Source organism: Lentzea albida, from assembly GCF_900111005.1.
Classification (GTDB): Bacteria; Actinomycetota; Actinomycetes; order Mycobacteriales; family Pseudonocardiaceae; genus Lentzea; species Lentzea albida.
This window is the reverse complement of sequence record NZ_FOFV01000011.1, coordinates 1-54,942: the sequence shown is the minus strand read 5'-3', so window position 1 is coordinate 54,942 and position 54,942 is coordinate 1. Positions and strand designations below refer to the sequence as shown.

Sequence of the window (54,942 nt, the reverse complement as noted above, 5' to 3'; positions counted from 1 at the left end):
CCGCGAGCGCCGTGTGCGCACCGATAGCGGTCACGAGCACCGAAGCCTCGCCCTCGGCGACGTAGGTGCCCGCGTGGACCTGTTGTCCCGCAACGGGTCTCACCGGCACGCTCTCGCCGGTCAGCATCGACTCGTCGACGGCGAGTCCCGCCTCGGCCAGCACCTCGCCGTCCGCGCAGACCCGTGCGCCCGCTTCCAGCACCAACTCGTCACCGACGACCAGCTCCGCCGCGTCCACCTGCCGCAGGTGACCGTCCCGGCGCACGGTGGCCCGCAGCGGCATGAGGTCGCCGAGGCGCTGGGCGGCCCGGTCGGCGCGGTACTCCTGGGCGAACGCGAAGAGCCCGTTCAGCACGACGACCACCGCGATGGCCACCGCGAGCGCGGGCATGCCCGCGACCAGCGCCAGCACCGCCGCCGCCCACAGCATCAGCGCGAAGAAGTGCACCAGCTGTTCCACCAGCAGCAGAAGTGGATGCCGCCGTCGTGCGGCCGGCAATGCGTTCGGTCCGTCCCGGTGCAGCCGTCTGGCGGCTTCGGCCGACGAGAGGCCGGTTGTCGCGACAGTCATGGGGGCAGTCCAGCGAAGCCCGGGACCCGCGGACAGGGCGTGACGTCCCGGCGGACCGGGGACGATGGCCCCTGGGCCGGCGTCCGCACCGCCCCGACGCTGGAGGCATGGACACCGACAGCTACATCGCCTTCCTCGTGGTCAGCGCACTGCTGGTGGTGATCGACGCGGTGATCATCACGATCAGCGGCCGCAAGTACCTCAGCGACGACGACCACCCCGGCGCGAGCCTGGCCGCGAGCTGGCTCACGACCACGTTGTTCACGTTGATCGTGCTCGGCCTGGTCGCCCTGATCTCCACCCTCGACCTGCCGATCGACGGTGTGCTCCAGAAGACCGTGACCAAGCTCGGCATCGTGTTGCTGCTGCTGGCCGTCGCCCACGCCATCACGATGTCGGTGCTGACCCGCTACCGCGGCGAGGAGCGCCAGGAGCACCTCGTCGACGAGCTGGCAGAAGAACGCCGGGGCCACGCCAGGAAGCCCTCGGTGACGCGTTCGATCGAGCGTGACGAACCGTATTCGGCGATGTGAGCGGCACGGTCCCGGCGCCCTCGGGACCAAGGACCCTCATGACCGCCCGCCGCGGGTGCGAAGTTCGTCGGACCGGGTACCGCGGCAGGCGGGAGCGACGAGGTGAGCACGACCGAACGCATCGAGGTGCACGGCGCCGTGCAGGGCGTCGGGTTCCGGCCGCACGTCCACCGGCTGGCGACGGAACTCGGCATCAGCGGCGACGTGCGCAACGCCGGCGGACATGTCGTGATCACCGCGTGCGGACCGGCGGAGGCGCTCGCGGAGTTCCGGCGCGCGCTGCACGACAGGGCGCCCCGGAACGCGCGGGTCGAACGCATCACCGTCACACCGGGCGGGACCACCGCGCAGGACGGGTTCGCGGTGCTGGACAGCGGGTTCGAGGCCGGACCGCGCACGGTCGTGCCCGACCTGGCGACGTGCGACGCCTGCGTGGCCGAGCTGTTCGACCCCGGGGACCGGCGCTACCGGTACCCGTTCGTCAACTGCACCGACTGCGGCCCGCGTGCCACGATCGTGGCGTCGCTGCCCTACGACCGGACGCGCACGACGATGGCGGCCTTTCCGCTGTGCCCCTCGTGCGCGGCCGAGTACCGCGATCCGGCAGACCGCAGGTTCCACGCCGAGCCGGTGGCCTGCCCGGCCTGCGGACCCCGGCTGCGCTGGGGTGACGCGACCGGTGAGGAGGCGCTGGAACTGGCCGTGGCGGCGGTCCGGCGGGGTGGCGTGGTCGCGGTCAAGGGCGTCGGTGGCTACCAGCTGGTGTGCGCCGCGGCGGACGAGGACGCCGTCATCCGGCTCCGCGAGCTCAAGCACCGGCCGCGCAAACCACTGGCGGTGATGGTGCGCGACCTCGGCCAAGCACGCGAACTGTCCGTTGTGGACGCCGAGGCGGCGGCTCTGCTGCGGTCGCCCGCCGCTCCGATCGTCGTGCTGCCGTCCCGCACGGCGGACCTGGACGTCGGCCTGTTCCTGCCGTACAGCCCCCTGCACCACCTGCTCCTGCACGACCTGGCGCAGCCGCTCGTGGTGACCAGCGGCAACCGGTCCGGCGAGCCCATCACCATCCTCGACGAGCACGCGCACGCGGTGCTCGGCCCCCTGGTCGACGGCGTCCTCTCGCACGACCGGCCGATCCTCGCCCGCTACGACGACTCGGTCGTGCGCGCCGGGCGCGTGGTGCGCAGGGCAAGGGGATTCGCCCCCGCACCGATGCCGCTGCCCGCCGCGTCACCGGTCCCCGTGCTCGCGCTGGGCGCTCAGCTCAAGCACACCGCGGCGCTCGCCGTCGGTGATCGCGCGATCCTCGGCCCGCACACCGGTGACCTGGAGAACGCCGACACGCTCGCCGCCTTCGAGCACACCGCCGAGACCCTGTGCCGGTGGCAGGGTGTGGCCCCGGAGCACTGCGCGCACGACCTGCACCCCCGTTACCTCTCGTCCCGGCACGCCCGGCGGTGGCCGCGCGACCGCCGGATTCCCGTTCAGCACCACCACGCACACGTCGCGGCGACCGCGGCGGAGCACGGCGTCCGCGGCCCGTTCGTCGGAGTCGCCTACGACGGCCTGGGGCTGGGCGACGACGGCACGCTGTGGGGCGGTGAGGTCCTGCTCGCGACCTACCGCGGGTACCGGCGGGTCGCGCGGTTCGGCCTGGTGCCGCTGCCCGGCGGCGAGGTCGCGGTCCGGCGGCCGTCCAGGATGGTGCTCGCCTACCTCCACGGCGCGGAGGACTTCGGCGGACCGTCCATTCCGGACCTCCGTCCCACGGCGGAATCGGCGCTCGTGCGGCGCATGGTCGAACGGCGGATGAACAGCCCCCTGACGTCGAGTGCGGGCAGGTTGTTCGACGCGGCCTCCGCGTTGCTCGGCCTCTGCGACGAGAACTCGTACGAGGGCGAGGCGGCCGTCCTGCTGGAGGCCGCGGCCGCCGCGCACAGCGGGCCGGCGCTCGACTGGACGCTGCACAGGCGCGACGGGTTGTGGGTGTACGACCCGCTGCCGACCCTGCGCGACCTGGTCACGTGCGGCGACCCGGCCGGCGTGGCCGCCGCGCGGTTCCACACGACGATCGCGGAGGTCACGGCGGCACTCGTGCGGGAGACGGCGGGCACCGTCCGCACGGTCTGCGTGGGCGGTGGGGTGTTCCAGAACCGCGGGCTCGTCGACGCCCTCCGCCGTGAGCTGGGCGAGTTCGCGGTGCTCGCGGGCGAACGGGTACCGGTCAACGACGGTGGGATCAGCTACGGGCAGGCCGTCGTGGCCGCCGCCCGGCTGGCGGGGAGGGACTGCTGATGTGCCTGGGGATCCCGGGACGGATCGTGACCGTGGACGACACCGAGCCGCGGTCGGGGACCGTCGACTTCGACGGGCTGCGCAGACCGGTCTGCCTCGTCTACACCCCCGAGGCGGAGGTCGGTGACCACGTGATCGTGCACGTCGGCTTCGCCATCGCGCTGGTCGACGAGGAGGAGGCGGCCAGGACGCTCGCGGTGCTCCGCGCGATGCCGGACGCGATCGAGACGGAGCTGGGACCGTGAAGCACCTGCAGGAGTACCGGGATCCCGTGCTCGCCCGCCGCCTGCTGGCCGAGCTGCGGACCACCGCCACGGCGCCGTGGACGATCATGGAGGTCTGCGGCGGCCAGACGCACACGATCGTGCGGCAGGGCATCGACCGCCTGCTGCCCGCCGGGATGCGGATGATCCACGGCCCCGGCTGCCCGGTCTGCGTGACACCGCTCGAGACCATCGACAGGGCACTCGCCATCGCCGCGCGCCCGGATGTGATCCTCACCAGCTACGGCGACATGCTCCGGGTACCGGGGACGTCCGGTGACCTGCTGTCGCTCAAGGCCCGCGGGGCGGACGTGCGGGTCGTCTACACGCCTCTCGACGCCGTCCGCACAGCCGCGGAGAACCCCGGCCGCGAGGTCGTGTTCCTGGCGGTCGGGTTCGAGACCACCGCTCCCGCCAACGCGATGGCGGTGCTGCACGCCGCGGCGACCGGCGTGACGAACTTCAGCGCGCTGGTCAGCCAAGTGCTCGTGCCGCCCGCCATCACCGCCCTCATGGACGACCCGGACGCGCAGGTGCAGGCGTTCCTCGCGGCCGGGCACGTCTGCGCGGTGATGGGGTGGACGGAGTACGAGCCGATCGCGCGGGCGTACGGGGTACCGGTCGTGGTGACCGGGTTCGAACCGCTGGACCTGCTCGAAGGAGTGCTGATGGCCGTGCGGCAGCTCGAACAGGGCCGGGCCGAGGTCGAGAACCAGTACGCGCGCGCCGTGCGCAGGTCCGGCAACACGGCCGCCCAGGACGCGATCCGGCGCGTCTTCCAGGTGACCGACCGGACCTGGCGCGGCATCGGTCCCATCCCCGCGAGCGGCCTCGCGCTCAGACCCGAGTTCGCCCGTCACGACGCCGCCGTCCGGTTCGAGGTCGGCGACCTCGTGACGCGGGAGTCACCGGACTGCATCGCGGGCGACGTCCTGCGCGGCACCCGGCTGCCGACCGACTGCTCCGCCTACGGGCGCACCTGCACTCCCCGCACACCGCTGGGCGCACCGATGGTGTCCAGCGAAGGAACCTGCGCGGCGTTCTTCAACGCCGGCCGAACCCCGGAGCACCGATGACGTCCTCCTGCCCCGTGCCCCACCCGGAGACCGAGCGCGTCCTGCTCGGCCACGGCTCCGGCGGTCAGCTGATGGCCGAACTGCTCACCGACGTCATCACGCCGGAGCTGGGGCTCACCGCGCCGCTGGAGGACGCCGCGCTGATAGGCCTGAACCAGGTGTTCAGCACCGACAGCTACGTCGTCACGCCGCGGTTCTTCCCCGGTGGCGACATCGGGTCGCTCGCCGTGCACGGCACCGTGAACGACCTCGCCATGCGCGGGGCCCGCCCGCTCGCGCTCAGCCTCGCCTACATCGTCGAGGAGGGCCTGCCCCTCTCCGAGCTGCGCGACATCACGCGGTCGGCGGCGGCCGCGGCCCGCGCGGCCGGCGTCCCGATCGTCACCGGCGACACCAAGGTCGTCGGCCGGGGCGCCGCCGACGGCCTGTACGTCACCACGACCGGTGTCGGGATGCGGTTGCGGGACGCACGGCCGTCCGCGGCGGGCGCCGAGCCGGGCGACGTCGTCCTCGTCTCGGGACCGGTCGGGCTGCACGGGATCGCGATCCTCAGCGCACGCGAGGGCCTCGGCTTCGACGCCGACGTCTCCTCCGACAGCCGGCCGCTGAACGACCTGGTCGCCGCGATGATCGCGGCCGGCGGCGCGGACGTCCACGCGCTGCGCGACCCCACGCGCGGGGGGTTGGCCGGGTCGCTCAACGAGATCGCGGCCGCGTCCGGCGTGTGCGTCGAGGTGGTCGAGTCGGCCGTCCCGGTGCCCGTCCCCGTGGCAGCCGCGTGCGACCTGCTCGGACTGGACCCGTGGCACGTGGCCAACGAGGGATGTCTGGTCGCCTTCGTGGCACCCGGCTCCGCCGACGCCGTCGTGGCGGCGATGCGGGCCCTGCCGGAAGGCGCGGGGACGGCGGTCGTCGGTGAGGTGGTGGAGGGTGTGGCCGGACGCGTGCTGGCCCGCACCCTCGTCGGTTCCTCGCGTGTGGTGGACGTGCTCGTGGGTGAGCAGCTGCCCCGGATCTGCTGATCCGGGGCAGCTGCTCACCCGCGTTCAGTCCTGCTGGACGTCGATCTCGATCTTGCGTTCCTCCGGCGGCACCGCGACCGGCACGCGCACCTCGAGGATGCCCTTCTCGTACTTGGCGGAGATCTTCGTGGTGTCCGCTCCCGCCGGCAGCGACACGGTGCGGGTGAACGACCCGTACCGGAACTCGGAGCGGTGCTGCTCCTTCCTCGCCTCCTCGCGCTGAGCCGTGATGGTCAGCATGCCGCCCGTCGCGCTCACGTCGATGTCCTTCGCCGCGTCCAGGCCGGGCAACTCGGCGCGAACGACGTAGGCGCCCTCCTCGACGAAGTCCTCGATGTGCATCGGGTGCCGGGTGCCGAACGGCCACGTGGCGTCGAAGACCTCCCACAGGTCCGGCAGCAGAGAGCTCGCCGGACGGCGGGCCAACGTTGACATGTCGTCTCCTTTCCTCTGCGCTCCAACGGTTCCAGCCCATCACCCGGCCTACCCGCGGGACAGGGACGGAAGAGCCTCGCCCGGAGGTCTTTCGTCACTGGGGACACCTCGGAGAACCGGTGACCATCGGTTCTGACCTGGAGGTGGTGGACATGGACGTCGTGCTCGACCTGCGAGGCCTCGACGCGCTCATCCGCGTGCTCGCCCAGGACGGGAGGGTCGTCGTCGGCCCGGTGCTGCGGGACGACGCGATCACCCTCGCCGAGCTCGGCTCCGCGGACGACCTGCCGGGCGGGTGGGGGGTGGAGACGGGGCCCGGCCACTACCGGGTGCGCCGGCGGGAGGACGAGGCCGTGTTCGGCCATTCCGCCGGTCCGCAGTCGTGGAAGCGGTTCCTCCACCCGCCGCGGCGCGCCCTGCTCTCCAGCGACGGCACCGGATTCCACGCCGCGCCCGAAAGCCCGGTCTCCTACGCGTTCTTCGGCGTGCGCCCGTGCGACCTCGCCGCGATCACGAAGCTGCGGCAGGTCGTCGGCGGCCCGGCGCCCTTCGTCGTCGCCGCGCAGTGCACCGAACCCGGCGAGGTGTGCTTCTGCTCGTCCATGGGCTGCGGGCCCGGCGCCGGCTCCGGGTACGACATCGCCCTGACCGAACGCGTCGACGGCGACGGCCACCGATTCCTCGCCACGTCCGGCACGGAGGAAGGTGCCGCGGTGCTGACGCGCGTGCCGTCCCGTCCGGCGGCACGGCACGACGTCGAACTGGCGGACAGGGACGTCGCCGCGGCGGCGGGCCGGATGGGCCGGTCCATGCCCGAGGTCGACCTGCGCGACCTGCTCGCCGCCAACCGGGACTCGGCCCACTGGGAGGCGGTCGCCGAGCGGTGCCTCACCTGCGGCAACTGCACGATGGTGTGCCCCACCTGCTTCTGCGTCTCCGTCGAGGACCGGACGGACCTCGACGGCAACGCCGAGCGCGCGCAGCGGTGGGCCTCCTGCTTCGAGATCGACTTCTCCTACCTCCACGGCGGCGCGGTGCGCACGTCCGGTGCCTCTCGCTACCGCCAGTGGATGACGCACAAGCTCGGTACGTGGCACGACCAGTTCGGCACCTCGGGATGCGTCGGTTGCGGCCGGTGCATCGCCTGGTGCCCGGCCGGCATCGACATCACCGAGGAAGCAGCGGCCCTGGCCAGGACAGGCGGTGGACGACCATGACGATCCCCATGACGGAGCTCGACGCGCTGCCGCTGCTCGCCCGCCTCTCGCACACCCAACGTGCGGCGATCGCCGGTGTGAGCCGAATCGAGACCTACGACCAGGGCGTCCGGCTGTTCGACGAGGGCGGGCTCGCCGACCAGTGCTGGGTCGTGCTGTCCGGGTGCGTCACGATCGACACCGCGGTGCCCCAGAACGGCCGGATGGTGCTGCAGAGCGTCGGCGCGGGAGAACTGGTCGGCTGGTCGTGGCTCGTGCCGCCCTACCGGTGGCACTTCGGCGCGACGGTCGTGACACCGACCAGGGCCGCGGTCGTGGACACAGCGGAGTTGCGCCGGCTCGCTGACGACGACCCGGCACTGGGTTACCAGCTGTCGCTGATCCTGCTGGACGCGCTGCTGAACCGGTTGCAGGCCACCAGGATCCGCCTGCTCGACCTGTACCGGAACCCGTCGTGACTTCCTGGGTCCCGACTCCGTGCCGGGTGGTGGAGCGCACCGTCGAGACGCACGACTGCGTGACGTTGACGCTGCGGCCGGTCACCGGATCGCTGCCCGCGTTCCGCCCGGGTCAGTTCGCGATGCTCTACGCGCACGGCGTGGGCGAGATCCCGATCTCGGTGAGCGGCATACCCGCCGACGGCACGCTCGTGCACACCGTGCGCGCGGTCGGTGCGGTGAGCAGAGCGCTGCACGACGCCGCACCCGGCACGGTGATCGGGGTGCGGGGGCCGTTCGGCACGGCGTGGCGGCTCGACGGGGTCGAGGACCTGCTCGTGGTGGCGGGCGGGATCGGCCTCGCTCCCCTGCGGCCCGTGCTCGGGCACCCGAGCAGGCGCACGGTGCTCGTCGCGGGGGCCCGGACGCCGGAGGACCTGTTGTACGCCGGCGACCTGCTCGCCCTGTCCGATGTGGACGTGGTGCTGACCGTCGACCGCGGGGGCCACGACTGGCACGGCCGCGTCGGGTTCGTCACCGAGCCGCTCGCCTCGATCCCGCTCGACCCCGAGCGCACCACAGCGCTGTTGTGCGGTCCGGAGCCGATGATGCGCTTCTGCGCCAGGACGTTGCTCGGACGCGGCGTGCCCGCCGGGAACATCCAGGTGTCGCTGGAACGCAGCATGCAGTGCGGCATCGGCCTGTGCGGGCACTGCCAGCTCGGGCCGCTGCTGGTGTGCCGAGACGGACCTGTCACCGGTTACCCGGAGGCGGAACCGCTGCTGCTGGCGAAGGAGTTGTGATGCCCACGATCGCGGTGTGGAAGTTCACCTCGTGCGACGGTTGTCAGCTCACGTTGCTCGACTGCGAGGACGAACTGCTGCCGCTGGCGGATCAGGTGCACATCGCGCACTTCCTCGAGGTGACCGGTGCGAGCGAACCCGGCCCGTACGACATCTCGATCGTCGAGGGATCCGTCACCACGCCCGAGGAGGCCGAACGGATCCGGTGGATCAGAGAGCAGTCGGCCATGCTGGTCGTCGTCGGCGCGTGCGCCACCTCCGGCGGCGTCCAGGCCCTGCGGAACTTCGCGGACGTCGACGAGTTCCGCTCGATCGTCTACGCGAGTCCCGAGCACATCTCGGCGCTGGACACCTCCACCCCGATCTCCGCGCACGTCGCCGTGGACCACGAACTGCGCGGCTGCCCGATCGACAGGGGCCAGCTGCTGGAGGTGATCACGGCGTTGCTCGCCGGCCGGGCACCCGACCTGCCGGACACCAGCGTGTGCACCGACTGCAAACGCCGCGGCCTCACCTGCGTGATGGTCTCCCGCGGCACCCCGTGCCTCGGACCGGTCACCCACGCCGGCTGCGGTGCGCTGTGCCCGGCCGTCGACCGCGGCTGCTACGGCTGCTTCGGTCCGATGACCCGGCCCAACGCACCCGCGCTCGTGCCACTGCTGAAACGCACCGGGATGAGCGACGACGAGCTGGAACTCGTGTTCCGCACCTTCAACGCCAACGCGGAGTGGACATGACGCATCGCGCGAACCGCACGCTGCAGGTCGCCGGCCTCGCCAGGGTCGAGGGCGAGGGCGCGTTGCACGTGCGCACCACCGGCGGCCGGGTCGACGAGGTCCGGCTGGACATCTACGAGCCCCCGCGGTTCTTCGAGGCGTTCCTGCGCGGGCGGAACTTCCGCGAACCGCCCGACATCACCGCCCGCATCTGCGGCATCTGCCCCGTCGCCTACCAGATGAGCGCCTGCCAGGCGATCGAGGACGCGTGCGGGGTCCGGGTCGGCGGGCAGCTGCGGGCACTGCGCAGACTGCTGTACTGCGGCGAGTGGATCTCCAGTCACGCGTTGCACGTCTACCTGCTGCACGCACCGGACTTCCTCGGGTTCCCCGACGGGATCGCGCTCGCCGCCGCCGACCGGGCCACCGTCGAGCGCGGGCTCCGGCTCAAGAAGGCGGGCAACCGGATCATGGACCTGGTCGGCGGCCGCGCGATCCACCCGGTGAACGTGCGGGTCGGCGGCTTCTACCGCGTTCCCGCACCGGAGGAACTGCGTGGCCTCACCGGAACGCTGCGCGAAGCCCTGTACGACGCGCTGGCGACCGCGGAATGGGTCGCGGGGTTCGAGTTCCCCGACCTCGACGTACCGCACGACCTGCTGGCGCTGCGCGAGGACGACGGGTACCCGCTCGACCGCGGCACCCCGCACGTCAGCACCGGGATCGACTTCCCGGTGTCCGAGTTCGGCGACCACGTCGTCGAACACCAGGTTCCGCACTCCACCGCGCTGCACGCACGGCTGGACGACCGGGTCTTCCTCGTCGGCCCGCTCGCCCGGTACAGCCTCAACTCCGACCGCCTGTCCCTGATCGCACGGGAGGCCGCCGCCGCGGTGGGCCTGGGAACGGTGTGCCGCAACCCGTTCAAGAGCATCGTCGTGCGCGCCGTCGAGATCGTGTACGCGATCGAGGAGGCGCTGAGCATCATCGACTCGTACGAACGCCCGGAGGTGCCCTGCGTCGAGGTGCACCCGCGAGCGGGCACGGGACACGGCGCCACGGAAGCACCACGTGGGCTGCTCTACCACCGCTACGACCTCGGAGCGGACGGACGGGTCCTCGCCGCGGACATCGTGCCGCCCACGGCGCAGAACCAGACGGCGATCGAGGACGACGTCACCAGGGTGGTCCGCGCCCACCAGCACCTGGACGACCACGCGTTGCAGTCGCTGTGCGAGCAGACCATCCGCAACCACGACCCGTGCATCTCGTGCTCGGCGCACTTCCTCGACTTCAGCCGGGAGGGCACGTGAAGCACGTGGTGGTCGGGGTCGGCAACGAGTTCCGCCGCGACGACGGTGTCGGCCCCGCCGTGGCCCGCCTCCTCTCCGCCTCGGGTGTCCGCGCCGAGATCAGCGACGGCGACCCCGTCCGGCTGATGGAGGTCTGGGAGGACGCTGCCCTCGTCGTGGTCGTGGACGCCGTGCGCACGAAGGCGACCGCGCCTGGCCGGTGGTACCGCACGGCGTTGCCGCACACCATCCCCGCCGCCAGTTCCCACGGTTTCGGCGTGCCGGAGGCCGTGGCCCTCGCCGAGGCGCTCGACCGCAGGCCGGAACGCCTCGTGGTCTACGCGGTCGAGGTCGCGGACACCGGGTTCGGGACCCGGATGACCCCGGCGGTGGCACGCGCCGTCGGCCCCCTGGCCAGGGCCGTGCGCGACGAGATCACCTCCACCCCGGTGCCCCTGACCCCCGATTCGTGAACCCGCTCAGTTGTGCATCCTGAGCAGACGGCCGTGCAACTGGTCCCGCACGGCGTCCAGCGCCTCCTCGAAGGTGGCGGCCTCCGCCTTCGCGACCACCGGCGTGCCGTTGACGTCGAGGTTCACGTGGGCGGCGATCGTGCGGGGCCCCACCGCGGTGAGGCGCACGTGTGCGAAATCGGTCGGTTCGGGCGCGTACCGGGCCAGAGGAGCGATCCTGTCGTGGGCGTACCGCCTGGCCCTCGCCGCGATCCGGTCGTCCAGCTCGACCGCGACGTTGCCGATCTCCGCCGCGCCTGCGTGCTTCATCTGAACCTCCATGCGAAGTGATGACCGCACTCTCGCGCGCGCCGGACGGCACCGACAGGTCCGAAGGAGCCGGGTGCTCCGGGACCTGGGTCCCTGTCGCTGGATCCGTTCAGTCAGCACCGTGGAGGGCACACCGAGCTGAGGAGTGCGTCATGTCCCACGCCGACCTGTCGCTGGTCGACGCGTACTGGCGGGCCGCCAACTACCTGTCGGCGGGCCAGATCTACCTGATGGACAACCCGCTGCTGACCGAACCGCTGGCACCCGAACACATCAAGCCCCGGCTGCTGGGGCACTGGGGCACCACGCCCGGCCTGAACTTCGTCTACGCCCACCTCAACCGGATCATCCGCGAACGCGACCTCGACGTGCTGTTCCTCACCGGTCCCGGGCACGGCGGACCCGCGCTGCTCGCGAACACGTGGCTGGAGGGCACCTACAGCGAGACCTACCCGGACGTCCCGCGTGACGGCGAGGGGATGCGGAAGCTGTTCCGGCAGTTCTCCTTCCCCGGCGGGGTGCCGAGCCACGTGGCCCCCGAGGTGCCCGGCTCGATCCACGAGGGCGGCGAGCTCGGGTACTCGCTGGCGCATGCGTTCGGCGCCGCGTTCGACAACCCCGGCCTGATCGTGGCGTGCGTCGTGGGCGACGGCGAGGCGGAGACCGGGCCGCTCGCCGCCAGCTGGCACGTCAACAAGTTCCTCGACCCGATCAGCGACGGCGCGGTGCTGCCGATCCTGCACCTCAACGGCTACAAGATCGCCAACCCCAGCCTGCTGGCCCGCATCCCCCACGACGAGCTGGACTCGTTGCTGCGCGGCTACGGTTACGCGCCGTTCTACGTCCAGGGCGACGACCCGGACGACATGCACGCCCGCATGGCCGAGGTGCTGGACCAGGTAGTCGACGAGATCCACCGCGTCAAGCAGCGCACCGACCGGCCGAGGTGGCCGATGATCGTGCTGCGCAGCCCCAAGGGCTGGACCGGACCGTCCGAAGTGGACGGCGTGCCGATCGAGAACACCTGGCGCGCGCACCAGGTCCCTCTCGCCGGCGTGCGGGAGAACCCGGAGCACCTGCGGCAGCTGGAGTCGTGGCTGCGCAGCTACCTCCCGGGAGAGCTGTTCGACGGCGACGGCCGGCCACGCGCCGAGCTGTCCGAACTGGTGCCCCGCGGCGACCGGAGGATGGGTGCCACGCCGCACGCCAACGGCGGCCTGTTGTTGCGCGAGCTGAAGATGCCGGGCATCCGCGCGCACGCCGTCGAGGTCGTGAAGCAGGGCAGCACCCACTCCGAGCCGACCAGGGTGCTCGGCAGGCTGCTGCGCGACGTGATCACGCTGAACCAGGCCGACTTCCGGATCTTCGGACCGGACGAGACCGCCTCGAACCGGCTGGACGCGGTCTTCGAGGTGACCGGCAAGCAGTGGCAGGCCGAGACGTTGCCCGTCGACGAGCACCTGGTCCGCGACGGCCGGGTGGTCGAGGTGCTGTCCGAGCACCTCTGCCAGGGCATGCTGGAGGGCTACCTGCTGACCGGCAGGCACGGGCTGTTCAACTGCTACGAGGCCTTCATCCACATCGTCGACTCGATGTTCAACCAGCACGCGAAGTGGCTCAAGACGCACAAGAGGCTGGACTGGCGCAGGCCGATCGCGTCGCTCAACTACCTGCTGAGCTCGCACGTGTGGCGCCAGGACCACAACGGCTTCTCGCACCAGGACCCGGGATTCATCGACCACGTGATGAACAAGAAGGCCGAGGTGGTCCGCGTCTACCTGCCGCCGGACACCAACACCCTGCTCTCGGTCGCGGACCACTGCCTGCGCAGCAAGGACTACGTCAACGTCGTCGTGGCCGGCAAGAACGAGACGCCGGACTGGCTCGACATCGACGAGGCCGTCCTGCACTGCACCCGCGGCGCCGGAATCTGGGAGTGGGCGAGCAACGACGAGGACGAGCCGGACGTCGTGATGGCCTGCGCGGGCGACGCCCCGACCGTCGAGGTGATGGCGGCCGTGAAGCTGTTGCGCGAACACCTGCCCTCGCTGCGGGTGCGCGTGGTGAACGTGGTGGACCTGATGCGCCTGCAGCCCGACACCGAGCACCCGCACGGCATGCCCGACCGCGAGTTCGACGCCCTGTTCACCGCGGACCGCCCGGTGATCTTCGCGTACCACGGCTACCCGTGGCTCATCCACCGCCTGACCTACCGCCGCACCAACCACCACAACATCCACGTCCGCGGCTACAAGGAGGAAGGCACCACGACGACGCCGTTCGACATGCTCGTGCTCAACGACATGGACCGCTACCGGCTCGTCATCGACGTCATCGACCGGGTCCCCGGGCTCGGCCCGAAGGCCGCCCGGCTGCGCCAGCTCATGCAGGACCAGCGGACGCGGCACCACGCCTGGATCCGCGAGCACGGCGAGGACCTGCCCGAGGTCCGCGACTGGACCTGGCAGTGAGCAGCTCCGGACACGTGCTCGTCGTGAACGCGGGCTCCTCCAGCCTGAAGCTCACCGTGCTCGGCGAGGACGACAGCGTCCTCGCCGAGCACCACGCCGAGCGGTGGCACGGCGAGACCGACCCTCTCGAGCGGTTCCTCACCCGAGCCCCCGGGATCCGGGCCGTCGGCCACCGCGTCGTGCACGGCGGTCCCGGCTTCACCGGAGCGCAACGCATCGATGCGGGTGTTCGAGCCGCTCTGGAACAGCTGACCGGCCTGGCACCGCTGCACCAGCCACGGGCACTCGCCGGGATCGACGCCGTCACCGCGGTGCTCCCCCGCGTTCCCCAGGTCGCGTGCTTCGACACGGCCTTCCACGCGACCATGCCCGCGTTCGCCGCCACCTACGCCCTTCCCGCGCAGTGGCGGCGGGAGTGGGGCCTGAGGCGGTACGGCTTCCACGGGCTGTCCCACGCGTACGCGTCCCGCAAGGCCGCGGAGCTGGCCGGGATGGCGGACGCGCGGGTGGTCAGCTGCCACCTGGGCGCCGGCGCCTCGCTCGCGGCCGTGCGCGGAGGCCGCTCGGTCGACACCACCATGGGCTTCACCCCGCTGGCGGGACTGGTGATGGCGACCAGGAGCGGCGACGTCGACCCCGGCCTGCTGGTGTGGCTGCTCAGGGCCGGGGTGTCGCTCGACGAGCTCGAGGACGGCCTCGAACACCGGTCCGGCCTCGCGGGTCTGGCCGGTACCGGTGACATGCGCGACGTGCGCCGGGCCGCCGACGGCGGCGACCAGGACGCGGTCCTGGCGCTGGAGGTGTACGCGCACCGCCTCCGCCAGGCGATCAGCGCCATGACCACGTCGCTGGGCGGGATCGACGTGTTGGTGTTCACCGGCGGCGTCGGCGAGCACGACGCCGTGTTGCGCGACGACGTCGTGAACGGCCTGTCGTTCCTCGGCATCGAGCACGTGCACGTGGTGAGAGCCCGCGAGGACCTCGAGATCGCGAGTCAGACCCGCGCCGCGCTGGCCGGTTAGGCGATGTCACGTCGCCGCAGCCCGGCGAACCCCGCCGCGAGTCCCGCGACGACGACGGCCAGCAGCCACAGCAACGGCGTCGTGGTGATCGCGGATCCGGGCACCTTCGGCAGGTGTGCCCAGGGCGACAGGTCCATCAGCCACTGGTCGAAGCCGAACAGCGGACCGAGCTCGCCCAGCACCAGGAACACCGCGAGCGCGGACCAGCCGGCCACGACGAGGCGGGGCGCGAGACCGTACGCGGCGACGACGATGCCGACGAGCACCCAGGCGGCCGGGATCTGCACGAGCGCACCCGCGAGCACCTCTCCCACGGCGGACAGGTCCCCGGTCCGCGCGGCGTGCACCGTTCCGGCCGCCAGACCCGCGCTGACGAGCAGCACCACGACTCCCGCCAGCGCGACGACGACGTGGCTCGACGCCCAGCGCACCCTGCCGACCGGCGTGGCGAGCAGGGACTCGGCCCGCAGCTCCACCTCCTCGCCGTGCAGGCGCATCGCCGTCTGGAGCCCGTACGCGGCGGCGATCACCCCGAGGAAGCCGAACATGGCCGCGAACACCGCGTCGGTCAGCGCGTTCTCGCCTCCGAGTCTCCTGAACAGCTCCGCGGTCTGCGGGCTGCTGAGCGCGTCCCCGATGGTGCCCGCGACGCTGCCGACCAGAACGCCGTAGGCCACGAATCCGGCGGTCCACGCCAGCAGCGCGCCGCGGTGCAACCTCCACGCCAGCCCGAAGACACCGTTCAGTGTTCCGGTCGCGGGGCCGGGGCGGTCGGGCAGCACGCCCGCGCCCAGATCACGCCTGGCCACCACCAGGTGCGCGACGCCGGCGGCGATCACCGCGAAGCCGGCGGTGATCAGCAGCACCCACCACCGGTTGCCCGCGTACGGGCGGAACTGCTGCCCCCAGCCGAGTGGGGACAGCCACGACAACCAGCGCGGTCCCGCCACGTCGGCGGTGTCCCCGATCGCCCGGAACAGGAACACGACGCCGAGCGTCGCGACGGCGAGACCGACGGCGCCGCGAGACGTCGTCGCCACCTGCGCGGTGATCCCGGCGATCGCGGTGAAGGCGAGACCCACGCTCGCCCACGCCAGTCCGAAGACGAGCGACCCGGCCACGGGCAGACCCGCGCCGACCAGACCCGCCGCGGTCACCAGGCCGAGCAGGACGTTGGCGCCGGCGGCCACCGCCATCGCGGCCGCGAGCGGGGCGTGCCTGCCGACCGCGCCCGCTCCCAGGAGCTCGCGGCGACCGGTCTCCTCGTCCGAACGCGTGTGGCGCACGACGACGACGATCGAGAACACCGCCAGGAACATCGCACCGGTCGCCAGCGCCTTCAGCATCGCGAGCGCGCCGATCGACGTCGGGTCGTAGATCCTCCCGTACACCGCGACGAGCGCCGGCGTCCCGTTCATGGTCGTCGCCGCCGCGACGACGGAGTCCGCGGTGGGGAACATGCCCTCGGTGGCTGCGGCAGAGCCCACGGCGAGCAGCACGAAGACGCTCAGCCACGCGGGCAACAGCACGCGATCCCTGCGCAGTGCCAGCCGGATCAGCTCGCCGGTGCCGTTCACGCCGTCACCTCGTAGTGCCGCAGGAACAGCTCCTCCAGCGTGGGCGGCCGGCAGACGAGGTTGCGCACCCCCAGGGAGGTCAGGGCGCGCAGGACCTCGTCGAGGTGGTCCGTGTCCACGTGGCAGTGCAGCCGGGTGCCTTCGGCGCGGAACTCGTGCACCCCGGGCAGGGACGCGAGGCCGTCGGGCGACCGAGTGAGGTCCGCGGTGATCGAGGTGCGGGTGAGGTGCCGCAGTTCGTCCAGGGTCCCGGCCTCGACCGTCCTGCCCTGCCGGATGATGCTCACCCGGTCGCACACCTTCTCGACCTCGGCGAGCACGTGGCTGCTGAGCAGCACGGTCCGGCCCTCCCCCTTCTCCTCGCGGACGCAGTCCTCGAACACCGCCTGCATCAACGGGTCGAGGCCCGCGGTCGGTTCGTCGAGGACGAGCAGGTCGGCGTGGGAGGCGAGTGCCGCCACCAGTGCGACCTTCTGCCGGTTGCCCGACGAGTAGGCCCTGCCCTTCTTCGTGGGGTCCAGCTCGAAGCGGTCGAGCAGTTCGGCACGGCGCCTCAGATCGAGGCCACCGCGCAACCGGCCGATCAGGTCGATCACCTCGCCTCCGGTGAGGTTCGGCCAGAGCGTGATGTCACCGGGCACGTACGCCATGCGGCGGTGCAACGTGGCCAGGTCCTTCCAGGGATCACCGTCCAGCACGGTGACCTCCCCGGAATCGGCGTGCAGCAGCCCCAGGAGGATGCGCAGCGTCGTGGTCTTGCCCGCGCCGTTGGGACCGAGGAACCCGTGCACCTCGCCGGCGCGGACGGTCAGGTCGAGACCGTCGAGTGCGGTCGTCCGGCCGAACGCCTTGCGCAGGCCGGACACGGAGATCACTGCTGTCATGACTCGACGGTAGGGAGTCGCCGACGCTCCCCGGAGTGCCTTCGGGCATCGGCGTGGACCGGGCCTTGTCCCTGCCGGACGAGGACCTGAGGCCCTGTCCCGCCACCGCGGTCCGGTTCGAGGCTGGCGGGAGGAACACGACCTCAGGGAGTGGTGATGAAGCTCGACGAACTCATGACGAGGACGAAGGACTCGCTCGAGGCGAAGCGCGTCTACGCCGAGCCCTACGAGAAGGACGGGATCACTGTGATCGCGGCCGCCACCATCGCCGGTGGCTCCGGCGGGGGAACGGGCCGCGACGACAAGGGTCAGGAGGGCGAGGGCGGCGGTTTCGGGCTGAACGCCAAACCCACCGGCGCCTACGTGATCACCGGCGGCCAGGTCCGCTGGGTCCCGGCGGTCGACCTGAACCGGCTGGTCGCCACGGCCGGCGCGGTCGCCATCGCCGCCCTCTTCGTGGCGCTGCGCATCATCAGGGCGAAGGCCTCGCAATGAGGAGCACGCGGCTGTGGCTTCTCCTCGCCACCGTGCTGCTGGTGGTCACGGCGTGCGCGGCCGGTCCGAACACCGCGTCCGCTGTGGACGGTGTGCAGCTCGCCGGGTTCTGGAAGGGCGTGTGGCAGGGTTTCATCTACCCCGTCACGTTCTTCATCTCGCTCTTCACCGACGACGTGAGCATCTACGAGGTCCGCAACAACGGCAACTGGTACGACTTCGGCTTCGTCGTCGGGATCGGGCTGGTGCACACGGTCTTCGGCTCGCACCGGCACGTCTCGAACCGGCGGAAGAAGGCCTCCGCCGGTTCGGCGTCCTGAGTGGACGGTGCTTTCCTCACCCGTGCCAGGGACGAAAGACCCTGCGGCACGACCCGCTGAACCGGGCACGCTGGGTGACACACCCACCAGAGGAGCTGCTCATGAACTCCCCGTCCCGCATCGTCGTCGGCGTCGACGGATCGCCTTCCGCCAGGAACGCACTGGCCTGGGCGGTCGAGGAGGCCAGGCGGACCGGCGCGTCCGTGCTGGCGGTGTCCGTGTGTCAGCTGAGCAGTTCCGCCAGTCCGTTCGGCGACGCGCACCGCCACGAGCTCGCGGCGGCGATCGAGGCCCTCGGTGACTCCGCGAGCGGTGTGCACGTCGACCAGGAGGTGCCGCACGGCCAGGCGGGACCGGTGCTCGTCGAGCGTTCGGCGGACGCGGACCTCCTGGTCGTCGGCGATCACGGCTACCACCGGGCGGGCGTGCTGGTGATGAGCTCGGTCACGAGTTTCTGCCTGCGCCACGCCCGGTGTCCCGTGGTCGTCGTGCCGCTGGAAGGAGCACACCATGGCGGTCCTCTCATGCTCCGGCCTGAAACGCCGGTTCGGTGACGTGCCGGCCGTGGACGACGTGTCGTTCACGATCGCGGAAGGTGAGACCTACGGCCTGCTCGGTCCCAACGGCGCCGGCAAGACGACCACGATCTCGATGGTCACCGGTGTGCTGGAACGCGACGCGGGCGAGGTCGTCGTGGAGGGGATCGCCATGTCGACCCGCGCCACCGCCGCGAAGCGGCTCGTCGGGTACGTGCCACAGGAGCTCGCGCTGTACCCCGACCTGACCGGCCGGGAGAACCTCCGCTTCTTCGCGAGCCTCTACGGCGCCGGGCGGAAGCGGGTGGACCACGTCCTCGACGTGGTCGGGCTCGCCGAACGCGCCGACGACCTCGCCCGCGAGTACTCCGGCGGGATGAAGCGACGCCTCAACGTGGCGATCGGCCTTCTGCACGAACCCCGGTTGCTCGTGCTGGACGAGCCCACCGCCGGGGTCGATCCGCAGAGCCGCAACCAGATCATCGAGAACGTGCGCGCCCTCGCCGCCCAGGGCGTGGCGATCCTCTACACCACGCACTACATGGAGGAAGCCGAGAGGTTGTGCGACCGCGTCGGCATCATCGACTCCGGCCGCCTCGTCGCCGAAGGCGCCCGCCGCGAGCTCGTGGAGCGGCTGGGCGAACGCGACAGGATCTCGTTGCGGCTGGACGGCGACCTGGCGCACGCCACGTCCGCTCTCGGCGCGATGCGCGACGTCCAGGCGGTCGCGGCGCACGGGACAGGTCTGGAACTCGTGGTCGGCGATGCGAGCGAGTGCCTGCCGGCCGTGCTGTCGGCGATCTCCGCCGCCGGCAACGTCGTGCGGTCGGTCGAGGTGACCGAACCCGACCTGGAGACCGTTTTCCTGCACCTCACCGGCAAAGCGCTGCGGGAGTGAGTCCATGCGCCACGCACTGCTGATCGCCGCGCGCGACCTGCGCGAGCGGGCCCGCGACCGCACCCTCCACGTGCTCGCGATCGTGCTCCCGCTCGGTCTCGCCGGGATCTTCACGCTCATCCTCGGCGACATCAGCGGGGACAGCCCGATGTTCACCTTCGCCGTCGCCGACTCGGACGGAGGAGTCGTCGCGACGACCTTCACCGGAGAGGTCCTGGAACGGGCAGCGGCCTCGGGCGCGATCCGGTTGCGCACCGCGGCGTCGGAGCAGGAGGCCAGGACGCTGGTCGGCGACGGAACGGCCACCGCGGCGTTCCTGCTGCCCGAGGGGCTGACCGAGGCCGTCCGGACCGGTGGCGCCGCACGGATCGAGGTCGTCGGCAACGTCGACGCGCCGACCGGCACCGACATCGCCCGATCGCTCGCGCAGGCTTACGCGGACCGGCTCCTCGCGATCCGCACGGCGGTGGCCGCGACCGTCCGTTCGGGCGTGCCGACGCCCCCCGCGGAACTCGCGTCGGCGGCGGCGGCCGCGTTGCCGCAGGCGGCCGTCGTGGAGGACACGACCGGACGCCGTCAGCTCGACGCGAAGACGCAGTACGCGGCGGGCATGGCCGTCTTCTTCCTGTTCTTCGCCGTGCAACCGGGCGTCACGGGCCTGCTGGACGAACGCCGCGACGGCACGCTGGCCCGCCTGCTCGCGGCGCCCGTGCGGCGGACGTCGATCCTGGCCGGCAAGCTGCTGACCGGTGTGGTCGTCGGGCTGGTGAGCACGGCGTTGCTGGTCGTGGCCAGTTCGGTGCTGATGGGTGCGCGGTGGGGCCACCCGGCCGGTGTCGCGCTGCTGGTGGTGGCGGGTGTGCTCGCCGCGACCGGCGCGATGGCCGTGGTCGCGGCGATCGCGAGGACCTCGGAGCAGGCGGGCGGCTGGCAGGCCATCACGGCGATCGTCCTCGGGGCGCTGGGAGGAGCGTTCTTCCCGGTGTCGCAGGCGGGCGGGGTGCTGGACGCGATCAGCCTCGTCTCACCTCACCGCTGGTTCCTGCGGGGACTCGCCGACCTCGCCGGTGGTGACGTCGCGGCGGTGCTGCCCCCGGTCGCCGTCCTGTCGTTCTTCGCGGCCCTGACGGGCGGGCTCGCACTCCTGCTCTTCCGGAAGGTCGTGCGACCGTGAAGGTGCTGTCGATCGGCTGGACCAGCGTGCGCCGCGCGATGCGCGACCGCACAGGCCTCTTCTTCGTCGTGGCCCTGCCGCTGATGCTGGTCTTCATCATCGGTGCGGCGTTCGGCGGCGCGACGACGCCGGTGGTCGGCGTGGTGGGCGGCGCCGGTGCGCTGAGCGCCGAACCCGCGGTCCGCGTGCGCCACTTCCCGGACGAACCCGCGTTGCGCACGGCGGTGGAGCGCGGTGAGATCAGCGCCGGACTGGTGCGGGCCGGCGGCGCGACGCCGCGGCTCCTCCTCCGCGCCGATCGAACCGGTCAGCAGCTCAGGATGCTCGTGACCACCTCGCTGACCCGCGAGGCGAACCGCGTCGCGGCAGCCGGTTTCGTGGCGGAGCGGACCGGCACGGACCGTGACGCCGCACTGTCCGTTGTGGACTCGACGCGGGTGGAACCGGTCGAGGTGCGGGCCGGCACCACCGGCGAGGCGCTCTTCCCCCAGGGGTACTCGGGCTTCGACCTCGGCGCGGCGAACCAGCTGATCGTCTTCACCTTCCTGAACTCCCTGACGACCGCCGCGTTCCTCGTCGAGACGCGGTCGCTGGGCGTCACCCGCCGCATGCTCGCCACTCCCACCCCCTCGTCGGTCATCGTGGCCGGCGAGGCGTTCGGGCGGGTGTCGATCGCTCTGCTGCAGGGCCTGGTCGTGCTCGTGGGCTCCGCGTTGCTGTTCGGTGTCCGCTGGGGAGATCCCTGGGCGGCGGCGGCCCTGCTGTGCGCGTTCGCGCTCGTCTCCGGAGCCGCCGGCCTGCTCCTCGGGGCCGTCTGCCGCACGCAGCAGCAGACCGCGGGCGCCGGCATCCTGCTCGGCCTGGGCCTCGCCGCGTTCGGCGGGTGCATGGTGCCGCTCGAGTTCTTCGGTCCCACGCTGCGAAAAGTGGCGTTCGCGACTCCGCACGGCTGGGCCAATGACGGGTTCTCCGTGCTGAGCAGGCACGGCGGCGACGTGGTCGCCGTCGCACCGCACCTGGGTGTGCTGCTCGGGTTCGCGGCCGTGCTGTTCAGCCTGGGCGCCTGGCGGCTGCGTCGCGCCGTGACGCGGTGAGCAGCTCGGCGATCGCCCTGTCCAGGGCCTCGGCCAGCACGTCGACGTCCGCGGTGCTGTCGCGGTCGGCGGTGATGCCCACCGCGACTCTGTCGGTGTAGGACAGCACGGCGATCCCGGTCCGGATGCGGATCGCGATCGGCACGTACGGCAGGATCTCGACGATCGCGCGCCCCAGCACCCTCAGCGGCCTGCGCGGGCCCGGCACGTTCGTGGTCACCGTGACGATGCTGCGCTGCGGCATCATGCCGCCGAGCCGCACGCTCCAGGCCAGCGGCGCGAACGGCTCGTGCCGCGCCAGCTGAGCCAGGGTCTGGCCGGACTCGGCCTGGTGCCCGCCCTTCGCCTCCGTGAAGCGCTGGTGCACCAGGTCCAGCGCGTCCACCGCGTGGTCCGCCTCGACCGGGAGGAACGCGAGCCGCAGGCTCACCTGGTTGTCCAGCCTCCGGTCGCCGCGCACGGACACCGGCACCATGGCCCGGACGCTGTGCGGCGACGGCTCTTCACCGCGCTCCAGCAGCAGCGCCCGGTACGCCTGGGAGATCGCGGCCAGCACGACGTCGTTCACCGTGACGCCGAAAGACCGGCCGATCTCCTTCACCTCGGGCAACGAGGCCCGCACGACGCGGTACAGCCGCGGTGAGCCGATCTGCCCGAAGAGCGACGTCGCCCGCACCGGCAGCAACGACCACACCAGCGAGAGCATCCCGCCGAGGAGGTCGAGCGGCGCGCGAACCACGCTGGCCAGCAACGACATCAGGCTCTCCGGGCGCGCGGCGCCCGGAGGCTCCGGCGCAGGGGCGTCGCCGTACATCACGTCGTACAGCATGGTGCCGCTCACGCCGTCCGCCATGCAGTGGTGCACCTTGGCCAGGATCGCCCAACGCCCGTCCGCCAGGCCCTCCACGACCCAGTACTCCCACAGGGGTCGATCGCGGTCGAGCCGTTGCCCCATGACCCGCGCGACGAGCGCGCACAGCTCCGCGTCGCCGCCCGGTGCGGGCAGGGCCGTGCGCCGCACGTGGTAGTCGAGGTCGAACGACGGGTCGTCCTCCCACACCGGCGTGGCGAGGTCCAACGGCCGGCGAACGAGTTTCTGCCGTGCACGCGGCAGCACGGGAAGTTTCGAGCGCATCAGCCCGAGGAACTCGTCGTGACCCGGCGCCGGACCTTCGACGACGGCGACCGAGGCGATCGCGAGCGAGGCGTGCGGGTCGGCGTCCTCGACTTCCAGGAACGCGGCGTCCAACGGGCTGAGTCGGTCCATGCGTCGAGTCCAGCACCGGCGGTCTCGGTTGCCCAGCGCCCGGCGGCCCGCTTCACCGGAGCCTTTCGACCCCGCTTCGGCAGGACCTCGACGTTCACCCTGAGGACAACGCACTGCGGCGTTCCGCGTCAACGGGAGTGAGGTGAGCACGTGCCGCAGCCCGACGGGCGCGAACGCCCCGAACACCCGCTCCCGGCGCTCACCACCGCCGAGCAGCGAGATCACCGCGAGGTCCGGCAACCGGCCGTCCTGGAGGAGAAGACCTCAACGCCAGCGCAGGCACCGCCCGGACCGGCACGACGGACGCGGTCCGGCAGCGGTGGCGAACGCCTCAGCAGGTCCGGCATCTGCTGGTTCCCGCAGTCGGGCTCGTGCTCCCGTGGGTCGTGCTCGGGCGGTGGACGTGCGCGGTTCAGCTACGACCTGCCGTGGATCGGCTGGGTGACCGTGCTCGTCGTCTGGTGGCTCGCCCACCAGGCCGGCTTCTTCCACCACCGGGTGACCCGCCGCAGCGGGTGGGTGTTGCTCCTCTGCCGGCCGGCCGCGCTCGTGTTCTCCGGACTCCACCTCGCTTCCGTGATCGGTGTGCCCGGTGACCGGCTGTCCGACGCCGGCCCGCCGACGTTCGTCGTCGTGGCGCTGCTGGTGTTCCAGATCGGTTCGCCGTCGTGACCCGCCCGGTGGTCGGCACCGGAATGGCGCCGGCTCGCGTCGTCACGCCTCTGCTGTCACACCGCCAGAGATCGTCCACTTCGGACTGCGAAAGCTCATCAGGGGTGGCGGAGGTCCCTGACGCCGCGCGGTTCAGCTCTGCACGGTCGCCGACGGCTCCGGCACGCCCGCGAACCTCACCGGCACCGCCGTGGTCAGGACGATGTCGCCGTTCGCGGCGGACTCCTCCTGGAACAGGACCCAGCCGTCACCGCCGTTCGGCTGCGCGAAACCGATCCGGCCGCTGAACGGACGCGGCACATCACCCCCGCCGGTGACGAACCCGCGACCGATCTCCACCGCGCCCTTGCCGGTGAGCACCCGGACCGACACGGTTCCCTCGAACACGTGCGCCTTGCCGCTCACAGCTACCGGGGAGCGGACCACGTCACCGCCCTTGGGCGCGTCGACCTGGATCGCCTCCGCACGGGTGCCGGTCACCACCCATCGGTCGCCCGACCGCTGCAACGACACAACGGTCGGCAAGGTAGTGACCGGTCTGGTGTCGTCGTCCGGGTGCGCGGGGTAGCACGTGAGTTCCGCCTGGCCGTTGCCGGTGCGGCGGAACGGGCCGCCGAACACCACCCCCATGCCGGCGACCTGGACCAGGAACAGCCTCGCCTGTGCCACCGCGTCCGCCTCGTCGCCCAGTCCGGGGGCGGGCAGCTGCAGCCAGTGGTAGAACGCCGGCACGTCTCCGCCGAAGGAGTACACAGTGGACTTGACGGTGGGGAACTGCTTCAGCGTGGTGTCGAGCTCGGCGAGCAGAGCCGCGGAGCCGAAGCTGGAGCTCGCGTTGGGGACGGCGGCGCGGAAGTCCTGGAAGTCCGCGTAGGCGACACCGTCCGCGACCCGGACGCTCCGGAGGCTCCGTGCCGTCCCCGGTCCGAACATCGACCAGTGCCCGGTGCCCCGTTCGGCCTCGGTCGGGCCCGGCAGCAGCGCGTTCAGCGCCGCCGTGGCGACGGCCGCCGTCTTCGGCACCGAGCGCGGTACCGCGACCACCTCGCGCGGATCACCCGGTGCGCCGCGGTGGAAGTAGACGACCAGGTTCGTGGTCTCCCGGCTCGGCGAGGAAGGCGCCGGCGTCGCGGTGGTGGAGGTCGGGGCGGCGGGCTCGCTCCTGTCGCGCCGCGTCGTGATCACCACGGCCACGAGGGCCGCGACCACGAGAACGGCCGCGGTGGCCGCGATGACGATCCGGGTCCGGCGTGTCACGTCACGCCGCCGCGAACGACCGCAGAACGCGGACACCGGAGGTGGTGAGGACGGCAGGCGCGGACGCGCCGGCGGCCGCCTGCCGCGCCGGGCGGAAGAGTCCGCCGGAGAACAGCTCGACCGTGGCGGTGAAGTCGCACCACAGACCGTCGACGCTCAGGCTGGGGGTGCGCCCGCACACCAGCTCGCCACGTCCGTCAGCGATCGCCTGCAGCATCGCCCGGTGCCTCGCCGTGTAGCCGTTGATGGTCATGTCGCTCCCCTTCCTCCGCGTTTCCGGCGACTGAGCCGAGCCTGCCCTTCACCGCGGGCGTGACGCAGAACACAAGGTGGGTATCGGCGAGGGACCATTGCCGTGCGCGCGACGGACCTCGGGCCCTGCTCCCGCGACCCGCGGGGTCGGGACGCTGAGGTCATGAGAACCGGACTGCCCTCGGTGCCGCTGGGGCGCGTGCGCGGGATCGGCGTGGGCGCCCACTGGTCGACGATCGTCGCGGTGCTGGTGATGGCGCAGGTCGTCGCGGTCTCCGTGCTGCCCCGGGCGGCACCGGGACACCCGGCCTCCGCCTACTGGGTCGCGGGTGTGCTGGCCTCGCTCGCGTTCATGCTGTCGCTGCTGGCCCACGAGCTCGCGCACGCGCTGACCGCGCAACGCTTCGACATCACCGTGACGCGCATCGACCTGTGGCTGCTCGGCGGCGTGTCCCGGTTGTCCTCGCCCCCGCGTGCACCGCGCGCCGAGTTCCTGATCGCCGTCGCGGGTCCGGCCACCAGCGTGGTCGTCGGGGTGCTGGCCGGTGCCGCGGGCACCGTCCTCGCCGCGTGGGGCGCCCCCGCCCTGGTCGTCTCGCCCGTGCTGTGGCTGGCCGTCACCAACGGCGTCCTGGCCGTGTTCAACCTGGTGCCCGCGGCGCCGCTGGACGGCGGGCGGGTGCTCGCCGCCGCGGTGTGGTGGCGCACGGGTGACGAGCGCCGCGGCACCGCGGTGGCGGCCGTGGCGGGCAAGGCCTTCGGACTGGTGCTCGCCGCGGCCGGTCTCGCGCAGGTGTTCGCCGGCGCGGTGTCCGGCCTCTGGCTGGTGCTGCTCGGCGCCTACCTGGTGGTCAGCGGAGCGGCGGAGCAGTCCGCCGGCGAGGTTCGGCACCGCCTCGGTGGTCTGCTGGTGCGCGACGTCATGACGGCGGATCCGATGATCGCGCCGGGGTGGTGGACCGTGCGGGGCTTCCTGCGCGGTCTCGTCTCCGGGCCGCACCGGCGGGTCTTCCCCGTCGTGTCGTTCGACGGAACGGTCCTCGGCGTGGTCAGCCTCGCGGAGCTCGCGCGAGTGGACGACCCGCTCACCACGCGGATCTCGGACGCGTGCAGGGCACTGCCGGACGTACCGGTCGCCTCCCCGGAGGAGCCGCTGGTCGACCTGCTCGCCCGGACACCGCTCGGGCGGGGTCGCGACGTCGTGCTGGTGCTGCGCGGCCCGAACCTCGCCGGCGTCGTGGGACCCGAGGACGTGGCCTGGGCGCTGGAGCTGTCCCGGAGCGTGCCGATCGAACACCACGAGGTGACGTCATGAGGTTCACCGACCGCAGCCAGGCGGGCCGCCTGCTCGGTGGCCGGCTCGACCACCTCCGCGACCAGAACGCCGTCGTGCTCGCGGTACCGCGCGGCGGTGTCCCGGTCGCGGTGGAGGTGGCGATCGCCCTCGAAGCTCCGCTGGACGTCGTCGTCGTCCGCAAGCTGGGGCTGCCGTTCCAGCCCGACGTGGCCGCCGGCGCCATCGCTGAAGGCGGGGTGCGGGTGCTCGACCAGCGCGTGTCGCGGCTGTCCGGCCTGACCAGGTCCGAGCTCGCCGCCGTCGAACACGACCAGCGCCGGGAGCTGCTGCGCCGGCTCCGCCGCTTCCGCCGACTCCGCCCGGCGCCCTTGAAAGGACGCGTCGCGGTCATCGTCGACGACGGTGTCGCCACTGGCGCGTCGGCGCGCGCAGCCTGCCGGGTCGCCCGTGCCCACGGGGCGGCGCGGGTGGTCCTCGCGACACCGGTGTGCCCGGCGGACGTGGTCGGTCTCCTGCTTCAGGACGCCGACGAGGTCGTGGCGCTCACGACGCCTCCGGACTTCGACGCGGTCGGCCGGCACTACGACGACTTCCGCCAGGTCGGCGACGCGGAGATCGTCCACGCCCTCACCCCGGCCGCCGAGGGACCTCCTCCCCGGCGGCGCGTGACCCGGCAACGCTCGATCGAGATACCCGTCGGCAGGATCCGGCTCCAGGCGGACCTGGCGGTGCCCCAGCACCCCGTCTCGGTCGTGGTGTTCGCCCAGGCCGGGTCCAGCGCGAGGCACAGTTCGCGCGTCCGGTACCTCGCCGCCGAGCTCAACCGGGCCGGAGTGGCGACGGTGCTGGCGGGCCTGCTGACCCAGGAGGAGGAGCTCGACCGCGCCGCGGTGACCGACGTCACCCTGCTCGGTCACCGGCTGACCGCCGTGACGAGGTGGGCGAGGAGCGAGCCCGGCCACCGATCACTGCCCGTCGGGTGCTTCGGCACGGGGTTCGGAGCGGCTGCGGCTCTGCGGGCGGGAGCGGATCCGCGGGGCGGGCTCGCCGCCGTGCTCGGCCTGAGCGGTCACCTCGACCTCGCCGAGCCGTGGCTCGGTCGTGTCCGGCCACCGACCCTGCTCGTCGTCGGCAGCGGTGACGCGGCCGGCATCGCGGTGCACGAACGCCTGGTTCCACGACTTCGGTGCGAACACCGGTTCGTGGTGGTGCACCGGGCGAACGGGCGGTTCGACGAACCGGAGGCGCTCGACACCGTCTCCCGCCTCGCCCACGACTGGTTCACCGCCCACCTCACCTCGTCCGCACGGCCGAGCGCATGATCGCCGCGCTGTCGATGGGCGTCGAGGAGGAGTACCTGGTCGTCGACGCCGTGACCAGACGCCCGGTCGCCGCGGCCTCCTCGATCCTCGCGGGACTGTCCGAAGAGGACTTCCACCCCGAGTTCTCGGCCACGCAGGCCGAGTTCTCGACGAGGGTGTGCCTTGATCTCGGGTCACTGCGGCGCGAGCTCGACCGAGGCCGCACCTCGCTCGCGCTCGCGGCCCGGCACCACGGCGCACTCCTCGTCGCGAGCGGCACACCCCCGCTGGGCCGGCCCGGCCCACCACCAGTGGCCTCCAACGCCCGTTATCGGCACATGGCGGCGGTGTACGGCGCGCTGGTCGAGGACCAGGGTGTCTGCGGCTGCCACGTGCACGTCGGCGTGCCGGACCCGGACCACGCCATCCGCGCGAGCAACCACATCCGCCCGTGGCTCCCGGCCCTGCTCGTGCTGAGCGCCAACTCACCGTTCTCCGACGGCAGGGACACCCGGCACGCCAGCTGGCGCACGAGCATCTGGTCCCGGTGGCCCGTGTGCGGTGTACCGCCCCGCTTCCACAGCGCCGCCCACTACGAGGACCTCGTCGGACGGCTCGTCGACGCCGGGGTGATCATCGATCCGGAAATGGTCTACTACTACGTTCGCCCGTCACGCCACGCCCCGACCGTCGAGGTGCGGATCGCGGACGTCGCGCCGACGGTGGACGAAGCGCTTCTGCAGGCGGCGCTCACGCGGGCGCTCGTCAGCACCGCCCTGATCTCCTCCGCGGAGGAGCCGGCGCCGGATGCCGTGCTGCGCGCCGCCTGCTCCCGTGCGGCGCTGGCCGGCCTCAAGGGCCGGTGCCTCGATCCCGCGTCCGGCCGGCCCTGCACGGGGTGGGACCTGGTCGACCGGTTGGTGGCGCACGTGCGGCTCGCGCTGCGGGACGCCGGCGACCTCGGCTTCGTCGAACGACGTCTGTCGTGGCTGCGCAGGTGTGGCGGAGGCGCGACGCGACAACGGCGGGTCCTCGGTGAACGGGGCGACCTGGGCGCCGTCGTCGACCACCTCGCCGTCGTGCCGTCGGAGCGGCAGTGGCCGACGGCCCCGCACACATGACCGAAGGACACTGCTCGCGGCACGCGCCGCGGGACATCGTTGTGGGGGAAGGGAGAAACGTCATGACTGTCGAACACGAGGACAAGGTCCGCCTGCGGGGCGAGGCGCTCGCCGAGAAGGTCAGGCAGCTCATCCACGAGGGCAACGTCCGGCGTCTGATCATCAAGAACGACAAGGGGCACACCGTGATGGAGATCCCGGTGACCGCGGGTGTGGTCGCCGCGATCGCCGCGCCCGTCGTCACGGCGATCGGCGCCATCGCCGCGTTCGCGAGCGAGTGGTCGATCGTCGTGGAACGGCAGGGAGAGCAGCCGTGAAACCCGTGCGGCTGTGGGTCGGGCTGGTGCTGCTCGCGCTCGGCGTGTTCGGCATCCTCGACGCGGTCGACGTGCTCGAGTCGGGTGAGGTCATCGCGGCCTGGTGGCCCGTCGCCGTGGTGGTCCTCGGTCTCGTGGCGATGGCCGCGCAGCGCCGCGTGTCCGTCGGCCCCGTCGTGATCGCGGTGCTCGGCCTCGTGCTGCTCGCGAACACGCTCGACTGGACGAGCGGCGACCTGCTGGTGCCGTCGGTGCTCGCGGGCGTCGGGGTCGCCGTGCTCGTCGGCCTGCGCCGGCACCACGGCACCCGCACGCCGTTCGCGCTGTTCGGCGGTGCCAGCACCAAGGACCGCTCGAAGCACCTCCGGCACGCCGACGTGTCGGCCATCTTCGGTGGCGCGACGCTCGACCTGCGCGAGGCGCAGATCGACTCCACCGCCGACATCGAGGCGTTCGCGCTCTTCGGCGGCGTCGACGTCCTGGTCCCGCACGGCTGGCGGGTGTCGGTCGGCGGGCTGCCGTTCATGGGCGGCATCGACGACAAGACGGACAACGACGAGCGCAAGCTGCCCGAGGACGCGCCCCTGCTGACGGTGAACGGCACCGCGCTGTTCGGCGCCGTGGTGGTCTCGAACCAGCCGAAACCGTGACCGCCGCCCCGGGGAGGCGGCGACCGCGCGGATGACGGCGCGGCAGGTGGGGCGCTGTGGTCGCGGCACCGGCGAACACCGGTCCGTCCGCCCGCGTCACCGACCGGCTCGCCGAGGTCGCCGCCCGCCTCGGCGCCGGACGGTACCCGGTGCCGGAGCCGCTTCCCCGTGCCGGCACAGGCCTGGTGTGTCCCTTCAGGACATCACCTGACTCCACCCGCACCGAGCTGCCGGCACGACCTGCCGTCAGCCGCCGTCCGGCTTGCGGGTCAGCCCGGGAACGCGCAGGGCTCCACCACGACGGACCGCACCCCCAGCACGGTCCCACGAACGCGCCCCGACGTTGTCGCACAACAACCTGCTCGCCCTCGCGGCGAGGACCTCGTCCTGGGAGGTGAGCGCCCGCAGCAGGTCCTCCCGGCTCACCACACCGATCACGACGCCGTCGCACACCACCGGCAACGAGCGGTAGTGGTGGCCGAGCAACTGCCGGGCGACCTCGCCCACCGGCGCCTCGGTGTCCACCGCCACCACGAGCGGGGTCATCGCGTCCTCGACCCGCCTCGCCACCCGCCGGGCCCGCAGCTGTTCGCGCACCAGGCCCTCGCCGGACACCAGGCCGACCAGAGCGCCGTCCTCATCGACCACGGGCAGCGCGGCGAAGCCGTGCGCCGCCACAAGAGCCGCGGCCGCCTCGATCCTGGTCCGCCTCGTCACCGTCAGGGCGGGAGAGGACGTCACGTCGAAGGCCCGCACGCGACCACCTCCTCGGCTCCGCGGCCAGCGTCCCGCCTCACCGGGTGTGCCTCCACCGTCGAGTGGCCCTCGTCCCCGAGACGTTCGACTCTGCCCCGCCGCCTGCCCGCGACCGATTCTCGGAGCCATGACGTACGACGTGACGCTGACGGAGCTGGCATCCACGACCACCTGCCACCAACGGGTCCACACCACCGCGGCCGGAATCGCCGGTGCGGTCGGCAGAGGACTGCAGGAGCTGTACGAGTTCGCCGCGGACTGCTCGGCGACGCCGACCGGGCCACCGCAGCTCGCCCTTGCCGGTCCCCTCACCGACGGCGACGTCACGCTCGACCTCTACCTGCCGATCTCGGCCACTCCCGCGGCGCGGGGGCCGATCGACGTCGTGGTCCTGCCGGAAGGCCCGGCGGCGCAGACGTTCCACCACGGCCGCTACGAGGACATCCCGGCCGCGTACGAGGCCGTGTTCGCGTGGATCCGCGAACACGGCCGCCACCAGGCGGGCCCGCCCCGGGAGCTCTACCTCACCGGGCCGGACACCGCGACGAACCCTGCCGACTACCTCACCGAGGTGGTGGTCCCGTTGCGCCGGGACTGACCGGCGGACAACGCGGCCACCAGCATCACGACGAGACCCAGCAGGAGCAGCACGCCTCCGCCGACGAGCAGCCCGATCGACACCGGGCGCAGCGCGGGCACCTCGGCCTGCGCGGAGAGCCGGGTGTCCACGACCCGCGAGCGGTCGGCGTTCAGCACCACCGCGCTCCAGCTGCCCTGCTCCGCCCGCCAGGTCACCTGTCCCGTGCCGGACGACGCCCAGAACGTCTGGACCGCCGGGTCCGCGGGTGCGCCACCACCGCGGTGCCGGTACGTCGCCGCCGGCCCGGTCGTGGTCACCTCGTCGTGCTCCACACCCGACAGGTAGCGGTTGACGTCGTCGGTCCTGCCGATGCCGATGAACACGTCGTCGTCGGCCCTGAGCCGCACCTCACCGAGCCAGCCGTCCGCGAGCGCCCAGTCCGCGTCGGTCCAGCGCAGCTCGAGCGTGCCGAACTCCAGCGCGTACCCCTCACCGCGGAACGACTCCCGGCCGGTGCTGAGGAAGCCGGCCTGGTCGCGCTGCGTCGAATCCGCCCACAGGCCGAACCCACCGGCGCCGGCGACAGCGCCACCGGTCAGCAGCAACAGCGCCCCGATCACGACCGCGATGACGCGTCCCGCTGACCAGCCGCGGTGCCCGGGATCGGGCGGTGGTGACTGTTCGATCGTCGTCGCGCCCGGTTCGTCACCGCCGGAGTCGAACCTGAACGGCGGATAGGTGTCGGTCATCAGCCCGGCGTACGCCGCCACGCGCAGCGCCCACCGGTCCATGCCGAGCACGAAGTCGAACAGCCCCTTGGGGTACCGGCCGGTGAACAGCAGGGCCACGCCGGCGAACAGGGCCATCAGTCCGACGAGTCCCCCGCCGGAGTTGTAGATGATCTGCCCGGTCTGGTAGGCGATGTAGCTGCCCCCGCTGACGAAGACCCCGACGACGAGGTAGTGCGGGATCGCGAGCAACCACCACTTCACCAGCACCAGGCCGCGCGACAGGTGCTCGGGGTACTCGATGTCGAGCGTGGCCGGGTAGCCGGGCTCGGGTCCCAGGCTGAACGGCGGGTAGCGGTCGGTCGCGAGGGCGCCGTAGGTGTAGTACGCGACGCGCCAGGACCAGCGCAGCACCCCGACGTTGAAGTCGAACAGCACCCGCGGATAGCGGCCGGTGAACAGGATCGCGAAGAACGCGACGAGGCTGAACACGGCGAACCCGAGCCACAGGAAGGCGAGCACCAGGTAGTGCGGGATCGCGAGGAACCACTTCACCAGCCACAACCACCGGCTCAGGCCGGGGTCGAGCCGGGCGTGCACGTGCACCGGATAGCCGGTCGCCGCCGTGGTCATCGTCATCACCTCACGTCTCGTCGCTCGCCGAGTGCTCGTTCACCGGGATCACGACCACCGGCACGGACGAGTGCCGCACGCAGTGCATGCTGGTCGACCCCAGCACGATCTGGCGCAACCGGTGCCCGGTGTGCGAGGCGACCACCAGCAGCGCCGCGCCCTTCGACGCCTCCTCCAGCACCTCGGCCGCGTCACCGCGCAGGCTGCGCGGTTCGACCACCGGCCGGTCCACCCGTCCGGACAACGCCTTCTCCACCGCACCGGCCACGAGCGCTTCGGACTCGCGCAAGCGCTTCTGAGCACTCGTCTCGTCCCAGTCGACCAGAGGCTCGAAGTTCCACGCGTTCACCACGTGCAGCGGACGCTTGCGGTAGGTCGCCTCGTCCACCGCCCAGCGCAACGCCTGGTCGGATGCGGGCGTTCCGTCGACACCGACGACGATCGGCGCGTTCTCGGTGCTCATGGCAACTCCTCTTCGACACGGATCTGGATCTCCGGCGGATGCCGGAGCGTGTTGTGGACGGTGCAGTGGTTGGCGACCGCCTGCAGCGCGGCTTGCTGCGGTGCGGTGAGCGAGGTGTCGACGTGCACGGTGAGGTGGATCCTGGCCACCCTCGCGGGCCGGTCGATCGCCATCGCGTACTCGGCCTTCACGACGTGGCCTTTTCGCGAGAGTCCATGGCGGCGCAGGAACGTGCCGGTGTAGTGAGCGACGCACGTCGCGAGGGACGCCACGAACAGTTCGACCGGTGACAACGCCCGGTCGCTGTCAGGCTGGTCGGTGTGCAGTTCGTGGTCTCGCAGCCGGATGACGAACTCGTCGTCGCGGACGTGCCGGACTACCAGCCGGTGCAGCACGGGCTGGCGGTGAGCTGGTGTCATGACTCGGTCCTCCGCTGGTGAACGGATCTTTCGCGACGGCGTCCGCTACGGCGTTTTGACCACCACGACGGGGCAGGTGGCGTGGTGCACGCAGTAGGCGCTCACCGACCCCAGGAGCAGTTCGGAGACCGTGCCGCGCCCGCGGTTGCCCACGACGAGCATCCGCGCGTCCCTGGACATCTCGACGAGGAGCTTCTTCGCGTCGCCCTCGATGAGGATCCGGCGCACGTCCGCGTCCTCCGCGTCCGCCGTCGCGGCTTCGAGCACGGACCGGTTCTCGGCCTCCATGCTCGCGGGGTCGAGACCCGAGGCGACCGCGCGGGGGTTCGTCATCACGCCGTAGTCCATGTGCCACACGGAGATGGCGTCGAGGGAGCACCCCCACCGGCGTGCTTCCGCGGCGGCCCAGCGGAACGCGGCGGCACCGGCCGCCGACCCGTCGACGCCGACCACGATGGGGCGGAGTTCGTTGTCGCTCATGGTCTCAGCGTCTCGGTCCGGGCACGCTCCGGTCAGTGCCCGGGGACCTGGGTGGTCCGGGACCTTCGTCCGTCAGCAGGCCACCCGTGTGCCGCGCACGCCGGGCACCGTGCGCACTAAGGCTTCGACCACCTTGCGCTCCGCCTGGTCGGCGAACGTGCCGGACACGCTGACCTCCCCGTCCCGCACCGCGACCGTCCACCTGGGACCACCGCTGTACGCCCGCAACGTCGTCTCCACCCTGGCCGCCAGCACGGCGTCCGCCGGGGTGAGGATCCGGAGCAGGTCACTGCGGCTCACGACCCCGACGAGCACCTGCTCCTCCGTCACGATCGGCAGGCACCGCAGCCGCTTCGCCAGCATCGTCGCGGTGAGTTCCGCCGGCGAGGCCGTCGCGGACGCGCTGACCACGGAGCCGCGCATCACCTTCGACACCGGTGCCTGGGCCGTCTCCGGGGACATGCCCGCCAGCAGGAGGTCGGCTCCGGAGACGATCCCGACCAGCCTGCCGTCGTCGTCCACCACCGGCAGGGCGGAGAACCCGTGGTCGCCCAGCATCGCGCTCGCCGCGCGGACCGTGGTGCCGGGACTCACCGCGATCGCCGGGCTGGACATCACATCTGCAGCGTTCATGCCGTTGAGCGTGTGCCCCAGCTCCGGCTGTCCGGCAGAGCGGGAGGCCACGCGGGGGCAGTGACGTTGGACCCTGTCTCACCGCGCCGCGCGGACGATCGCCAGTGGACAGGGTGAGTGGTAAACGAGCGCCTGGCTGGTCGAGCCGATCAACATGCCCGCGAATCCGCCGTGCCCGTGGCTGCCGACGACCAGGAGCTGCGCCTCGGAACCGTGGCGCACGAGGGCTCGTGCGGGCCGGTCCCGCACCACGACGCGACGCACCTCGACGTCGGGGTACCTGTCCTGCCAGCCGGCGAGCCGCTGTGCGAGCAACCGGCGTGCGTCCTCCTCGACCTGCGCCCAGTCGACCGCCATCCGGGAGACGTTGTAGGCGCGGTCGAGGGTGAAGTCCTGAGTCGTCATGACCGCCGTCAGCACCGCGCCGCGCAGGGAGGCCGCCTCGAACGCGAACGCCACGGCCGCCTCGCTGGTCGGTGACCCGTCGACACCCACGACCACGGGACCTCCAGGTGTCTGCGTGCCACGCACGACGACCACCGGGCTGTGCCCGTGGGCCGCCAGCGCCACCGCCGTGGAGCCGACGAGAAGCCCCGTGACGGTGCCGAGCCCGCGGGACCCGACCACGACGAGCCGTGCCTCCTTCGACTCCTCAACGAGCAGACCTCCCGCGCCGCAGCAGAACACCTCGGTCGTGATCTCCACGTCGGGTGCTGTCGCGCGCGCGGCCGCGGCGGCCTCGGTCAGCCAGTCGCGAGCCTGCTGTTCGACGGCATGGCGAGCCTCGGGGCCGGTGATCACCATCTCCGGGTAGCCGCTGGTGGGCAGCATGTACCCGTGCACCAGCCGCAACGGCAGGTGGTGCCGGGCGCACTCGGCCGCGGCCCAGCTGACGGCGGCGAGCGCCGAGGCGGAGCCGTCGACGCCCGCGACGACCGGTGCGGACGGTGATCTCATGTCGTCACCCGCGGAAGTTCCTCGCATGCCGTCCACGATTCGCCCCTGTGCCGACGCCCCGGCAGGGCGGACGTGCCCAGGCCGCGCGGGCCCTTCGGCCCTCCTGCCCGCCCGTGCCGACCGCGAGTCTCGGCGTGTCGAGTTCGCGACCCGAGGAGCGTTCGATGCGCTGGTACGACACGCCCGACTGGGAGGGCTTCATGGCCGCCGTGCTCATGCTGCTGCTGTGGGCCGCCCTCACCGCCGCGGCGACGATCATCGTGACGTGGTGGCACGAGACGCACCACCGGCACTGGAGGTAAGACGGCGCCGCGCGGCCGCGAGGTACGTCGCCGCCGGCATGCCCGCGAAGAGCCGCATCTCCTGCGACAGCGTGGTTTCCTCGTCGAGGAACCGCAGCGCGGGTTCCGCCGTGCGAAAGCGGAACAGGGCGGCGAACGCGCGTTCGAGCTGCACCGGCTCGCGGGTGACGACGTCGAGCAGCACGGAGTCCAGCAGGGGGAACCGCCCCGGCGCCCGCGGCAGGTCGAAAGGATGGCCGTGCCGGCTCATCGACCAGGCGATCGCGGCGCTGTCCCGTTGCACGCGCTGGTAGGCGAATCCGGTGGACGCCTTCAGCATGCCGCCCCGCGCTCCGATCGTGAGCACGTGCCCGTGTGCGCGGGGAGGCTGCGCCGCGCACAGCGGCAGCACCGCGTGCTCCTCCCGCTCGACCTCGTACCCGGTGGCACCCGCGACCTCCGCGAGGTACTCGGCGAGCGCCTCCCGCTGTGCCGTCTCGTCCTGCGCGGCTCCCGGTGCGACGAACGCCGTGTGCTCGACCAGCGCGTGATGAGTGTCTTCGGGCAGCACGTAGACGAAGCTCGCCCCGTGCGTCTGGGACGTGCGGAAGTCGAACAACGTGGGGATCTCCGCGTCGAACACACCCCGTTCGCTCGAGACCCGCCAGCCGCGGAAGACGAGCTGGGCGTCGAGGGGCGGCGTCTCGCCGGGCCCGACCACGCTGTCGAACACCCAGCGAGCGCGCACGAACCGGCCGTCCACGACGAGGCCGCCGTCGGTGAACCCGTCGACGTGCCCGCGCTGACGGGTGAAGCCCGGCAGCGGATCGGTGTACCGGTGGACGACTTCGGCGAGGTCCCGTCCCCGCACGACGCGGTACCGGTACCGCCCCAGCGGCAGCACGGTGGTCCGGCCGCCCGCGTGCACCCGGATCTTGTCGAACCACCGGTGTGCGGCGGCGTCGAGCATGCCGGCTCCCGCGCTCCAGGACGCCCACGCCCCGTCCTCGACCGGGCGGGAGCCGTCGTCGACGACGACCACGGGATGCCGGTGGTCCGCGACGGCGAGGTGCGCCGCGAGGCTCAGCCCGCTCATCCCCCCCGCCGGCGATCACGATGCGCGTCATGCCCCCACTCTCACCACCGCCGCGCGGCAGGGGGAACGGCTTGGGGACCCCGGAACCGAGGACCTTCGTCCCTGTGACCGGCCCGGCCACCCGACCATCGTGGGGCGATGAGCACCAAGCTGACGACCGGCGTGTGGCGGGCGTGGTTCGTCTGGGTCACCGCCGGGGAGTTCACCGGTTTCCTAGCGCCTGCCATCACGGGCGCGTTGACGTCCTCAGGACCCGTGCTGGTTCTCGCGGGAGGGATCGAGGGCGCGGTGCTCGGTGCGGCGCAGTGTCTCGCCCTCCGCCGCATCATCCCCAGGCTGAGCTCGCGGGACTGGATCGCGGTCACCGCGCTGGGCGCCGTGTTCGCCTGGTCGGTCGCGATGCTCGCCGTCCATTATGGACAGCCGCTCGGCACACTGCCCCTCGCCGTGCTGCTTCCGCTGGCCGCGGTCGCGGGCATGGGGGTCCTGCTGTCGATCGGTGTCGGGCAGTGGTTCGTGCTGCGCCGCCACGCCGACCACGCGTTCCGGTGGGTGTGGGCCACGGGGATCGGGTGGTGCGCGGGGCTGGTCGTGTTCACCGCCTTCACCACTCCCCTGTGGCAGCCCGGTGAACCCACCGCGCTCGTCCTGCTCGTCGGTGCCGCCGGAGGCCTGCTGATGGCCGCCACGATGTCCGCGATCACCGGCGCCGCCCTCGTGCACCTGCTGGGCAAGCCCTGACGGGGCCGGGACCATGGTCCCGGGCCCGTCACCCCCCACGGCCCCTGTCCCCCGCGTCCCGGCGGGACGACCGTGGAGGTATGAGACCTGGCACCGTGATCGAGGCACCCGCGCAAGACTTCGCCTGGCGAGGCTTCCGCGCGGGACACTGGCGCGACGCGATCGACGTCCGCGACTTCATCCAGGCCAACTACTCGCCCTACGACGGTGACGCCGCGTTCCTGACCGGCCCGACGCCGCGCACGACCGCGGTGTGGAACCGGCTCACCGGAATGTTCGCCGAGGAACGCGCCCGCGGCGTCCACGACGTCGACGCGCACACCCCGTCGTCCATCACGGCCCACGCACCGGGCTACATCGACCGCGAGCACGAGCTCGTCGTGGGGTTGCAGACCGACGCGCCGCTCAAGCGCGCGATCATGCCCCAAGGCGGGCTGCGCATCGTGGAGTCGGGCCTCAAGACGTATGGCTACGAGCTCGACCCGCAGGTCCGGGAGATCTTCACCCGGTACCGCAAGACGCACAACGACGGCGTGTTCGACGCCTACACCGCCGAGATCCTGCGCGCCAGGAAGGCCGGCATCATCACCGGACTCCCCGATGCCTACGGCCGCGGCCGGATCATCGGCGACTACCGCCGCGTCCCGCTCTACGGCGTCGACAGGCTGATCGAGGCGAAGAGGGACGAACGCGCCGCGCTCGACGAGCTCTGGTCGACCGAGGACGTCATCCGGGAGCGCGAGGAACTCGCCGAGCAGATCCGCGCACTCGGGGAACTGCGGCAGATGGCCGCCTCCTACGGTTACGACATCTCGGGACCGGCCGGCACCGGCCGCGAAGCCTTGCAGTGGCTGTACTTCGCCTACCTCGCCGCCGTGAAGGAGCAGAACGGCGCCGCGATGTCGCTCGGCCGGACCTCGACGTTCCTCGACGTGTACCTCCAGCGCGACCTCGACGAGGGCCGGCTCACCGAGCGCGAGGCCCAGGAGCTCGTCGACGACCTCGTGATCAAGCTGCGCATCGTCCGGTTCCTGCGCACGCCCGAGTACGACCAGCTGTTCTCCGGTGATCCCACCTGGGTCACCGAGTCCATCGGCGGCATGGGATCCGACGGCCGCCCGCTCGTCACCCGCACCAGCTTCCGGTTCCTGCAGACCCTGTACAACCTGGGTCCCGCTCCCGAGCCCAACCTGACCGTGCTCTGGTCGCCGCGCCTGCCGGAGGGCTTCAAGCGGTTCTGCGCGAAGGTCTCCATCGACACCAGCTCCATCCAGTACGAGAACGACGAACTGATCCGGCCGAGGTTCAGCGACGACACCGCCATCGCCTGCTGCGTCTCCGCGATGCGCGTCGGCGAGCAGATGCAGCTGTTCGGTGCCCGCGTCAACCTGGCCAAGGCCCTGCTGTACGCCGTCAACGGCGGCCGGGACGAGATCTCCGGCGTCCAGGTGACACCGCCCTTCCCGCCGATCACCTCCGAGTACCTCGACTACGACGAGGTCCGCGCCGCGTTCGACAGGACGACCGACTGGCTGGCGAAGACCTACGTGGAGGCGCTGAACATCATCCACGCGATGCACGACAAGTACGCCTACGAACGCATCGAGATGGCGCTGCACGACCACCCCGTCGAGCGCCTGCTGGGCTGCGGCATCGCCGGCCTCTCGGTCGTCGCCGACAGCCTCTCCGCCATCCGGCACGCGCGGGTGCGGGTGGTCCGCGACGAGTCCGGCCTGGCGGTCGACTACGTCGTCGAGGGCGATTTCCCGAAGTACGGCAACAACGACGACCGGGCCGACGCGATCGCCGTCGACCTCGTCGAGAGCTTCATGAGCAAGGTGCGCCGCCACCCCGCCCACCGGGGCGCCGTGCACACCCAGTCCGTCCTGACCATCACCTCGAACGTGGTCTACGGCAAGCACACCGGCAACACCCCCGACGGCCGCCGCGCCGGCGAACCGTTCGCCCCCGGCGCCAACCCGATGAACGGCCGGGACAGGCACGGCCTCGTCGCCGCCGCCCTGTCCGTCGCCAAACTCCCCTACGACCAGGCGCAGGACGGCATCTCGCTCACCGCCAGCATCACCCCCACCGGTCTCGGCCGCACCCCCGACGAACAGGTGACCAACCTGGTCGGTGTGCTGGACGCGTACACCGACGCGGGCGGGTTCCACCTCAACGCCAACGTGCTCGACCGGGAGACGCTCCTCGACGCCATGGCCCACCCCGAGAACCACCCGCAGCTGACCATCCGCGTCTCGGGTTACGCGGTGAACTTCGTCCGCCTCACGCCCGAGCAGCAACGCGACGTCATCAACCGCACCTTCCACGAGTCGCTGTGATCGCCACCGGTTCAGTCCACTCGTGGGACGTCGCCACCGCGGTCGACGGACCTGGCACCCGCTTCGTGCTCTTCCTGAGCGGGTGCCCGCTGCGGTGCCTGTACTGCCACAACCCCGACACCTGGCACATGCGCGACGGCCACCGCACGACCGTCGACGAGGTGGCGGGCGAGATGGCGAAGTTCCGCAGGTTCATCGAGGTGGCCGGTGGCGGCATGACCATCAGCGGCGGAGAACCGTTGCTGCAACCGGACTTCACGGCGTCTGTCCTGCGCCGTGCCAAGGAGCTCGGCCTGCACACCGCGCTCGACACCTCGGGCTTCCTGGGTGCACGAGCGACCGACGAGCTCCTCGCCGACACCGACCTCGTGCTGCTGGACATCAAGTCCTGGGACCCGGTCACCTACCGGCGCGTGACCGGCGGTGAGGTCGCCCCGACGCTGGAGTTCGCACGCAGGCTGTCGGCGATGCGCAAGCCGATGTGGATCCGGTTCGTGCTCGTTCCCGGACACACAGACGCGGTGGACAACGTCGAAGGCATCGCATCCTTCGTGAGCACCCTCGACACCGTCGAGCGCGTGGAGGTCCTCCCCTTCCACAAGCTCGGTGCGCCGAAGTACGCCGCGCTGGGAATCCCGTTCCCGCTCGACGACGTGCCCACGCCCGATGCCGTGCTGCTGGAGCGAGTTCGCCGTCAGTTCTCCGACCGAGGGCTGCGCACGCACTGACGCCGCCGAGGAGCGTTTCGATGATCGACCGGACCAGCCCCGCCGACGTGATGTCGCTCGCCTCGGGCATGCAGGTGGGCGCGGTCCTGGTGCTGCAACGCGATCCCGGCGACGTCGAATCCCTGCTCGCCCAGCGCGTCCCGTCTGTGCCCCGGCTGCGCCGACGACTGGTCGCGACTCCGTTCGGAGGCGGTCGCCCCATCTGGGTCGACGACGCCGGGTTCGACATCACCGGACACGTGCACCGCGTGGTCTGCCCGGCTCCCGGCGACGAGGCCGCCCTGCTGGACATCGCCTCCTCGCTCGTGATTCGTCCCCTCCCGCACTCGGCTCCGCTCTGGTCCGCGACGATCGTCACCGGACTGGCGGAGGACCGAGCGGCGTTGGTCGTGGTCTTCCACCACGTGTTGTCCGACGGCATCGGCGGGCTCGCCGTGCTGGCGAACCTGGTCGACGGATCACCGGCCATCGAGGCCGAACCCTTTCCAGCACCCGCGCCGTCCCGCCACGATCTCGTGAAGGACGCATGGGCGGCCCGACTCACATCCCCCGCGCACTTTTCGCTCGCGGGTTTTCGGTGGCCCTCACGCGGCGCACGCTGTTCCCTGAACCAGCCGATCGGGCCACGCAGACGGCAGACCATCGCCCGGACCAGCGTCTCCCGCTTGCGCACCGCCGCACACCGCTGCGGTGGCACGGTCAACGACGCCCTGCTCAGCTCGGTCACGGGTGCCCTGGGCACGGTCCTGGCCGAGCGAGGGGAGCACGTCGACGACCTGGTGGTCTCCGTCCCCGTGTCGACGCGGCGATCCACGACGGCCGCGCACCTCGGCAACAGCACTGGCGTCATGCCCGTCGCACTGCCGACCGGCGGCGACACCTGGTCGCGGCTGACCCGCATCGCTGCCACGACCAGGTCGCACAAGAAGACGGCCACCCCGGTGACGCCCGTCTTCCGGCTGTTGCAGGGCCTCGGGATCGCGGACTGGTTCATGAACCACCAGCACATGGTGAACACCGTCGTGACCAACGTGCACGGCCCTGATCGTCCCGTGCGGCTGGGTGGTGTGCCTGTCGTCGGGCTGATCCCGTTGTCCGCCACCACGGGCAACGTGACCGTGGCGTTCGCGGCCCTGTCCTACGCCGGCACGTTCACCGTCACCGTGGTCGCCGACCCCGATCGCACACCCGACCTGGCGGCGATCACCGAGGCGCTGCAGGCCGAACTGGACCTGCTCGGCTGAATCCCGCAGGCTGGATCTGCGACTCTGCCCTTCCACGAGGATCAACCAGGCATCGCGAACGTGTTCATCACCCGTGCTCCCACGATGCTCCACCTGGGAACGTCACCTGAGACCCGCGGCGGACGTGCTGTACCGCCAGAACGCGGCGACGTCCCCGGGCTTCTCCGCGGTGGTGGGCAGCACGTGCGCCGGACGCTCCCGGCGGTCGTGCCAGAAGCGTCCGGCGCGCGGAGCGGGTGTCGCCGCGGCGAGCCAGACGACGGTGTCCGCGCCCTCTTCCGGTGTGCGCAGGAACGCCCTGGTCAGTCGGTGGAACCCCGGTAGCGAGCCGGCGACGCCCGGTGTGTCGGCCCAGCCGGGGTGCATGCCGTGCACCGCGATCCCGTCGGACGCGTAGCGCTCGGTCAGCAGCGGGACGAGCGTGACCTGCATGCGTTTCGTGCGCGCGTAGGCCGTCGCGCCCTTATAGGTGCCCTGGCGGTACTCGGGGTCGTCGGCGTACAGGCGTTGCGTGTACATGCCTCCCGAGGAGACGAACACGACGCGCGCGTCCGGGGAAGCTGCGAGCTGCGGGCGCAGCAGGTCGGTCAGCAGCAACGGACCCAGCACGTGCGTGGCGAACGTCAGCTCGTGGCCGTCCGGGGTGACCGTGCGTTCCTTCGGCAGGACTCCGGCGTTGTGCACCAGGACGTCCAGTCGGTCGATCTCCGCGGCGAACCGCCGCACGGACTCCGGGCTCGACACGTCGCAGTGCCGGACTTCGACCGTGGCACCGGGTACCTCGGCCACGATCTCCCGGCGCGCGGTCTCGCCCTTGCGTTCGTCGCGCACGGCCAGCACGACGTCCGCGCCGAGACGGGCGAGGCCCAGCGCCGTCGCCTTGCCGATGCCGCTGCCGGCGCCGGTCACGACGGCTGTGCGGCCGCGCAGTGCGCCGGACGGCAGGTCGGTCCAACTCTTCTCGCGCAGCCAGTAGCCCCACTTCGAGTAGCCGGGAACGACGAGCCGGTCCGCGATGGTGTCGAGCACGCTCACCTCCGGTGTTCGTCAGCCGAAGCGCAGCGGTTTCCTCGCGGGCTCCTCCAGCACGCGTGACGCGAGCCACGCCAGGCCGTCGGCCGTGGCGGCCGGGGTGCCCGTCGGCTGGACCACGTGGCTGAGGACCGTGCGGGTCATGAGGTCGATCAGCACCTCGACCTGCTCGCCGCTCAGGCCCGTGCGGTAGGCCTCGACCCGTGCCGTGAGCATCGCCTTGACCTCGGTGAGCAGGGTTTCGGCCTGGGTGGTCAGCAGCGGCACGAGTTCGGTGTCGGCGCCGTGCGTCGCGGAGGCGATCGCGCGGACCAGGAGGTTGCCGCGGGCGAGGTCGAGGACGTCCCGGACGGCGTCGTGGATCGCCTCGACCAGGTCACCGGGGTGGCGGTCGAAGGCGGTGCCGATGGCCGTCAGGAACCGGCCGAGCTCGTGCGCGAGCATCGCGTCGGCGAGGGAGTTCTTGGAGCCGATCTCGTTGTAGACGGTCTGGCGGCTGACCCCGGCCTGCTCGGCGAGCCGCGTCATGGTGACCGCGGCCCAGCCGTCGCGGGCGGTCATCTCGATCGCCACGTCGATGATCGGCCGCCTGCCGGAGGCCGCTGCCGCAGAAGTCCCGCCCATGTCCTGATCCTAGGTCGTGCGCGACGCCGCCTACGCCGACGTCACACGGCCCGGCGCGACGAAGTCGATCTTCTCGCGCACCCCGCAGTCGGGGCAGCACCACGAGTCCGGGATGGCCGACCACGGCGTCCCGGCGGGGAAGCCCTCGCGCGGGTCGCCGGTGCTCTCGTCGTAGACGTACCCGCAGCCCGGGCACATGCCGCCCGCGGTCGCGTCACCCCGGCTGTCCGCGACGACGACCTCACCGGCGTCGGTGCCGCCGTAGCGGGCGAGGACGTCTTCCCGCTTGCCCGGCTGGATGTTGGCGCGGCCGATGTCGCCGCCGAAGTGCGCCTGCACGCGCGGGTCCATCACGCGCCGCCACAGCGGGGGCACCAGGGCGAGCAGGATCATGCCCGCGTACCCGGTCGGCAGCACCGGGGACTCGGCGAAGTCGCGCAGCGTCTGGTAGCGCCGGGTCGGGTTGGCGTGGTGGTCGCTGTGCCGCTGCAGGTGGTAGAGCAGCACGTTCGTGGCGATGTTGTTGGAGTTCCAGCTGTGGCTCGGGTCCACGCGCTCGTAGCGCCTGCGGCCCGGAGCGCCGACCATCTGCCGCAACATCCCGTAGTGCTCCATGTAGTTGACGACCTCCAGGAGCGAGAAGCCGATGACCGCCTGGATGAGCAGGTACGGCACGATGCCGACGCCCAGCCACACGATCATCGCCGCCCACAGCACCGCCGACATCAGCCACGCGTTGAGCACGTCGTTGCCCAGCCGGTACGGGTGCCGGTCGCGACGCCCGTACCGCTTGCGTTCGAGCCGCCACGCCGACTTGACCGAGCCGAACACCGTGCGCGGCCAGAAGCGGTAGAAGCTCTCGCCCACGCGGCTGCTCGCCGGGTCCTCCGGGGTGGCGACCCGCACGTGGTGGCCGCGGTTGTGCTCGATGTAGAAGTGGCCGTAGAAGCTCTGCGCGAGCGCGATCTTCGACAGCCACCGCTCGTGGCTCTCCTTCTTGTGCCCCAGTTCGTGCGCGGTGTTGATGCCGATGCCGCCGATGCACCCGATCGACACCGCGAGGCCGATCTTGTCCACGACGGACAGGTCACCGCGGGCGATGAACCAGAACGCCACCACGAACCCGACGTACTGGATCGGCAGGTACAGGTAGGTGATCCAGCGGTAGTAGCGGTCGTTCTCCAGCCGTTCGATCACGTCGTCGGGCGGGTTGCTCCGGTCGAGGCCCGCGACCAGGTCGATCGCCGGGACGATCAGCAGGACCACGACCGGGCCGATCCAGAACCACACGCCCCAGCCCGTGACGGCGTGCATCCCGATCGCCAGGAACGCCAGGGACGGCACGACCAGTCCCAGCAGCCACAGGTACCGCTTGCCGTCCGTCCACTGCTCGGTTGAGCCGACGGGCACCGTTGCCTTCATGTCGCTCTCCTCCGGGAGGTTGACAGAAAGGTAGGGGATGTAAAGCCCGTTTGACAATAGGCCCCTAGATGTAAACCCAGAGGACCCGGTCGCGCCTGCGGTGGGCGACCGCCACGACGGTCAGGGTCACGGCCACGTCACCGAGCACGGCCTCCAGCGCCGCGGAGATGTCGCGCACGGTCCGCTGCGGCGAACTGCCGCGCCACACCACGACCTCGGCGTGGACCTCCTCGTCGGCGAACAGCTCGACGCTGTGCACCGCCGGGTGGCACAGGACGGTCTGCTCGACGAGCGACAACCGTTCGTCCTCGGACAGCGGCGTGCGCAACTGGACGACTCGGTGGCGGCAGCTGGACAACGGAACTCCTCGATCAGCGCGGACGGCTTCGGTCCGAAGAGCACGCGAGATCCGGAAATGTCACGCACGTTCACCGAATCGGGGTACAACGCCCCGCAGCCGCAGGTAGGCGAGCAACGGCTGGGAGTGGCTGTGCAGGTTCGCGACGGGGTACGCCTGCATCGCCGTGCCGAACTCCGGCAACGCCCACGTCTCGCCGGGCCGGTCGCTGTCCGGTGCGAGGTAGCAGTCGGGGCCGGACAGCGTGCCGGTCCACACGTCCGGATACGCGGCCGTGTGCGCGTGCAGCGTCATGCGTCGCCACTCGTCCCAAGCCAGGTCCTCGTCGTGCAGGGACGCCGCCCAGACCAGCGTCATGTTCACCGAGAACCACACCTGGCCCTGCGCGCCGGCGGGAGAGGGCCAGCGGTGGCGGGCGCCCAGCGGTGACCCGGCGCGGCACGTCTCGTCGATGGTGGTGAGCAACGCGCGTGCCTGGTCCGGAGTCGCTGCGCCGCAGAGGATCGCCCACGGCTGCACCTCCAGCCACAGGTCGTTCTCGCCGACCACCGCGTTCCCCGGGCCGCGGGCGCGGCGGAACCAGCGGCCGTTCCACTCCTGCGCGACCAGCTCGCGGAGGGCGGTGGCACGGTGGCGTGCCTCGGAAGCCGTTGCGGCGTCACCCACCCGTTCGGCGAGCTCGGCGTAGACGGGGAGCACCCAGGCCGCCATGGCCGAGTTCAGCACCGACTCGCCCCGCTCGACCATCAGCTCACGGTCCACTCCGGACTCCCGGATGGCGAGGTCGTTCCAGTCCGCGTTGAGGATCCGGACGTGGCCGTACTCGCCCACCCCCACCTCGTCGGCGAAGAACCGGAACTGGCGCCTCAGGTTCTCGGCGAGCGGGACGGGATGCGCGCCGTGGCACGGGTGGTACGGCACGGGTTCGTGGAACGCGGCGAGGTCACCGGTCGCGGCGGCGTACTCGGCGGCGAGCCAGAGCGCCCAGAGGTTCTGGTCGGACGGGCGGAACAGCTGCGTCCACGGCTGTTTGCGGCCGTCGAGCGCGTACGGGAGGTCGCCGTCCGGGCTGCCCCAGGCGCAGGTGTTGCGCAGCACCGACAGGGCGAGGTCCGGTTCGAGGTGCACGAGCGGCAGGGCGTGTTGCAGCGGATCCCTTGCGGCGCCGTTGAAGCCGTGGCGGAACGAGTAGGCCGAGCCCTGGTTCAGGGTGTGACCGCCGAGAACGCCGTCGGTGCACGCGCCGCCGGTCAGCAGTGCCGCGTGCCAGCGGATCTCGTCCGGCGCGGACGGGAGTCGCCGGCGGAGGGCGGCCAGGCTCGTCCCGTGGACCGCCTCCGGGTCCACGAGTCCGTCGAGCAGCCCGAACCGGAACCACGCGGTGGTCCGCTCCCCCGGCGCCAGTTCCAGCGGGATCCCGACGGTCAGGGTTCCTGCGGTCGTCCGCACCCGCTCGCCTCCGGCGTGCTCCAGCGCCACGACGGGTGCGTCCGGCGGAGGATCTCCTCGCACCGGCCCGAACTCCAGGTTCACCTCGCGCGGCCGCACCTCCCACTCCTCGGTGAGCACGCCGCGCAGCACGCCGTCGCCCCGGTTCACCACCTCGACCTTGATCAGCACCCACGGCACGGCGCCCTCCGGGCACAGCACCGTGCGTTCGACGTCCCCGGCCGCGAGCCGGACGAAGGTGGGTCCGAACACCTTCACGGGCGCCGATTCCGTTGCCACCGCGCCGAATCGACCGGTGCCGGTGTGCTCGGCGAGCCACCGGCAGCCGAGGTGCTCGTCCCACAGGCCGAAGAGCCCGTCGCTGTCGGCGGCCAGGGTGATCCGGCGGTTGCCGAGGTGCACCCGGTGCGTCGAGGACGGCGGGTCGAGGATGGGGTCCCACGGCCGAGGGCCTGCCCGGTACTCGAACGCGGGCAGGCCCTCGACCGTCGTCCACTCGCCGAACGCGCTCATGGGGAAAGCGTTGCGGCACAACCCTCACACGGGCAATCGTCCGATCAGCGCCAGAACCTCCTGCGCCGCTGCGGCTCGGCCTCGCCCGCCCCGAACTCCCGCAGGACCTCCAGGGCCCGCGCCCACAGCTCGTCGACGTCTCCCCCGGCGGTGATCTCGGCGACGAGGCCGTGCACCGGCGCGTACGCGGGGCCCTGCCTGCCCGCGATCAGGGTGCCGAGCCGGCTCGCCAGGTCGGCGAGCAGGTCGCGGCGCTCCCACGCGGGCAGTGCCGCGTCCTGCTCCAGGCGCCGCACCTCCCGTGCGACGACCTCGTGCAGGTCGGCCGGATCACTGGTGGGCAACGGCATCGGCACCGGCATCGGTGCGGACGCCCGCATCCGCTTGGGGGCGCTCCCCGGCTGGGGAGCCGCGGCCATCGGCGGGGCGGGCGGCAGGGGCATCGCCGCGTCGAACGAGGCGGGTGCGCCGGCGAACGGGCTGGCCCCGCCGAAGACGCGTGCCCCGCCGGCGAAGCTCGGTGCCGGCATCGGAGCGCCCGGAGCGCGCATCTCCCAGCCCGCGGGCTGCTCGACCGGCTGCACCACGCGGTGGACCGTGCCGTCGGACACGACCCGCTCGTCCACCGCGACGAACGCGGTGAAGCGGCACAGCACGCCGAACTTCAACGACGTCTCCACGATCGTCGACTCGAGCGACCGGTCGCCGACGGCGTACCGGTCCTCCAGGTCGCGCAGCGCGGCACGGGCCCACTGCGCCCGGACGGCCGGTGACGTGTGCTCCCGCACGGGCACCGACTCCTGCCAGTCCGCGCCGTCGCGGGTCCGGCCGCGCACGGTGAACTCCTTCGGCGCCGCACCGCGGTACCGGCCGAACGAGACCAGGGGCACGCCCGGATAGATGGCGGTGGCCTGCCTGGGCAGGTCGGACGTCGGCTCCACCACCACGTCGGTGACGACGGGCGCGCCGATCCGCCGCTGGATGTGGGTCATGGCCTCGTCCAGCCGGTCCTCGCTCTCGACCAGTTCGCACCGGCCCGCTCCCGCGGCGGCGAGCCTGCCGAGGAAGCCCGCGTTGACGGCCGTGTCGATGCCCACGGCGTGCACGCGCGTCCGGCTGATCAGCGGCGTGATGTCGCGCAGCACCTGGTCCTCGTTGCCGACCTGGCCGTCCGTGACGAGCACGAGCACGGGGTCCCGCTCCGACTGGGCGTCCGCCAGCAACCCGAGCCCCTGCCGCAGCGGCTCGTACAGCTCGGTGCCCCCGCGCGCCTGCACGGCCGCGAGGTGCTCGACGGCCCGGAACCGGTGGCGGTCGGTGCCCGAGACAAGCCCCTGTCCGAGCGCCTCGGGACGTTCGAGCCGGTCGTCGAAGCTGATGACGGAGAACGTGTCGTCGTTCGTCAGCGTGTCGACGATGCGCGCGGCCGCCCGCCGGGCCGCCACCATCTTCCAGCCGGACATGCTGCCGGACCGGTCGAGCAGCAGCACGACGTCCCGCGGCCGCACGGCCGTCTCGGGCTCGGGCGGCAGGACCGTCAGCTGGTAGGTGCCCTCGCCGCTGTCGTCCTCGTCGGGCACGCACACGACCGCGGAGCTGTTGCCCCGGTACTGCAGGCGCAGCACGAAGTCGCGGTCGACCCGCTCACCGGGCGTGACCGTCACCGTGGTGCCCTCGGTGACCACCGTGTGAAGGCTCGACCGCACCTCCCCGAGTTCGAGGCCGGCGGAGTCGATCTCCACGCCGATGCCGAGCCGCACGGGGTTCGGGAACCCGGGCAGCAGCACGGGCGGCGTGATCCGGGACGCGTCCGGCACCACGTCGGTGTCCTGGGCGTGCCCGTCCCCGACCGACGGCCCCGGCAACGGCGAGCCCGGCACGTACCGCGGCGCCACCACCAGCGGGAACCGGAACGTGGCCGCACCGTCCTCGAACACCAGCGGCCCCACCAGCGTCAGCTCGACGGACACCCGCTCCCCCTGCGGGATGTTGCCGACCCGCATGGTGAAGACGTCCGGCCGCTCCTCCTCGACGATCGACGCCCGCCTGCCCGCCGCGATCGCGTCGTCGTAGGTCTGCCGCGCCTGCGCCCGCTCCTGCAGGTCGGCCTCGACGGTCCGGTCACCGGCGGTCATCTTCATGCCGGTGACGGCGGCCCGGTCCGGCAACGGGAACACGTACGTCGCTTCGAGCGCGGTGTCGTGGGTGTTGACGAACCCGGCGGTCAAGACGACTCGGCCTACCAGCCCTGTTATCTGCGCTCTCACGTCCAGGGCCTCGAGGGGCAGGTTGCCCCGTTCGGTGCGCAGCGCGCCGAGACCCGCGTCCTCGGTCGTCCGGCCGATGCGGTCGGCTTCGGCGGCCTTCATCGGGGCGACGGAGATGGTCATGACTGGTCCCTTTCGTTGAGCAGGCCGCGGGCGGCGAGCAGGTCGAGCAGTGGGCGGGCGGCGGCGGCGATCTCCGCGCGGTCGGCGGCGGACGGGGTGCCGGGGATCAGGAGGACGGCGCCTCCGGGGAGGGCTACGCCGTTGAGGGCGAACGCGGGTGGATGTGGTGGTGCGGGCGGTGTTCCGGTGGGAGCCGCAGGTGGTGCGGCGGCCGAAGGTGGTGCGGCTGGCGCAGGCCGTGCGGCAGGCACAGGTGGTGCGGCGGCCGCAGGTGGCGCGGTCGGCACACCTGCCGCCGTCCCCACGTCGGCGGCCGCCGGTCGAGGTGCCGCGGGCGCCGCCCAGAACCTCGGCCGCACCTCCTCCGCCGGCACCCCCGCCTCATCGCTCTCCAGCAGGTGCGAAGGCACGCGGGCGATCGCCGCCAGCGTCGTGTCGGTGGCACCGGCCAACTCGGCCTGGATGTCCGCCAGCGTCCTCCCCTCCGACTGAAGTCTCTTCACCGCCACCAGCTGGAGCAGGTGGCGCTTCTCGTACAGCGCCGAGCGGCCGCGCATCGCCGACGGCCTGTCGACCAGGCCCGTCGTCGCGTACCAGCGGACGGCCCGCTTGTCGGGCACGTCGCGCACCCGGCCGTTGGGCGCGCCCGAGTACTCCGCCGCCAGCGCGGCGGAGACGCGGTCCAGCAACTCGTCGAGCGTCCACACCTCACGATCGTGACACTGCAACCGTGACAGTGTCAATGTCCAAAACCTGATGATGTTCACGTCCAGTAGCCGGGTAGGGTCCAGCGGGTCCGCGTGCCCCCTGTACACCCCACGATGAGGACGGAGAGCACGAGTGATCACGGACGAGGCCGGCCGCCTGACCGGCCACGACGCCGCTTTATCCCGCTTGAGGACCCAGAAGGCGAAGATTCAGTACGCGCTGGAGCACCTGCCGCGTGAATCTTCGGTGGAGGACGTCCGCCGCTGGTTGAGCAAACAGGGCCAGACCGTGCCCACCCGGCCGTACGCCACGCCGATCGTGAACGAGTGGCGCGCCCGCAACGGCGTGACCGACACGAGCGGTCACATCCCGTTGACGCCGGAGCTGATCGCCCAGCTGGACGCGGCGGAGAACCCCGCTCCCGAAGCCGGGCCCGAAGCTGAACCCAAGGCCGAGAGCACCACCGAGCCCGCAGGTGCGAAGGGCTTCTACGCCGTCGCGCTGATGAGCATCGGTGTCAGCGTCGACACGTCGTGGCGGTTCTTCGAGCAGCGCCTCGGCATCACAGACGTGGTCGAGCGGGTCGTCCTGTTCTCCGTCATGGAGGCGGCACTGGTCGCGTGCGGCTGGGCGATGCGCGGTGGCGTGCGCCAGAACGGTCGCCCCGGACCGGCCCGTCTCGTCGCGTGGGCGCTGACCGCGTTCGCGGCGTTCGCGGCCTTCAGCCTGTCCGGACCGGTCGCCGGCACCGCCCGCGTCCTGCTCGGCCCGGTCCTCGGGCTGGTCATGCTGCACCTCGCGCTGGGCATCGAGATCCGCGCGGCGCGGCAGCGCACCACGACGTGGGCGCGCGTCGGCCGCGAGGTGCGGGAGCGCCTGCTCTCGGTGTTCGGTCTGGGTGACGACGGCCGGGACGCCCTGGCGCGCACGCGGGACAAGGCTGCGTTGCGAGCCGCGAAGCTCGCCGTCGCCGGAAGGTGGACGCCGCGCCGCAAGGCCCGGCTGCGCAAGGCGCTGCACGCCTCGCACGTCGCGCACGACCCCGCGCAGCGCGACCGGATGCTGCGCGAACTCGGGGTGCTCCAGCACGCCGACGAGCTGGCCCGGACCACCCAGCCGTCGCCGTGGTGACGTCAAGATCTCGTTCCCAGTGGGTGAACTCTCAACCGGTTTGATCGGGCCGGAAGGTACCGTCCGCGTCCTAAGCCGAGTTAGAGGAGACGAACCGTGCGTCGTCGTATGCGTGGCACCGCCGTGGCCGCGATCGCGCTGACCAGCCTCATGGTGGTGAGCGCCTGTGCGAAGGACTCCGGTGGCGGCGACAACACCTCCGCCCCTTCGGGCAGCGCCTGCGAGTTCTCGACGCCGCCCACCGCCCCCGCCTCGTCCAGCAGCACCACCGCTGCCGCCGGCAGGAAGGTCGACGGCAGCGCGCTGAAGATCGGCCTGGCCTACGACATCGGTGGCCGCGGCGACGCGTCGTTCAACGACCTCGCCGCAGCCGGGTTCGACAAGGCCATCGCGGACATGGGCGTGAAGAAGGAGAACACCCGCGAGCTCTCCGCGGCGCCGAACGAGGACGAGTCCGCGAAGCAGACACGCCTGCGCCAGCTCGCGTCCGAGGGGTTCAACCCGATCGTCGGTGTCGGTTTCGCCTACACCGAGTCGCTCAAGGTCGTGGCGCCGGAGTTCCCGAACGTCCAGTTCGGACTCGTGGACTCCGCTGTGGAGGGTGTCACCAACGTGACCCCGCTGGTCTTCGCCGAGCAGGAGGGCGCGTTCCTCGCGGGCGTCGTCGCCGCCTACCAGAGCAAGAACTGCCACGTGGGCTTCGTCGGCGGCGTGGACATCCCGCTGATCCAGAAGTTCGAGGCGGGCTACAACCAGGGCGCGCAGACCGCGGCGCCCAAGGTGAAGCTCGACAAGAAGTACATCACCCCGGCCGGTGACTTCACCGGCTTCCAGGACCCGCCCAAGGGCCAGGAGGCCGCGAAGGGTCTGATCGACAAGGGCGCCGACGTCCTCTACCCGGCGGCGGGCGCGTCCGGCATCGGCGTGTTCGCGGCGATCAAGGAGGCGGGTGTGCTCGGCATCGGCTGCGACGCCGACCAGTACAACCAGCCGGCGCTCGCGGCCAACCGCGACGTCATCGTGGCGTCGAGCCTCAAGCGCGTGGACGTGGCCGTCTACGACTTCTTCCACGCGGCCGCCGCGAACGACCTCGCGTCGCTGCCCAAGGTCTTCGACCTGAAGTCGAACGGCATGGGGTACGCGACGTCCGGCGGCAAGATCGACGCGAAGCTGCAGGGCATCCTCGAGGCCTACAAGGCCCAGATCATCGAGGGCAAGATCAAGGTCGCCGACAAGATCTAGCTTGAGTTTTAACCTGTTCGGCGGGGTCGTGGGTTGCTGGACTTGGTCTTCCTGCCTCGCTTGGCGCTCTGCTTGTTTGTGCTGGTGACGGTATGGACGTCGTGGCGTGGTGCGGGCTGGTGGTTGGACTGTCCTGCGGGGCGTCCTGGTCCGGGGCGTGAGGGTTTCGGGACACTGGCTGGGCAGGCCAGTTGTGGACGCAGGTTCCGAAACCCGCGGCGGATCCGTGAAGGGCTCAGCCGCTGGGCTGGGCGGGGTTTCTCCCAGGGGCGGCGCAGATCGATGGCGAGCTCGCGGGCGAGGCGGAGCTGGGTGTAGGCGGTGATCAGCAGCCAGGTCCAGCGGTCCGCGGCGTCGGGTGAGCGGAGTTTCGGGGTGGTCCAGCCGAGGGTTTGTTTGAGCATGCGGAAGGTGTGCTCGATGTCGAAGCGGCGCAGGAACGCCTGCCAGGCAACGTCCACCTGGTCCTGATCGAGTCCGGTACGGGAATGCCAGAGCCACACGGGTTTCGGGATCGCCCCCGACGGCAGACGCTCGACCTCGAGCCGGATCACGGTGCCGTCGAGGATGGGCAACTTCCCGTCGTGGGCGGCCCAGGCGATGCGGTGGGTCAGCCTGGGGTGCAGCCGGTCCCAGGCCCGGATCAACGCCGGGCCGTAGAGCCGGGTGGTGGTCTCGAGGGTGATGCCCGGTGTGTCCCAGGTGGCGGGGTCGCCGAAGGCAAACTCGCCGCCGTGGCGGCAGGGCCTGCCCATCGTGCCCGGCAGATGCGGTGGGGCCGGGCGGCGCAGGACCCGATCCGAGCGCATCCGCACCAGCACCGCGATCGGCAGGTCGGCCAGCACGTGAGCCAAGCGGGGTCCGTCGTAGCCGGCGTCGGCGACCAGCAGGATCTCCGGATCTCCCGGTGACCAGTGCCCGGCCGCGACCAGGCGGTCCACCACCTGACGAACCTGCCGGGCGGTCACGTCCGCCGCGATGTCATCCGGTGCGAGCCGGATCGCGTCCAGCGGCGCGGTCCACGAATGACGCCCCGCTTCCAGGGCGACGACGATCGAGTACGGCCAGCCCGGCACCATCATGTGCTGGTCCTTGCCCCGGCCGTAGGTGTGGCACAGGATCCGCTGCGCACAGGTGTGTGCCTCTGGGCGCAGCCAGCACGTCACATCCACCGCCAGCACCAGCCGCCCGTCCGCGGCACCACGCGGCAGCGACACCCCGGCCAGCGCGGTCCGCAACCGGTCGACGTCCACCCGGCCCCTCGCCAGCGCGGCATAGCCGCTGCCATGCCCGCGCCGATGCTCACCGGCCAGCGACAGCTCCGCCACCGAACGGACCGGACCATCGGCGCACAACACCGCGTCGGTCAGCTCGAACAACGCGTCCGCCCGCCGCGTCACACACCGGTAGAACTCCTGCCGCAACGCCGACAACTCCCCGAACGCAGCGGCGTCCCGGGCATGGTGCACACTGATCAACTGAAGCCCTTGGTCCGATCTTCTTTCTGTCGCAAGAAGAATGATCAACCAAGGGCTTCACTCATGATCAACGAGGGTGCACACCGGCCGCTCAGAGGTTAAAACTCAAGCTAGCTTGAGTTTTAACCTGTTCGGCGGGGCCGTGGATTGCTCGACTTGGGTTTGTTGCAGTGCTTGGTCTTGTGTGTGTTTGTGCCGGTGACGGTGTGAACATCGTGTCGTGTGGCAGGCCGGTGGTTGGGAGTTCCGGCGGGCCGTCCGGGGCCTGGCCTTGAGGGTTTCGGGACACGGGCTGGACAAGCGAGTTGTGGGCGCAGGTTCCGAAACCCCCGTCGGACTCGTGCTGGGCTGAGCCGGTGTGCTGGGCGGGGTTTCTCCCAGGGGTGGCGCAGGTCTTTGGTGAGGTCGCGGGCGAGGCGGAGCTGGGTGTAGGCGGTGATCAGCAGCCAGGTCCAGCGGTCCGCGGC

At 71.7% G+C, this 54,942-nt stretch carries 57 protein-coding genes (1 of these 57 only partly in view); 33 read left to right on the top strand and 24 right to left on the bottom strand.

Annotation, left to right across the window (positions count from 1 at the left end; all coding sequences use genetic code 11):
* On the bottom strand, window positions 1-571 hold the beginning of the coding sequence (locus BMY74_RS25635) for a cation-translocating P-type ATPase (RefSeq protein ID WP_089920434.1). It extends 2,006 nt beyond the left edge of the window; 571 of the gene's 2,577 nt are visible here — the first part of the coding sequence; its start codon is at window positions 569-571; its stop codon lies off the left edge, out of view.
* A 107-nt stretch (window positions 572-678) separates the two neighbouring features.
* Between BMY74_RS25635 and BMY74_RS25630 the strand changes: the two genes are divergently transcribed.
* The 5 genes from BMY74_RS25630 to hypE all read left to right on the top strand — a co-directional run bounded on the left by BMY74_RS25630 (window position 679) and on the right by hypE (window position 5,760).
* Entirely contained in the window at window positions 679-1,104 is a 426-nt protein-coding gene (locus tag BMY74_RS25630) for a hypothetical protein (protein WP_089920432.1), read from the top strand.
* 102 nt (window positions 1,105-1,206) lie between these two features.
* Complete coding sequence (gene hypF, locus BMY74_RS25625; protein ID WP_089920430.1) at window positions 1,207-3,399, top strand: carbamoyltransferase HypF; 2,193 nt, start codon at window positions 1,207-1,209, stop codon at window positions 3,397-3,399.
* Window positions 3,399-3,644: a HypC/HybG/HupF family hydrogenase formation chaperone gene (locus tag BMY74_RS25620; RefSeq protein ID WP_089920428.1), complete on the top strand. Its 246-nt coding sequence runs from the start codon at window positions 3,399-3,401 to the stop codon at window positions 3,642-3,644. Before hypF ends, BMY74_RS25620 begins: the two co-directional genes overlap by 1 nt.
* The gene (hypD, locus tag BMY74_RS25615; protein ID WP_089920426.1) at window positions 3,641-4,738 is read left to right on the top strand and encodes a hydrogenase formation protein HypD; all 1,098 of its coding nucleotides are present in this window, start codon (window positions 3,641-3,643) and stop codon (window positions 4,736-4,738) included. The genes BMY74_RS25620 and hypD overlap by 4 nt, the downstream gene beginning before the upstream one ends.
* Window positions 4,735-5,760: a hydrogenase expression/formation protein HypE gene (gene hypE, locus BMY74_RS25610; protein ID WP_089920424.1), complete on the top strand. Its 1,026-nt coding sequence runs from the start codon at window positions 4,735-4,737 to the stop codon at window positions 5,758-5,760. The genes hypD and hypE overlap by 4 nt, the downstream gene beginning before the upstream one ends.
* A 24-nt stretch (window positions 5,761-5,784) precedes the next feature.
* Here hypE and BMY74_RS25605 read toward each other — a convergent pair whose 3' ends face one another.
* The gene (locus BMY74_RS25605; protein ID WP_089920422.1) at window positions 5,785-6,195 is read right to left on the bottom strand and encodes an Hsp20/alpha crystallin family protein; all 411 of its coding nucleotides are present in this window, start codon (window positions 6,193-6,195) and stop codon (window positions 5,785-5,787) included.
* Between the two features lie 119 nt (window positions 6,196-6,314).
* Here BMY74_RS25605 and BMY74_RS25600 point away from each other — a divergent pair, with 119 nt between their 5' ends.
* Genes BMY74_RS25600 through BMY74_RS25575 form a run of 6 tightly spaced genes read left to right on the top strand, consistent with a single transcriptional unit; the run spans window position 6,315 to window position 11,133 of the window.
* On the top strand, window positions 6,315-7,412 hold the full coding sequence (locus BMY74_RS25600) for a 4Fe-4S dicluster domain-containing protein (RefSeq protein WP_245786355.1): 1,098 nt from the start codon (window positions 6,315-6,317) through the stop codon (window positions 7,410-7,412).
* Window positions 7,409-7,870: a cyclic nucleotide-binding domain-containing protein gene (locus tag BMY74_RS25595; RefSeq protein ID WP_177229915.1), complete on the top strand. Its 462-nt coding sequence runs from the start codon at window positions 7,409-7,411 to the stop codon at window positions 7,868-7,870. Before BMY74_RS25600 ends, BMY74_RS25595 begins: the two co-directional genes overlap by 4 nt.
* Entirely contained in the window at window positions 7,867-8,652 is a 786-nt protein-coding gene (locus BMY74_RS25590; protein WP_089920418.1) for an FAD/NAD(P)-binding protein, read from the top strand. Before BMY74_RS25595 ends, BMY74_RS25590 begins: the two co-directional genes overlap by 4 nt.
* On the top strand, window positions 8,652-9,389 hold the full coding sequence (locus BMY74_RS25585; RefSeq protein ID WP_089920416.1) for an NADH-quinone oxidoreductase subunit B family protein: 738 nt from the start codon (window positions 8,652-8,654) through the stop codon (window positions 9,387-9,389). Before BMY74_RS25590 ends, BMY74_RS25585 begins: the two co-directional genes overlap by 1 nt.
* Window positions 9,386-10,681 carry a Ni/Fe hydrogenase subunit alpha gene (locus tag BMY74_RS25580; protein ID WP_089920882.1) on the top strand — a complete coding sequence of 432 codons (1,296 nt, stop codon included), beginning with the start codon at window positions 9,386-9,388 and terminating at the stop codon, window positions 10,679-10,681. Before BMY74_RS25585 ends, BMY74_RS25580 begins: the two co-directional genes overlap by 4 nt.
* Complete coding sequence (locus tag BMY74_RS25575) at window positions 10,678-11,133, top strand: hydrogenase maturation protease (RefSeq protein WP_089920414.1); 456 nt, start codon at window positions 10,678-10,680, stop codon at window positions 11,131-11,133. The genes BMY74_RS25580 and BMY74_RS25575 overlap by 4 nt, the downstream gene beginning before the upstream one ends.
* 6 nt (window positions 11,134-11,139) lie before the next feature.
* Here the strand turns inward: BMY74_RS25575 and BMY74_RS25570 are convergent, their stop codons facing one another.
* The gene (locus BMY74_RS25570) at window positions 11,140-11,442 is read right to left on the bottom strand and encodes an HPF/RaiA family ribosome-associated protein (protein WP_177229914.1); all 303 of its coding nucleotides are present in this window, start codon (window positions 11,440-11,442) and stop codon (window positions 11,140-11,142) included.
* Window positions 11,443-11,594: 152 nt separating this feature from the next.
* Here BMY74_RS25570 and BMY74_RS25565 point away from each other — a divergent pair, with 152 nt between their 5' ends.
* On the top strand, window positions 11,595-13,913 hold the full coding sequence (locus BMY74_RS25565) for a phosphoketolase family protein (protein ID WP_089920411.1): 2,319 nt from the start codon (window positions 11,595-11,597) through the stop codon (window positions 13,911-13,913).
* Window positions 13,910-14,935 carry an acetate/propionate family kinase gene (locus BMY74_RS25560; protein WP_089920409.1) on the top strand — a complete coding sequence of 342 codons (1,026 nt, stop codon included), beginning with the start codon at window positions 13,910-13,912 and terminating at the stop codon, window positions 14,933-14,935. The genes BMY74_RS25565 and BMY74_RS25560 overlap by 4 nt, the downstream gene beginning before the upstream one ends.
* Here the strand turns inward: BMY74_RS25560 and BMY74_RS25555 are convergent.
* Window positions 14,932-16,512: an ABC transporter permease gene (locus tag BMY74_RS25555; RefSeq protein ID WP_089920407.1), complete on the bottom strand. Its 1,581-nt coding sequence runs from the start codon at window positions 16,510-16,512 to the stop codon at window positions 14,932-14,934. The two genes, BMY74_RS25560 and BMY74_RS25555, sit on opposite strands and share 4 nt — an antisense overlap.
* Window positions 16,509-17,396, bottom strand: a complete 888-nt coding sequence (locus tag BMY74_RS25550) for an ABC transporter ATP-binding protein (protein WP_089920405.1) — start codon at window positions 17,394-17,396, stop codon at window positions 16,509-16,511. The genes BMY74_RS25555 and BMY74_RS25550 overlap by 4 nt, the downstream gene beginning before the upstream one ends.
* Before the next feature lie 156 nt (window positions 17,397-17,552).
* Here BMY74_RS25550 and BMY74_RS25545 point away from each other — a divergent pair, with 156 nt between their 5' ends.
* The 6 genes from BMY74_RS25545 (at window position 17,553) to BMY74_RS25520 (ending at window position 21,913) form a co-directional block, all read left to right on the top strand.
* The gene (locus BMY74_RS25545; protein WP_089920881.1) at window positions 17,553-17,891 is read left to right on the top strand and encodes a spore germination protein GerW family protein; all 339 of its coding nucleotides are present in this window, start codon (window positions 17,553-17,555) and stop codon (window positions 17,889-17,891) included.
* Complete coding sequence (locus BMY74_RS25540) at window positions 17,888-18,211, top strand: hypothetical protein (protein WP_089920403.1); 324 nt, start codon at window positions 17,888-17,890, stop codon at window positions 18,209-18,211. The genes BMY74_RS25545 and BMY74_RS25540 overlap by 4 nt, the downstream gene beginning before the upstream one ends.
* A gap of 101 nt (window positions 18,212-18,312) precedes the next feature.
* A complete protein-coding gene (locus tag BMY74_RS25535; RefSeq protein ID WP_089920401.1) occupies window positions 18,313-18,765 on the top strand; it encodes a universal stress protein in 453 nt (150 codons plus the stop codon).
* Entirely contained in the window at window positions 18,722-19,645 is a 924-nt protein-coding gene (locus BMY74_RS25530; RefSeq protein ID WP_089920399.1) for an ABC transporter ATP-binding protein, read from the top strand. Before BMY74_RS25535 ends, BMY74_RS25530 begins: the two co-directional genes overlap by 44 nt.
* Window positions 19,646-19,649: 4 nt before the next feature.
* The gene (locus BMY74_RS25525) at window positions 19,650-20,819 is read left to right on the top strand and encodes an ABC transporter permease (RefSeq protein WP_089920397.1); all 1,170 of its coding nucleotides are present in this window, start codon (window positions 19,650-19,652) and stop codon (window positions 20,817-20,819) included.
* A complete protein-coding gene (locus BMY74_RS25520) occupies window positions 20,816-21,913 on the top strand; it encodes an ABC transporter permease (RefSeq protein WP_089920395.1) in 1,098 nt (365 codons plus the stop codon). Before BMY74_RS25525 ends, BMY74_RS25520 begins: the two co-directional genes overlap by 4 nt.
* Here BMY74_RS25520 and BMY74_RS25515 read toward each other — a convergent pair.
* Window positions 21,870-23,180: a wax ester/triacylglycerol synthase family O-acyltransferase gene (locus BMY74_RS25515; protein WP_089920393.1), complete on the bottom strand. Its 1,311-nt coding sequence runs from the start codon at window positions 23,178-23,180 to the stop codon at window positions 21,870-21,872. The two genes, BMY74_RS25520 and BMY74_RS25515, sit on opposite strands and share 44 nt — an antisense overlap.
* Before the next feature lie 150 nt (window positions 23,181-23,330).
* Between BMY74_RS25515 and BMY74_RS25510 the strand changes: the two genes are divergently transcribed.
* Window positions 23,331-23,852, top strand: a complete 522-nt coding sequence (locus BMY74_RS25510; protein WP_089920391.1) for a hypothetical protein — start codon at window positions 23,331-23,333, stop codon at window positions 23,850-23,852.
* A 132-nt stretch (window positions 23,853-23,984) separates the two neighbouring features.
* Here the strand turns inward: BMY74_RS25510 and BMY74_RS25505 are convergent, their stop codons facing one another.
* Together BMY74_RS25505 and BMY74_RS25500 are read right to left on the bottom strand one after the other, a co-directional pair.
* Window positions 23,985-25,109, bottom strand: coding sequence for a Gmad2 immunoglobulin-like domain-containing protein (locus BMY74_RS25505; protein WP_143091701.1), 1,125 nt, complete (start codon window positions 25,107-25,109; stop codon window positions 23,985-23,987).
* 1 nt (window position 25,110) lies between these two features.
* On the bottom strand, window positions 25,111-25,362 hold the full coding sequence (locus BMY74_RS25500) for a hypothetical protein (protein WP_089920387.1): 252 nt from the start codon (window positions 25,360-25,362) through the stop codon (window positions 25,111-25,113).
* Window positions 25,363-25,524: 162 nt separating this feature from the next.
* Here BMY74_RS25500 and BMY74_RS25495 point away from each other — a divergent pair, with 162 nt between their 5' ends.
* The 5 genes from BMY74_RS25495 to BMY74_RS25475 all read left to right on the top strand — a co-directional run bounded on the left by BMY74_RS25495 (window position 25,525) and on the right by BMY74_RS25475 (window position 30,047).
* A complete protein-coding gene (locus BMY74_RS25495; protein ID WP_089920385.1) occupies window positions 25,525-26,676 on the top strand; it encodes a site-2 protease family protein in 1,152 nt (383 codons plus the stop codon).
* Window positions 26,673-27,980: a phosphoribosyltransferase family protein gene (locus tag BMY74_RS25490; RefSeq protein ID WP_089920383.1), complete on the top strand. Its 1,308-nt coding sequence runs from the start codon at window positions 26,673-26,675 to the stop codon at window positions 27,978-27,980. The genes BMY74_RS25495 and BMY74_RS25490 overlap by 4 nt, the downstream gene beginning before the upstream one ends.
* A complete protein-coding gene (locus tag BMY74_RS25485; protein ID WP_089920381.1) occupies window positions 27,977-29,080 on the top strand; it encodes a carboxylate-amine ligase in 1,104 nt (367 codons plus the stop codon). Before BMY74_RS25490 ends, BMY74_RS25485 begins: the two co-directional genes overlap by 4 nt.
* Before the next feature lie 62 nt (window positions 29,081-29,142).
* Complete coding sequence (locus BMY74_RS25480) at window positions 29,143-29,397, top strand: DUF4342 domain-containing protein (protein WP_089920379.1); 255 nt, start codon at window positions 29,143-29,145, stop codon at window positions 29,395-29,397.
* Window positions 29,394-30,047 carry a LiaF transmembrane domain-containing protein gene (locus tag BMY74_RS25475; protein ID WP_089920377.1) on the top strand — a complete coding sequence of 218 codons (654 nt, stop codon included), beginning with the start codon at window positions 29,394-29,396 and terminating at the stop codon, window positions 30,045-30,047. Before BMY74_RS25480 ends, BMY74_RS25475 begins: the two co-directional genes overlap by 4 nt.
* Window positions 30,048-30,293: 246 nt before the next feature.
* Here the strand turns inward: BMY74_RS25475 and BMY74_RS25470 are convergent, their stop codons facing one another.
* Entirely contained in the window at window positions 30,294-30,803 is a 510-nt protein-coding gene (locus tag BMY74_RS25470; RefSeq protein WP_177229913.1) for a CBS domain-containing protein, read from the bottom strand.
* A gap of 127 nt (window positions 30,804-30,930) precedes the next feature.
* Between BMY74_RS25470 and BMY74_RS25465 the strand changes: the two genes are divergently transcribed.
* Window positions 30,931-31,401 carry a GyrI-like domain-containing protein gene (locus tag BMY74_RS25465; RefSeq protein WP_089920373.1) on the top strand — a complete coding sequence of 157 codons (471 nt, stop codon included), beginning with the start codon at window positions 30,931-30,933 and terminating at the stop codon, window positions 31,399-31,401.
* Here the strand turns inward: BMY74_RS25465 and BMY74_RS25460 are convergent.
* The 6 genes from BMY74_RS25460 to BMY74_RS25435 form a co-directional block, all read right to left on the bottom strand.
* Entirely contained in the window at window positions 31,362-32,744 is a 1,383-nt protein-coding gene (locus BMY74_RS25460) for a DUF4389 domain-containing protein (protein WP_089920879.1), read from the bottom strand. The two genes, BMY74_RS25465 and BMY74_RS25460, sit on opposite strands and share 40 nt — an antisense overlap.
* 10 nt (window positions 32,745-32,754) lie before the next feature.
* Window positions 32,755-33,207, bottom strand: coding sequence for a universal stress protein (locus tag BMY74_RS25455; RefSeq protein ID WP_089920371.1), 453 nt, complete (start codon window positions 33,205-33,207; stop codon window positions 32,755-32,757).
* A complete protein-coding gene (locus tag BMY74_RS25450) occupies window positions 33,204-33,626 on the bottom strand; it encodes an OsmC family protein (RefSeq protein WP_089920369.1) in 423 nt (140 codons plus the stop codon). Before BMY74_RS25450 ends, BMY74_RS25455 begins: the two co-directional genes overlap by 4 nt.
* Before the next feature lie 45 nt (window positions 33,627-33,671).
* Window positions 33,672-34,106 carry a universal stress protein gene (locus BMY74_RS25445; protein WP_089920367.1) on the bottom strand — a complete coding sequence of 145 codons (435 nt, stop codon included), beginning with the start codon at window positions 34,104-34,106 and terminating at the stop codon, window positions 33,672-33,674.
* Window positions 34,107-34,178: 72 nt separating this feature from the next.
* Window positions 34,179-34,739: a CBS domain-containing protein gene (locus BMY74_RS25440; RefSeq protein WP_089920366.1), complete on the bottom strand. Its 561-nt coding sequence runs from the start codon at window positions 34,737-34,739 to the stop codon at window positions 34,179-34,181.
* 78 nt (window positions 34,740-34,817) lie between these two features.
* Window positions 34,818-35,696: a universal stress protein gene (locus tag BMY74_RS25435; protein WP_089920364.1), complete on the bottom strand. Its 879-nt coding sequence runs from the start codon at window positions 35,694-35,696 to the stop codon at window positions 34,818-34,820.
* 164 nt (window positions 35,697-35,860) lie between these two features.
* Between BMY74_RS25435 and BMY74_RS45205 the strand changes: the two genes are divergently transcribed.
* Window positions 35,861-35,998: a hypothetical protein gene (locus tag BMY74_RS45205; RefSeq protein ID WP_177229912.1), complete on the top strand. Its 138-nt coding sequence runs from the start codon at window positions 35,861-35,863 to the stop codon at window positions 35,996-35,998.
* On the opposite strand, the gene BMY74_RS25430 is transcribed toward BMY74_RS45205, so the two are convergent.
* A complete protein-coding gene (locus tag BMY74_RS25430) occupies window positions 35,952-37,073 on the bottom strand; it encodes a lycopene cyclase family protein (protein ID WP_089920362.1) in 1,122 nt (373 codons plus the stop codon). The two genes, BMY74_RS45205 and BMY74_RS25430, sit on opposite strands and share 47 nt — an antisense overlap.
* A gap of 138 nt (window positions 37,074-37,211) precedes the next feature.
* Between BMY74_RS25430 and BMY74_RS25425 the strand changes: the two genes are divergently transcribed.
* From BMY74_RS25425 to BMY74_RS25410, 4 genes are all read left to right on the top strand, one after another.
* Complete coding sequence (locus BMY74_RS25425; protein ID WP_089920361.1) at window positions 37,212-37,814, top strand: hypothetical protein; 603 nt, start codon at window positions 37,212-37,214, stop codon at window positions 37,812-37,814.
* A gap of 80 nt (window positions 37,815-37,894) precedes the next feature.
* A complete protein-coding gene (pflB, locus tag BMY74_RS25420; RefSeq protein WP_089920359.1) occupies window positions 37,895-40,156 on the top strand; it encodes a formate C-acetyltransferase in 2,262 nt (753 codons plus the stop codon).
* Window positions 40,153-40,884 carry a pyruvate formate-lyase-activating protein gene (gene pflA / locus BMY74_RS25415; RefSeq protein ID WP_089920356.1) on the top strand — a complete coding sequence of 244 codons (732 nt, stop codon included), beginning with the start codon at window positions 40,153-40,155 and terminating at the stop codon, window positions 40,882-40,884. The genes pflB and pflA overlap by 4 nt, the downstream gene beginning before the upstream one ends.
* Before the next feature lie 20 nt (window positions 40,885-40,904).
* Complete coding sequence (locus tag BMY74_RS25410) at window positions 40,905-42,128, top strand: wax ester/triacylglycerol synthase domain-containing protein (RefSeq protein ID WP_089920353.1); 1,224 nt, start codon at window positions 40,905-40,907, stop codon at window positions 42,126-42,128.
* 102 nt (window positions 42,129-42,230) lie between these two features.
* Here BMY74_RS25410 and BMY74_RS25405 read toward each other — a convergent pair whose 3' ends face one another.
* The 7 genes from BMY74_RS25405 to BMY74_RS25375 form a co-directional block, all read right to left on the bottom strand.
* On the bottom strand, window positions 42,231-43,157 hold the full coding sequence (locus BMY74_RS25405; protein ID WP_245786354.1) for an SDR family NAD(P)-dependent oxidoreductase: 927 nt from the start codon (window positions 43,155-43,157) through the stop codon (window positions 42,231-42,233).
* Between the two features lie 18 nt (window positions 43,158-43,175).
* Window positions 43,176-43,784: a TetR/AcrR family transcriptional regulator gene (locus BMY74_RS25400; protein WP_089920350.1), complete on the bottom strand. Its 609-nt coding sequence runs from the start codon at window positions 43,782-43,784 to the stop codon at window positions 43,176-43,178.
* A gap of 30 nt (window positions 43,785-43,814) precedes the next feature.
* A complete protein-coding gene (locus tag BMY74_RS25395; protein WP_089920348.1) occupies window positions 43,815-45,206 on the bottom strand; it encodes a fatty acid desaturase in 1,392 nt (463 codons plus the stop codon).
* 64 nt (window positions 45,207-45,270) lie between these two features.
* Window positions 45,271-45,564, bottom strand: coding sequence for a hypothetical protein (locus BMY74_RS25390; RefSeq protein WP_143091700.1), 294 nt, complete (start codon window positions 45,562-45,564; stop codon window positions 45,271-45,273).
* 60 nt (window positions 45,565-45,624) lie between these two features.
* Window positions 45,625-47,526: a GH36-type glycosyl hydrolase domain-containing protein gene (locus tag BMY74_RS25385; RefSeq protein WP_089920344.1), complete on the bottom strand. Its 1,902-nt coding sequence runs from the start codon at window positions 47,524-47,526 to the stop codon at window positions 45,625-45,627.
* Window positions 47,527-47,570: 44 nt separating this feature from the next.
* Complete coding sequence (locus BMY74_RS25380) at window positions 47,571-49,916, bottom strand: VIT domain-containing protein (RefSeq protein ID WP_089920342.1); 2,346 nt, start codon at window positions 49,914-49,916, stop codon at window positions 47,571-47,573.
* Window positions 49,913-50,623 carry a MerR family transcriptional regulator gene (locus tag BMY74_RS25375; RefSeq protein ID WP_089920340.1) on the bottom strand — a complete coding sequence of 237 codons (711 nt, stop codon included), beginning with the start codon at window positions 50,621-50,623 and terminating at the stop codon, window positions 49,913-49,915. The genes BMY74_RS25380 and BMY74_RS25375 overlap by 4 nt, the downstream gene beginning before the upstream one ends.
* Window positions 50,624-50,756: 133 nt before the next feature.
* On the opposite strand from BMY74_RS25375, the gene BMY74_RS25370 reads away from it, so the two are divergent.
* Together BMY74_RS25370 and BMY74_RS25365 are read left to right on the top strand one after the other, a co-directional pair.
* Window positions 50,757-51,755 (top strand): hypothetical protein, encoded by a 999-nt coding sequence (locus tag BMY74_RS25370; RefSeq protein ID WP_089920339.1) that lies wholly within the window; start codon window positions 50,757-50,759, stop codon window positions 51,753-51,755.
* A 108-nt stretch (window positions 51,756-51,863) separates the two neighbouring features.
* Window positions 51,864-52,997 (top strand): BMP family lipoprotein, encoded by a 1,134-nt coding sequence (locus tag BMY74_RS25365; protein WP_089920337.1) that lies wholly within the window; start codon window positions 51,864-51,866, stop codon window positions 52,995-52,997.
* An 8-nt stretch (window positions 52,998-53,005) separates the two neighbouring features.
* Here the strand turns inward: BMY74_RS25365 and BMY74_RS25360 are convergent, their stop codons facing one another.
* Entirely contained in the window at window positions 53,006-54,523 is a 1,518-nt protein-coding gene (locus BMY74_RS25360) for an NF041680 family putative transposase (protein ID WP_245786353.1), read from the bottom strand.
* Between the last annotated feature and the right edge of the window lie 419 nt (window positions 54,524-54,942).

What these genes read in the sequence shown, in the direction of transcription:
- BMY74_RS25515 (WP_089920393.1), bottom strand. Translation starts at nt 23,180, where the DNA reads ATGGACCGACTCAGCCCGTTGGACGCCGCGTTCCTGGAAGTCGAGGAC.
- BMY74_RS25450 (WP_089920369.1), bottom strand. Translation starts at nt 33,626, where the DNA reads ATGACACCAGCTCACCGCCAGCCCGTGCTGCACCGGCTGGTAGTCCGG.
- BMY74_RS25490 (WP_089920383.1), top strand. Translation starts at nt 26,673, where the DNA reads ATGAGGTTCACCGACCGCAGCCAGGCGGGCCGCCTGCTCGGTGGCCGG.
- hypE (WP_089920424.1), top strand. Translation starts at nt 4,735, where the DNA reads ATGACGTCCTCCTGCCCCGTGCCCCACCCGGAGACCGAGCGCGTCCTG.
- BMY74_RS25570 (WP_177229914.1), bottom strand. Translation starts at nt 11,442, where the DNA reads ATGAAGCACGCAGGCGCGGCGGAGATCGGCAACGTCGCGGTCGAGCTG.
- BMY74_RS25535 (WP_089920401.1), top strand. Translation starts at nt 18,313, where the DNA reads ATGAACTCCCCGTCCCGCATCGTCGTCGGCGTCGACGGATCGCCTTCC.
- BMY74_RS25385 (WP_089920344.1), bottom strand. Translation starts at nt 47,526, where the DNA reads ATGAGCGCGTTCGGCGAGTGGACGACGGTCGAGGGCCTGCCCGCGTTC.
- BMY74_RS25595 (WP_177229915.1), top strand. Translation starts at nt 7,409, where the DNA reads ATGACGATCCCCATGACGGAGCTCGACGCGCTGCCGCTGCTCGCCCGC.
- BMY74_RS25400 (WP_089920350.1), bottom strand. Translation starts at nt 43,784, where the DNA reads ATGGGCGGGACTTCTGCGGCAGCGGCCTCCGGCAGGCGGCCGATCATC.
- BMY74_RS25395 (WP_089920348.1), bottom strand. Translation starts at nt 45,206, where the DNA reads ATGAAGGCAACGGTGCCCGTCGGCTCAACCGAGCAGTGGACGGACGGC.
- BMY74_RS25365 (WP_089920337.1), top strand. Translation starts at nt 51,864, where the DNA reads ATGCGTGGCACCGCCGTGGCCGCGATCGCGCTGACCAGCCTCATGGTG.
- BMY74_RS25585 (WP_089920416.1), top strand. Translation starts at nt 8,652, where the DNA reads ATGCCCACGATCGCGGTGTGGAAGTTCACCTCGTGCGACGGTTGTCAG.
- BMY74_RS25620 (WP_089920428.1), top strand. Translation starts at nt 3,399, where the DNA reads ATGTGCCTGGGGATCCCGGGACGGATCGTGACCGTGGACGACACCGAG.
- BMY74_RS25485 (WP_089920381.1), top strand. Translation starts at nt 27,977, where the DNA reads ATGATCGCCGCGCTGTCGATGGGCGTCGAGGAGGAGTACCTGGTCGTC.
- BMY74_RS25435 (WP_089920364.1), bottom strand. Translation starts at nt 35,696, where the DNA reads ATGAGATCACCGTCCGCACCGGTCGTCGCGGGCGTCGACGGCTCCGCC.
- BMY74_RS25530 (WP_089920399.1), top strand. Translation starts at nt 18,722, where the DNA reads ATGGCGGTCCTCTCATGCTCCGGCCTGAAACGCCGGTTCGGTGACGTG.
- BMY74_RS25425 (WP_089920361.1), top strand. Translation starts at nt 37,212, where the DNA reads ATGAGCACCAAGCTGACGACCGGCGTGTGGCGGGCGTGGTTCGTCTGG.
- BMY74_RS25480 (WP_089920379.1), top strand. Translation starts at nt 29,143, where the DNA reads ATGACTGTCGAACACGAGGACAAGGTCCGCCTGCGGGGCGAGGCGCTC.
- BMY74_RS25545 (WP_089920881.1), top strand. Translation starts at nt 17,553, where the DNA reads ATGAAGCTCGACGAACTCATGACGAGGACGAAGGACTCGCTCGAGGCG.
- pflB (WP_089920359.1), top strand. Translation starts at nt 37,895, where the DNA reads ATGAGACCTGGCACCGTGATCGAGGCACCCGCGCAAGACTTCGCCTGG.
- BMY74_RS25460 (WP_089920879.1), bottom strand. Translation starts at nt 32,744, where the DNA reads ATGACCACGGCGGCGACCGGCTATCCGGTGCACGTGCACGCCCGGCTC.
- BMY74_RS25605 (WP_089920422.1), bottom strand. Translation starts at nt 6,195, where the DNA reads ATGTCAACGTTGGCCCGCCGTCCGGCGAGCTCTCTGCTGCCGGACCTG.
- BMY74_RS25430 (WP_089920362.1), bottom strand. Translation starts at nt 37,073, where the DNA reads ATGAGCGGGCTGAGCCTCGCGGCGCACCTCGCCGTCGCGGACCACCGG.
- BMY74_RS25495 (WP_089920385.1), top strand. Translation starts at nt 25,525, where the DNA reads ATGAGAACCGGACTGCCCTCGGTGCCGCTGGGGCGCGTGCGCGGGATC.
- BMY74_RS25550 (WP_089920405.1), bottom strand. Translation starts at nt 17,396, where the DNA reads ATGACAGCAGTGATCTCCGTGTCCGGCCTGCGCAAGGCGTTCGGCCGG.
- BMY74_RS25380 (WP_089920342.1), bottom strand. Translation starts at nt 49,916, where the DNA reads ATGACCATCTCCGTCGCCCCGATGAAGGCCGCCGAAGCCGACCGCATC.
- BMY74_RS25565 (WP_089920411.1), top strand. Translation starts at nt 11,595, where the DNA reads ATGTCCCACGCCGACCTGTCGCTGGTCGACGCGTACTGGCGGGCCGCC.
- BMY74_RS25525 (WP_089920397.1), top strand. Translation starts at nt 19,650, where the DNA reads ATGCGCCACGCACTGCTGATCGCCGCGCGCGACCTGCGCGAGCGGGCC.
- BMY74_RS25445 (WP_089920367.1), bottom strand. Translation starts at nt 34,106, where the DNA reads ATGAGCGACAACGAACTCCGCCCCATCGTGGTCGGCGTCGACGGGTCG.
- BMY74_RS25630 (WP_089920432.1), top strand. Translation starts at nt 679, where the DNA reads ATGGACACCGACAGCTACATCGCCTTCCTCGTGGTCAGCGCACTGCTG.
- BMY74_RS25500 (WP_089920387.1), bottom strand. Translation starts at nt 25,362, where the DNA reads ATGACCATCAACGGCTACACGGCGAGGCACCGGGCGATGCTGCAGGCG.
- BMY74_RS25455 (WP_089920371.1), bottom strand. Translation starts at nt 33,207, where the DNA reads ATGAGCACCGAGAACGCGCCGATCGTCGTCGGTGTCGACGGAACGCCC.
- BMY74_RS25410 (WP_089920353.1), top strand. Translation starts at nt 40,905, where the DNA reads ATGATCGACCGGACCAGCCCCGCCGACGTGATGTCGCTCGCCTCGGGC.
- BMY74_RS25440 (WP_089920366.1), bottom strand. Translation starts at nt 34,739, where the DNA reads ATGAACGCTGCAGATGTGATGTCCAGCCCGGCGATCGCGGTGAGTCCC.
- BMY74_RS25580 (WP_089920882.1), top strand. Translation starts at nt 9,386, where the DNA reads ATGACGCATCGCGCGAACCGCACGCTGCAGGTCGCCGGCCTCGCCAGG.
- BMY74_RS45205 (WP_177229912.1), top strand. Translation starts at nt 35,861, where the DNA reads ATGCGCTGGTACGACACGCCCGACTGGGAGGGCTTCATGGCCGCCGTG.
- BMY74_RS25465 (WP_089920373.1), top strand. Translation starts at nt 30,931, where the DNA reads ATGACGTACGACGTGACGCTGACGGAGCTGGCATCCACGACCACCTGC.
- BMY74_RS25540 (WP_089920403.1), top strand. Translation starts at nt 17,888, where the DNA reads ATGAGGAGCACGCGGCTGTGGCTTCTCCTCGCCACCGTGCTGCTGGTG.